This is a genomic window from Lentzea aerocolonigenes (assembly GCF_000974445.1).
GTDB classification, from domain to species: domain Bacteria; phylum Actinomycetota; class Actinomycetes; order Mycobacteriales; family Pseudonocardiaceae; genus Lentzea; species Lentzea aerocolonigenes.
The window spans coordinates 1-57671 of record NZ_BBOJ01000003.1; the positions used below are offsets into that span (position 1 = coordinate 1).

The 57671-nt window shown below is 69.6% G+C and carries 46 protein-coding genes and 1 pseudogene (1 of these 47 running past the window's edge); 22 read left to right on the top strand and 25 right to left on the bottom strand.

The window, feature by feature from the left end; all coding sequences use genetic code 11:
- From AOM45_RS06110 to AOM45_RS06120, 3 genes are all read right to left on the bottom strand, one after another.
- A partial coding sequence (locus AOM45_RS06110) for an IS110 family transposase (protein ID WP_201779905.1) occupies positions 1–605 on the bottom strand: 605 nt, incomplete at its 3' end.
- A gap of 488 nt (positions 606–1093) precedes the next feature.
- Positions 1094–2287: an HNH endonuclease signature motif containing protein gene (locus tag AOM45_RS06115; protein ID WP_169792630.1), complete on the bottom strand. Its 1194-nt coding sequence runs from the start codon at positions 2285–2287 to the stop codon at positions 1094–1096.
- 658 nt (positions 2288–2945) lie between these two features.
- Positions 2946–4016 carry an IS110 family RNA-guided transposase gene (locus AOM45_RS06120; protein ID WP_059362249.1) on the bottom strand — a complete coding sequence of 357 codons (1071 nt, stop codon included), beginning with the start codon at positions 4014–4016 and terminating at the stop codon, positions 2946–2948.
- Between the two features lie 366 nt (positions 4017–4382).
- Here AOM45_RS06120 and AOM45_RS06125 point away from each other — a divergent pair, with 366 nt between their 5' ends.
- From AOM45_RS06125 to AOM45_RS52675, 4 genes and pseudogenes are all read left to right on the top strand, one after another.
- Positions 4383–4778 carry a DUF2231 domain-containing protein gene (locus AOM45_RS06125; protein WP_030469703.1) on the top strand — a complete coding sequence of 132 codons (396 nt, stop codon included), beginning with the start codon at positions 4383–4385 and terminating at the stop codon, positions 4776–4778.
- 46 nt (positions 4779–4824) lie between these two features.
- A complete protein-coding gene (locus tag AOM45_RS06130; RefSeq protein WP_035911533.1) occupies positions 4825–5367 on the top strand; it encodes a hypothetical protein in 543 nt (180 codons plus the stop codon).
- 112 nt (positions 5368–5479) lie between these two features.
- Positions 5480–7282: pseudogene (locus tag AOM45_RS06135) on the top strand (glycoside hydrolase family 3 protein); the annotation flags it as partial.
- A 27-nt stretch (positions 7283–7309) separates the two neighbouring features.
- The gene (locus tag AOM45_RS52675) at positions 7310–7696 is read left to right on the top strand and encodes a carbohydrate-binding protein (RefSeq protein ID WP_236703221.1); all 387 of its coding nucleotides are present in this window, start codon (positions 7310–7312) and stop codon (positions 7694–7696) included.
- Positions 7697–7700: 4 nt separating this feature from the next.
- On the opposite strand, the gene AOM45_RS06140 is transcribed toward AOM45_RS52675, so the two are convergent.
- Both AOM45_RS06140 and AOM45_RS06145 read right to left on the bottom strand, forming a co-directional pair.
- Complete coding sequence (locus tag AOM45_RS06140) at positions 7701–8939, bottom strand: hypothetical protein (RefSeq protein WP_236703180.1); 1239 nt, start codon at positions 8937–8939, stop codon at positions 7701–7703.
- A gap of 90 nt (positions 8940–9029) precedes the next feature.
- Entirely contained in the window at positions 9030–9401 is a 372-nt protein-coding gene (locus tag AOM45_RS06145) for a hypothetical protein (RefSeq protein WP_156094041.1), read from the bottom strand.
- 487 nt (positions 9402–9888) lie between these two features.
- On the opposite strand from AOM45_RS06145, the gene AOM45_RS06150 reads away from it, so the two are divergent.
- Positions 9889–10170: a condensation domain-containing protein gene (locus AOM45_RS06150; protein ID WP_030469708.1), complete on the top strand. Its 282-nt coding sequence runs from the start codon at positions 9889–9891 to the stop codon at positions 10168–10170.
- Here AOM45_RS06150 and AOM45_RS06155 read toward each other — a convergent pair.
- Positions 10160–10810, bottom strand: a complete 651-nt coding sequence (locus AOM45_RS06155; RefSeq protein ID WP_030469709.1) for a VldE C-terminal domain-containing protein — start codon at positions 10808–10810, stop codon at positions 10160–10162. The two genes, AOM45_RS06150 and AOM45_RS06155, sit on opposite strands and share 11 nt — an antisense overlap.
- A 152-nt stretch (positions 10811–10962) precedes the next feature.
- Positions 10963–11784 (bottom strand): MmyB family transcriptional regulator, encoded by an 822-nt coding sequence (locus AOM45_RS06160; RefSeq protein ID WP_030469710.1) that lies wholly within the window; start codon positions 11782–11784, stop codon positions 10963–10965.
- A gap of 109 nt (positions 11785–11893) precedes the next feature.
- Here AOM45_RS06160 and AOM45_RS06165 point away from each other — a divergent pair, with 109 nt between their 5' ends.
- A complete protein-coding gene (locus tag AOM45_RS06165; RefSeq protein ID WP_030469711.1) occupies positions 11894–12103 on the top strand; it encodes a tautomerase family protein in 210 nt (69 codons plus the stop codon).
- On the opposite strand, the gene AOM45_RS06170 is transcribed toward AOM45_RS06165, so the two are convergent.
- Positions 12100–14610 carry a CHAT domain-containing protein gene (locus AOM45_RS06170; RefSeq protein WP_156094042.1) on the bottom strand — a complete coding sequence of 837 codons (2511 nt, stop codon included), beginning with the start codon at positions 14608–14610 and terminating at the stop codon, positions 12100–12102. The genes AOM45_RS06165 and AOM45_RS06170 overlap by 4 nt on opposite strands.
- A 74-nt stretch (positions 14611–14684) precedes the next feature.
- On the opposite strand from AOM45_RS06170, the gene AOM45_RS06175 reads away from it, so the two are divergent.
- Positions 14685–15863, top strand: a complete 1179-nt coding sequence (locus tag AOM45_RS06175) for a S8 family serine peptidase (protein WP_030469713.1) — start codon at positions 14685–14687, stop codon at positions 15861–15863.
- Positions 15864–16095: 232 nt separating this feature from the next.
- Positions 16096–19194 (top strand): M14 family metallopeptidase, encoded by a 3099-nt coding sequence (locus AOM45_RS06180; RefSeq protein ID WP_030469714.1) that lies wholly within the window; start codon positions 16096–16098, stop codon positions 19192–19194.
- A gap of 150 nt (positions 19195–19344) precedes the next feature.
- On the opposite strand, the gene AOM45_RS06185 is transcribed toward AOM45_RS06180, so the two are convergent.
- The 3 genes from AOM45_RS06185 to AOM45_RS06195 form a co-directional block, all read right to left on the bottom strand.
- On the bottom strand, positions 19345–19701 hold the full coding sequence (locus tag AOM45_RS06185) for a hypothetical protein (protein ID WP_030469715.1): 357 nt from the start codon (positions 19699–19701) through the stop codon (positions 19345–19347).
- Between the two features lie 63 nt (positions 19702–19764).
- Entirely contained in the window at positions 19765–20994 is a 1230-nt protein-coding gene (locus tag AOM45_RS06190) for an aspartate aminotransferase family protein (RefSeq protein WP_030469716.1), read from the bottom strand.
- Between the two features lie 38 nt (positions 20995–21032).
- Positions 21033–22298, bottom strand: coding sequence for an RNA-guided endonuclease InsQ/TnpB family protein (locus AOM45_RS06195; RefSeq protein ID WP_236703181.1), 1266 nt, complete (start codon positions 22296–22298; stop codon positions 21033–21035).
- A gap of 143 nt (positions 22299–22441) precedes the next feature.
- Here AOM45_RS06195 and AOM45_RS06200 point away from each other — a divergent pair, with 143 nt between their 5' ends.
- The 5 genes from AOM45_RS06200 (at position 22442) to AOM45_RS06220 (ending at position 31009) form a co-directional block, all read left to right on the top strand.
- Entirely contained in the window at positions 22442–23320 is an 879-nt protein-coding gene (locus tag AOM45_RS06200; protein WP_035911536.1) for a LysR substrate-binding domain-containing protein, read from the top strand.
- Positions 23317–24300: a LacI family DNA-binding transcriptional regulator gene (locus tag AOM45_RS06205; RefSeq protein ID WP_030469719.1), complete on the top strand. Its 984-nt coding sequence runs from the start codon at positions 23317–23319 to the stop codon at positions 24298–24300. Before AOM45_RS06200 ends, AOM45_RS06205 begins: the two co-directional genes overlap by 4 nt.
- Positions 24301–24405: 105 nt before the next feature.
- Positions 24406–27147 carry a glycoside hydrolase family 2 TIM barrel-domain containing protein gene (locus tag AOM45_RS06210; protein WP_030469720.1) on the top strand — a complete coding sequence of 914 codons (2742 nt, stop codon included), beginning with the start codon at positions 24406–24408 and terminating at the stop codon, positions 27145–27147.
- Positions 27148–27188: 41 nt separating this feature from the next.
- Positions 27189–28196, top strand: a complete 1008-nt coding sequence (locus AOM45_RS06215) for an LLM class flavin-dependent oxidoreductase (RefSeq protein ID WP_030469721.1) — start codon at positions 27189–27191, stop codon at positions 28194–28196.
- Between the two features lie 341 nt (positions 28197–28537).
- Positions 28538–31009 (top strand): tetratricopeptide repeat protein, encoded by a 2472-nt coding sequence (locus tag AOM45_RS06220; RefSeq protein ID WP_156094043.1) that lies wholly within the window; start codon positions 28538–28540, stop codon positions 31007–31009.
- Here AOM45_RS06220 and AOM45_RS06225 read toward each other — a convergent pair.
- Positions 30949–32274: a lanthionine synthetase LanC family protein gene (locus tag AOM45_RS06225; RefSeq protein ID WP_236703182.1), complete on the bottom strand. Its 1326-nt coding sequence runs from the start codon at positions 32272–32274 to the stop codon at positions 30949–30951. The two genes, AOM45_RS06220 and AOM45_RS06225, sit on opposite strands and share 61 nt — an antisense overlap.
- Positions 32275–32299: 25 nt before the next feature.
- Between AOM45_RS06225 and AOM45_RS06230 the strand changes: the two genes are divergently transcribed.
- Complete coding sequence (locus tag AOM45_RS06230; RefSeq protein ID WP_236703184.1) at positions 32300–33154, top strand: aminoglycoside phosphotransferase family protein; 855 nt, start codon at positions 32300–32302, stop codon at positions 33152–33154.
- A gap of 30 nt (positions 33155–33184) precedes the next feature.
- Positions 33185–36217 (top strand): AfsR/SARP family transcriptional regulator, encoded by a 3033-nt coding sequence (locus AOM45_RS06235; protein WP_035911538.1) that lies wholly within the window; start codon positions 33185–33187, stop codon positions 36215–36217.
- A gap of 14 nt (positions 36218–36231) precedes the next feature.
- Here the strand turns inward: AOM45_RS06235 and AOM45_RS06240 are convergent, their stop codons facing one another.
- Complete coding sequence (locus tag AOM45_RS06240) at positions 36232–37005, bottom strand: ABC transporter permease (RefSeq protein ID WP_030469726.1); 774 nt, start codon at positions 37003–37005, stop codon at positions 36232–36234.
- The gene (locus AOM45_RS06245; protein WP_030469727.1) at positions 37002–37952 is read right to left on the bottom strand and encodes a daunorubicin resistance protein DrrA family ABC transporter ATP-binding protein; all 951 of its coding nucleotides are present in this window, start codon (positions 37950–37952) and stop codon (positions 37002–37004) included. The genes AOM45_RS06240 and AOM45_RS06245 overlap by 4 nt, the downstream gene beginning before the upstream one ends.
- A gap of 159 nt (positions 37953–38111) precedes the next feature.
- On the opposite strand from AOM45_RS06245, the gene AOM45_RS06250 reads away from it, so the two are divergent.
- The 3 genes from AOM45_RS06250 to AOM45_RS06260 are packed head-to-tail and all read left to right on the top strand — an operon-like array spanning position 38112 to position 42333.
- Entirely contained in the window at positions 38112–38828 is a 717-nt protein-coding gene (locus AOM45_RS06250) for a hypothetical protein (RefSeq protein ID WP_030469728.1), read from the top strand.
- Positions 38825–41845, top strand: a complete 3021-nt coding sequence (locus tag AOM45_RS06255; protein ID WP_030469729.1) for a CHAT domain-containing protein — start codon at positions 38825–38827, stop codon at positions 41843–41845. The genes AOM45_RS06250 and AOM45_RS06255 overlap by 4 nt, the downstream gene beginning before the upstream one ends.
- Positions 41842–42333, top strand: coding sequence for a hypothetical protein (locus AOM45_RS06260; RefSeq protein WP_030469730.1), 492 nt, complete (start codon positions 41842–41844; stop codon positions 42331–42333). The genes AOM45_RS06255 and AOM45_RS06260 overlap by 4 nt, the downstream gene beginning before the upstream one ends.
- On the opposite strand, the gene AOM45_RS06265 is transcribed toward AOM45_RS06260, so the two are convergent.
- The 7 genes from AOM45_RS06265 to AOM45_RS06295 all read right to left on the bottom strand — a co-directional run bounded on the left by AOM45_RS06265 (position 42320) and on the right by AOM45_RS06295 (position 49543).
- On the bottom strand, positions 42320–43435 hold the full coding sequence (locus AOM45_RS06265; protein WP_030469731.1) for a MalY/PatB family protein: 1116 nt from the start codon (positions 43433–43435) through the stop codon (positions 42320–42322). The two genes, AOM45_RS06260 and AOM45_RS06265, sit on opposite strands and share 14 nt — an antisense overlap.
- 88 nt (positions 43436–43523) lie before the next feature.
- Positions 43524–45008, bottom strand: a complete 1485-nt coding sequence (locus AOM45_RS06270) for an alpha/beta hydrolase (protein ID WP_030469732.1) — start codon at positions 45006–45008, stop codon at positions 43524–43526.
- 61 nt (positions 45009–45069) lie between these two features.
- Complete coding sequence (locus AOM45_RS06275) at positions 45070–45816, bottom strand: glucose 1-dehydrogenase (RefSeq protein ID WP_030469733.1); 747 nt, start codon at positions 45814–45816, stop codon at positions 45070–45072.
- Positions 45817–47322 carry an aldehyde dehydrogenase family protein gene (locus AOM45_RS06280; RefSeq protein WP_030469734.1) on the bottom strand — a complete coding sequence of 502 codons (1506 nt, stop codon included), beginning with the start codon at positions 47320–47322 and terminating at the stop codon, positions 45817–45819.
- 8 nt (positions 47323–47330) lie between these two features.
- Complete coding sequence (locus AOM45_RS06285; RefSeq protein WP_030469735.1) at positions 47331–48179, bottom strand: 3-oxoacyl-ACP reductase; 849 nt, start codon at positions 48177–48179, stop codon at positions 47331–47333.
- A 9-nt stretch (positions 48180–48188) separates the two neighbouring features.
- Positions 48189–49274: a Zn-dependent alcohol dehydrogenase gene (locus tag AOM45_RS06290; protein ID WP_030469736.1), complete on the bottom strand. Its 1086-nt coding sequence runs from the start codon at positions 49272–49274 to the stop codon at positions 48189–48191.
- 77 nt (positions 49275–49351) lie between these two features.
- Positions 49352–49543 carry a ferredoxin gene (locus tag AOM45_RS06295; RefSeq protein WP_030469737.1) on the bottom strand — a complete coding sequence of 64 codons (192 nt, stop codon included), beginning with the start codon at positions 49541–49543 and terminating at the stop codon, positions 49352–49354.
- 45 nt (positions 49544–49588) lie between these two features.
- Between AOM45_RS06295 and AOM45_RS06300 the strand changes: the two genes are divergently transcribed.
- A complete protein-coding gene (locus tag AOM45_RS06300) occupies positions 49589–50749 on the top strand; it encodes an acyl-CoA dehydrogenase family protein (protein ID WP_030469738.1) in 1161 nt (386 codons plus the stop codon).
- Positions 50750–50758: 9 nt separating this feature from the next.
- The gene (locus tag AOM45_RS06305) at positions 50759–51670 is read left to right on the top strand and encodes an acyl-CoA dehydrogenase family protein (protein WP_030469739.1); all 912 of its coding nucleotides are present in this window, start codon (positions 50759–50761) and stop codon (positions 51668–51670) included.
- Here AOM45_RS06305 and AOM45_RS06310 read toward each other — a convergent pair whose 3' ends face one another.
- From AOM45_RS06310 to AOM45_RS06325, 4 genes are read right to left on the bottom strand one after another with little or no spacing between them, the layout of a single operon-like run.
- On the bottom strand, positions 51671–52663 hold the full coding sequence (locus AOM45_RS06310) for a hypothetical protein (protein WP_156094044.1): 993 nt from the start codon (positions 52661–52663) through the stop codon (positions 51671–51673).
- A 30-nt stretch (positions 52664–52693) separates the two neighbouring features.
- Positions 52694–53662, bottom strand: a complete 969-nt coding sequence (locus AOM45_RS06315; protein WP_030469741.1) for a hypothetical protein — start codon at positions 53660–53662, stop codon at positions 52694–52696.
- 50 nt (positions 53663–53712) lie between these two features.
- The gene (locus AOM45_RS06320) at positions 53713–54804 is read right to left on the bottom strand and encodes an NAD(P)H-dependent flavin oxidoreductase (RefSeq protein ID WP_030469742.1); all 1092 of its coding nucleotides are present in this window, start codon (positions 54802–54804) and stop codon (positions 53713–53715) included.
- Entirely contained in the window at positions 54785–56371 is a 1587-nt protein-coding gene (locus AOM45_RS06325; protein WP_030469743.1) for an acyl-CoA synthetase, read from the bottom strand. Before AOM45_RS06325 ends, AOM45_RS06320 begins: the two co-directional genes overlap by 20 nt.
- A 74-nt stretch (positions 56372–56445) precedes the next feature.
- On the opposite strand from AOM45_RS06325, the gene AOM45_RS06330 reads away from it, so the two are divergent.
- Both AOM45_RS06330 and AOM45_RS06335 read left to right on the top strand, forming a co-directional pair.
- Positions 56446–57237: a crotonase/enoyl-CoA hydratase family protein gene (locus AOM45_RS06330; protein WP_030469744.1), complete on the top strand. Its 792-nt coding sequence runs from the start codon at positions 56446–56448 to the stop codon at positions 57235–57237.
- A 232-nt stretch (positions 57238–57469) separates the two neighbouring features.
- Positions 57470–57671, top strand: the 5' portion of a protein-coding gene (locus AOM45_RS06335; protein ID WP_030469745.1) for a hypothetical protein. It continues 173 nt past the right edge of the window; 202 of the gene's 375 nt are visible here — the first part of the coding sequence; its start codon is at positions 57470–57472; its stop codon lies beyond the right edge, outside the window.

Below are 57671 nucleotides of genomic sequence, written 5' to 3' on the forward strand. Positions count from 1 at the left end.
ACGGTGTCGATCTCGAAGCCGAACGCGTCGATCAGCCGGCACTGCGAGTTCACCCTGGCCCGCAACACCGGGTCCAGCGGGGCCGCCGCGAGCAGGGCACGCCCGCGCACCCCGAACAGGTCGGTGACCGGCAGCCGCAGGCCCTGCTTGGCCAGCACCGCGTGCACGCCCGCTTTCAACCCCGATCGCCGGCCGACCAGCCGGCACCGGTACCGGACCAGCTCACGTAACTCCCGCACCTCCGGCGGAGCGATCCACGCCTCGGGCAGGCGGCCCATACGCAGCAGGTCCGCCAGATCGGTGGCATCCCGCACATCGTTTTTCACCCGCCGGGTCGTGAATCCCTTGATCCCCAGCGGATGCGCCAGATGCACGTGCGCACCCGCTTCCGCGAGCACGTCCGCGGCCCAGTACCAGCCATAGGTGGCCTCCAGCACCACCTCCGGCTCCTCACCGGCCTTGGCGATCTCGGCCATCAACGCCATTGGATCGTTCACGATCCGCACCGCGTCCAGCCGCTCACCCTCAGCGGTCATCCGCACGATCACCGAACGAGATCGGTGCAGATCGATCCCGACGAACTGTTTCCCGTCATACTCAGACACAGGGGCCTCCCTTGCGTGAGGACTTAGGCAACCCGAGTGTCCGCTCGGGACCCACCAGGAGCGAGGCCCCGCTCCTTCATCGCATCAAGCCCCAATCGCAAGCGTGCGTGGTTGCGTTGGGTTGTTCGGCTCGCCTCATTACCGGTTGCCTGCGTTCGCATTGCCCTGTCCGGCTCGGCTTCGCCATCGCGGCTTTTGTAGTGGGAGATTCGGCTCGGCTACGCCATTGCCTTGCCTTCGGCTTCGAGGTCGGGTTCGACTTCGGGAGATTAGCCCCGTTGGGTGCGCCTCGGCTGCGTGGGATTCGTTCTCAGAATTAGCCTCGTGGGTTACCTTCGCGGAATTGCGGCCCACGCGGCAGGAGTAGCGCGCGGCACGAGTAGCGCGGGAGGAGAAGCGGCCTTCACCCACACAGCCGTTGGCCAGTCAGCGTTGGCGGGGTGCGTCCCCGTGGTCAGGCGGCCTTCATCGGCACCGCGTGGCCGTGGTTAGGCGGTGTTGATCGGGTTGCGTCTGGGTTTGCGGAGCGGGTCGAGCCAGTCGGGTGCGTAGAAGGTCGGTATCCCGTTGACCAGCTTGACTTCCCACCTGCTCTGGTGGATCAGCGTGTGGTGGTGGCGGCACAGCAGCACAGCGTTGTCGACCGAGGTATCTCCACCGTTGGCCCAGTGTTTGATGTGGTGGGCGTCGCAGTGTCTGGGTGGTCTGCCGCAGCCGGGGAAGGCGCAGCCCCGATCCCTGGCGACCAGGGTTCGTCGGATTCCGGCGGGGAAGGTGCGGGTCTTGCGGCCGATGTCCATCGGCTGGCCCTGGCTGCCCAGCAGCAGCGGGATGATGCCCGCATTGCAGGCCAGCTGGCGGACCTGGTCGGCCGGGATGTGATCGCCGTTGTCGAGCATGCCCTGCCCGACCCGCTCGGCGAGGTCCTCGTGCCGCATCGTCACAGTCAGCGTGACCGGTTCACCGCCGTGCTCGGGCAGCTGGTCGGCGCGCAGCATCAAGTCGACCAGCTCGGCCAGCGCGTCACCCTCGCGTTCGGAGCGGCTGCGCTCGTCTGGGCCTTGCCCGGTGTCGGGGCGGGGCTTGGCCAGCGGATCCAGCAGTGCCTCGTACTTCGCACCGGTGACCTTGTCCAGCTTCGCCCGGATCTCCAGCCGCCCGTTCTTCCACTGCATCAAGTGCTGGTTGGTCAATGGTGCGGGCTCGGGGTCACGAGGCTCCGGGTCGTTCTGGAAGAGGCTGTAGGCGAGTTTCTTGCCCAGGCCACGGACCGTGACGGGCTCGAAGTCACGCGCGTAGCCCACCACCGTGGCCTCCTGCTCGGCAGGCACGGTCTCCATGACCGCCGCGACCGCCGCGACGTGCTCGACTGACAGCGCGCCCTCGGCCACCGCCGCCGCCGTCAGCGGAAGCTTGGGGGCGAGTTCACTGCCGGTCGGGGTGATCTCGTTGGTCAGCAGGGCAGCGTTGTCGATCCACCGCTTGGCGACGTGAATGTCCCAGCGGACGACGTGCCGCAACACCTTCGGCAAATCCTTGTAGCCGAGCTCGCTCGCGGCTCCGCGCCGATCCAATTCGGCGACGATCTGCAACGCGGCATTCTCACGAACCCGGATTTCCGCCACCTCGTCGACGAGACTGCGGAGCAGCTCGTCGGTGAAGAGGAGGCGGGTCTCGATCACGTGTTCCAATCTACCGCAAGATCACGAACAAATAACGGGCAAAGCCGCACACGATCGGGTGAACCAGCGATGGCGAAGCCGAGCCGGACAGGGCAATGCGAACGCAGGAAACCGGTAATGAGGTGAGCCGACCAACAAACGCAACCACGCACGACTGCGATTGGGGCTTGACTTTGGGTGCGAGGTGCTATGCTGGTTGGATCGGCCGGGCTCCTTATGCCCGGCTTTTTAAGGCCGATGTGCGCCTCGCAAGGGCCCCGAAGTCATCTATGAAGGAGCGGGGCCGGTCAAGTCCGTTGCGGGGCTTGTTTTCGGGGGTTTTCGGCTGTTTGTGGGCAGGCGTGTCCGGCGACGGGGTCAATGACCGGCCGCAGGCCGCCCCCGGAGGGGGCCGGAGGGTCTTGACGCCGTCGCTGGACGGGTCACGCTGCTGAGGGCCGAAAGCCCCTCTTTGTGTTGTGTGGGGTCGCGTTCACCGTGCCGGGGTCTGTTCCCGGTGGCAGACCAGTTGCCTGGTTGCCGGTCATCTATTCGCAGGTGTGTGCGTGGTGGGGTGCGACCGTGACCGGGCGGGGTCAATCAAGACCACGACCACGCCACCGGGTGGTGGGGGTCAGACTTCGGGCGATCCGCGTCCGGTCACGACCAGGCCCGCGGCTCATGCCGCGGCGTCCGGTGAACTGGTGGTGTCCGGTGAACTGGTGGTGGCGCGCGGGTCCAGGGCACGGATGTGCCCGTCCCGCAGGCCGAAATAGACCAGGGTGAGCAGTCGGCGGGCGACGGCGACGGTGGCGATACCGCGACCGCGGCGCTGGCGGATGCCGTCACGGGTGGCGACTGGCCAGCCCGCGCTGGCGGGGATCTTCTGGGCGGCCTCGACCAGCGCCCAGCGCAGCAGGCGCGAGCCCTGCTTGGTGATGTGACCACGCCGCACCGTGCGGTCGGACTCGTAGTGTTTCGGGGTCAGCCCGGCCCACGAGCACAGCTGCCGCGGCCCGGCGAACCGGTGCACGTCCCCGATCTCGGCAACGATCACCGCCGCGAGGATCGGGCCGATACCGGGGACCTGCTGGATTACCGCCCAGCCCGGGTCCTTCGCGGCCCGGCGCAGCAGCAGGCCGGTGACGGTGTCGATCTCGAAATCGAACGCCTCGATCAGCCGGCACAGCGAGTTCGCCCTGGCCCGCAACACCGGGTCCAGCGGAGCCGCCGCGAGCAGGGCACGCCCCCGCACCCCGAACAGATCGGTGACCGGCAGCCGCAGGCCCTGCTTGGCCAGCACCGCGTGCACACCCGCCTTCAACCCCGACCGCCGACCGACCAACCGGCACCGATACCGCACCAGCTCCCGCAACTCCCGCACCGCCGGCGGGGCGATCCACGCCTCCGGCAACCGGCCCATCCGCAGCAGATCCGCCAGATCCGTGGCATCCCGCACATCGTTCTTCACCCGCCGGGTCGTGAAACCCTTGATCCCCAGAGGATGCGCCAGATGCACCCGCGCGCCAGCCCCGGCCAGAACATCCACGGCCCAGTACCAGCCGTACGTGGCCTCCAGCACCACCTCCGGCGCCTCACCGGCCTTGCCGATCTCGGTCATCAACGCCATTGGATCGTTCACGATCCGCACCGCGTCCAACCGCTCACCCTCCGCGGTCATCCGCACGATCACCGAACGAGACCGGTGCAAATCGATCCCGACGAACTGTTTCCCGTCATACTCAGACACCAGGGGCCTCCCTTGCGTGAGAACTAGGCAACCCGAGTGTCCGCTCGGGACCCACCAGGAGCGAGGCCCCGCTCCTTCATCACATCAAGCCCCGATCGCAATCGTCGCGAAGCGGCGATGAAATGACCCGGCTCGTCATACAACCCACGCAACCACCAACACAAAGGCGACCACACCAGCAAAAGGTGACCAACCCCGCTGGAACCCGCGCCGAACCACCCAAGCCGACCCGCACACGGTCGAACCCGGTCACGACCACGTTGTTCGTCGCGCACGAAGTCCACCAGAGATCACAGGTCGCTGCGGTGTGATCGACGTTCCGTGTGGGTACCTCTCCCCCAGCTTCTCAGGGGAAGGAACACCACCATGCCGCGCCGCCTGTCCGTGCTGCCACTCGTGCTGTTGATCACCGCGGCCGGGCTCGACCTCCTGCACCTGCTCACCGGCAGCGAGGCGGTCGCTTACGTCACGTGGCACCTGATCGCTGCCGGCCTGTTGCTCGGCATCGCGGTGGCCGCCGCGCAGTGGCTCGACCGGATCTTCGGCGAGACGGCGACCCGCGCGTCCGGGCGTGACCTGGGGGTGGTCTTCGTGCTCGCGCTGTTCGGGGTGAGCTGGGCGTTGCGGCTGGGCCAGACGGGGTGGGAACCGACGTGGGCCGCCGTGCTCGCGGGGTGGGTCGGGGCGCTGAGTGCCGGTGTGGTGCTTCAGGGCCGGTCGCCTGTCCAGCGAGCTCAGCTCGACGGCGTCTCCGCCCGGTGAGCAGTGCCAGGAGCTGGTGCGCTGAGCCGCTCTGTACCGTGCGCGCGTGGAGATCACCGACGACCGCGTCTTTCCCGCCGCGCTGGCCGCGCTGAGCGGCATCGACTTCCCGTACGACTACGACGAGAAGACCGACACCCCGGATCCGGGCAACATCGACTACGAGCCCTACGACGAGTTCGACTCCGCTGAGGAGACCACGGACTGGATCAGGGCGTGGACCGGCAACGAAGAGTTGGACGGTGACGCGTTCCGGGTGTTCGGGCAGGACGGCACCGGTGGTCTGGCCGTGCTGTGGCTCGTGCGGCCGGGAGCGTTGGCCGAGCAACCCGTGGCGTTCTTCGGGTCCGAGGGCGAGGTCGGTGTCGTGGCGCGCAGTCTGGGCGAGTTCCTGTGGCTGCTGGCCGGTGGCGTCGGGCCTCTGGAGGCCGTGGAGTTCGGGTCCGACAGCGGTGTGCCGCACGAGGAACTCCGTGCTGTGGCGGAGAAGCACTCCGGTGTCGAGCCGCGCACGCCCGCCGAGGTGCTGGCGGCGGCGCGGGCGGAGTTCCCGGACTTCGCGGAGATGGTGCAGTCCTGGTGCAGGTGAACCGGTCATCGTTCCGGTCCACCAATGGTCTACACCACTTTGAGGGCGCGGGATACGCTCGACGAACCTGTTGTGCCGCGAGGTGAACAGGCCCTCGTCCTGCGGAGGCTTCATGAGAAAGCTCCTCGCGGCCGTGCTCCTGCTCACGGCCTCAGCAGTCCCAGCCAGTGCCGCCGCCGACCCGATCTACCAGGATCCGGCGCAACCGATCCCCGCCCGCGTCTCCGACCTGCTCGGCCGGATGTCGCTCGACGAGAAGGTCGGGCAGATGACGCAGGCGGAGCGCGGCGCCGTGAGCAACGCCGACCTGACGAACTTCCGGATCGGCTCGCTGCTGTCCGGCGGGGGTTCCGCGCCCTCGCCGAACAACGCCACGGCGTGGGCGGACATGTACGACAACTTCCAGCGCGCCGCGATGGCGACGCCGCTGGGAATTCCCCTGATCTACGGCGTGGACGCCGTGCACGGGCACAACAACGTCGCCGGCGCCACGATCTTCCCGCACAACATCGGCCTCGGTGCGACCCGCGACCCGGCGTTGGTGCAGCGGATCGGCCGGGCCACGGCGGAAGAGGTGTCGGGTACCGGCATCGACTGGGATTTCGCGCCGTGCCTGTGCGTCGCGCGCAACGACAGGTGGGGCCGCACCTACGAGTCGTTCGGTGAGACGCCCGAGAACGCGACGTCGATGACCACGCTGATCACCGGGTTGCAGGGCACCAAGCTGTCCGACCCCGGCTCCGTGATGGCCACCGCCAAGCACTACATCGGCGACGGTGGCACGACCGACGGCGACGACCAGGGCAACACCCAGCTCGGCGAGGCGGAGTTGCGGGCGGTCCACCTGCCGCCGTTCCGCGAGGCGGTTGCCCGCGGTGTCGGTTCGGTGATGATCACGTACAGCAGCTGGAACGGCGTGAAGACCCACGGCCACAAGTACCTCGTCACCGACGTGCTGAAGAACGAGCTGGGCTTCAGCGGCCTGGTCGTGTCGGACTGGAACGCGATCGACCAGATCGACGGCCAGCCGGGCTTCACCGCCGCCGAGGTCCGCACGTCGATCAACGCGGGTCTCGACATGATCATGGTGCCGACCGAGTGGCGCTCGTTCATCACGTTGCTCAAGGCGGAGGTGCAGGCGGGCCGTGTGCCGATGTCGCGCATCGACGACGCGAACCGCCGCATCCTGACCAAGAAGTTCGAGCTGGGCCTGTTCGAGAAGCCGCTGACCGACCGCTCGTACACCCCGGCCGTCGGCAACGCGGCGCACCGGGCGCTCGCGCGGGAGGCCGTGCGCAAGTCCCAGGTGCTGCTGAAGAACCAGAACGGCGTGCTGCCGTTGCCGAAGACCGCCTCGAAGCTGTTCGTGGCGGGCAAGAGCGCGGACGACATCGGCCACCAGAGCGGCGGCTGGACGATCTCCTGGCAGGGCGGCAGCGGGCCGGTGACGCCGGGAACGACTGTGCTGCAAGGAATCCGGTCGGCCGTGTCGACGTCCACCACGGTGACCTACAACCGCAACGGCACGGGCATCGACGGCAGCTACCAGGCCGCGGTCGCCGTGATCGGCGAGACCCCGTACGCCGAGGGTGCCGGTGACCGCCCCGGCGGCATGGGCCTCGACAGCGAGGACCTCGCGACGCTGAACACCCTGCGCGCGTCCGGTGTCCCGGTCGTGGTGGTGCTGGTGTCCGGGCGCCCGCTGGACATCGCGGCCCAGCTGCCGGGCTGGCACGCGCTGGTCGCGGCCTGGCTGCCGGGCACCGAGGGCAACGGCGTGGCGGACGTCCTGTTCGGCGACTACAAGCCGACCGGCACGCTGCCGTTCACGTGGATGCAGAGCGCCGGCCAGCAGCCGATCAACGTCGGTGACGGCAAGACTCCCCTGTTCCCCCACGGGTTCGGCGCGCAGTTCCCGGCCACGCAGAACGCCTACGCGCTGATCGGCGCCTCTTACTACGACGAACAGCGCGGCACGCAGGTCGAGCGGTGCACCGACTCGGGCTGCGGGCAGAACGTCGGTTACCTGACGCCGGGCGACTACGTGGCCTACGCGGACGTCGACTTCGGCGCCACCCCGCCGGCCTCGGTGACCACGCGGATCGCGTCCGGCTCGAACGCGGGTGGCACGCTGCAGTACCGCCTCGACAGCCCGACCGGTCCGGTGGTCGCCACCGTGTCTGCGGCGAACACCGGCGGGTGGCAGACGTGGACGAGCCGGACCGCGGCGGCGTCGGGAGCGACCGGGGTGCACCGGCTGTACCTGGTGGCGACCGGTGGCACCGGCGGCGATCTGGCGAACGTGAACTGGTTCCAGTTCGCCCGCTGAACGCTCAGGGCAGATCGGCGAGCGGGACGGCGAAGACCGCCCGCTCGCCGGGGGCCTCGGACTGCGACCAGACCAGCCCGTCGCTGTACCAGTGGGTCAGCGCCTGGGGGTGCAGCGCCCAGCACATGACCTTGGCCGTGGTGCCAGGACTGGTGCATGTCTTCGAGACGCCCGTAGCCCCGGTCGTCACCCGCCACAGCTGGCCGTGGAGGGTGCTCGAACTGTGGGCGACGTACCAGCGCCCGTTCCAGGACAGCACCCCCTGCGCGTTCGCGACGCCGCTGCGGTGGGCGGCGGTCGCGCTCACCGCACCGGAGGAGTTGGCGGCCAGCAGGTAGCCCGAGCCGAACGGGTACCGGAACAACCTGCTGCCCGTGCCGTTGTCGAAGTACTCGGCGGCCACGAGGGTGTCCGGGCTGGTGCTGCGGTCCAACGAGATCGAGGAGAAGCACGGCGTGCCGGTGTTGTTCGCCATGGTGCACGCGCCGGCGACGTACTCGTAGCGTCCGACCTCAGGCATCACGTACTGGTAACCGTAGGCGGCCCAGCCGTTGCCAGTGCGCCCGATCGTGGCCGAGCCGTCGGTGGTCTGCAGGATGTGGTTCAGGTCGAACACGCGGATGGCGACCTTGCTGCCGCCCACCGCGGACACGAGCAACTTGTCGCCGTACCAGACCATGCCGCCCACGTGCGCCTTCGCGGCGGCGAAGTTGGTGCCCGTGTCGTTGGGGTCGACGAGGTAGACCCAGCGGTACCGCGGGTGGGCGGGGTCGTTGTAGTCGATGAAGGCGATCCGCGCGTCGTTTCTGCGTTCGCCGGCCTCGGTGTAGTGCCAACCGGACAGGATGACCCTGTTGGCGCCCCAGGAACCGTCGTCGTCCGCGTCGCCCGAACTCGTGATGCCCTGCGGGTTCCAGGCGGTGGTGGCGGCGTCGCCCGCGTCCCAGCACATCTTCCTGGTGGCGGTCGGGTTGATCGGGAGGGACGCTGCCTCGCCGCTGGCGCACTGGGTCATCGGGTGGTTCGCGCTGGCGAGGACCTTGGTGACGTCCGAGTTGGGCAGCGCGGCGTCCAGTGCGGTGATCGCCGACGGCGGGGTGGCGATGTACTTGAGGCCCAGGCCGGCGGTGCTGATGGTGGTGAGCGGGTCGGAGTACGCCGCCTGGGCCGGGGCCGCCACCCCGATCAGCGCGCCGGCTATGAGGGCGGCTACGGCGGGCAGGCGAGCGATGCGTGCGAGCACGGAACTCCTCGGTGTGAGGTCGTCTGGTTCGTCGAGGGCCGGGTGGAGGTGGCCGGGTCGTCGGGAACCCGGCCACCACCGCCCGGTGGCTCAGCGCAGGCGCTTGTGCTCGCAGTAGATGATGCTCGAACCCTTGTAGTTGCAGACCTTGATGGAGATGGCGATGGACTCGTCGATGTTCTCCGACACCGCTTCGCACTTGCCGTCGGAGGACGGGTCGCTCACCTTGATCAGCACGGTGCCGTTCGCCGGGTCCCCGCTGTACGGACGGTAGATGTACCCGCGGACGCCCCAGCCGTCGGCCTTCGAGTCGCACACGGTGAGCGTGTCGCCGTTCTCGAGCCAGCTGGCGTAGCCGCTGTTGTCCGAGACGGAAACGCTCCCGTTGGCCGCGCCGGCGACGCCGGCGCTGAGGACGACCCCCATCGCGGCCGCCGCGAACACGCCTCCTGCACGGCTCACCAAGGAAATCTTCAACCTGACCTCCGCATTTCGTATCCGGTGAAGCTGTGGCCACACCGTCCGCCACCGCGCTTCCGATCCGCTTCCGATTCGCTTCGGATTCGCTTCCACCGGCGACCGGCCCGCGAGCTGAAGAACTGCTGAGGGATCCGCTAAATCCTTGCCCCGCACTGGTCAGGCGAATGAGAAACGGACGAAAACGACCAGATGAATTCCAGTTCACGGGTAACCTCGACAACGCCTCGGGGAATCAATGAACAAGACGGACGAAGTCCGTCGAATCTGTCGTTCGCCAAAGCAGAAAGACACCAAAAATGGATGCCTGTTTGCACGAGACAGTCGCCCTCATCGCACGAGAAAGGCCCGAAAGCGTCGCGGTGTCCGGTTCCGCGGTGCCGCGCTGAACGCCGACCCGCACGCGGTCGCCGAGACCGGCCGGATCGTCCGTCAGGCCCTGTCCGCCCAGGACGTCCCGTTCGCGGACCAGGTGGCGCTGGCCGGCCCGCAGACGCCGGACCGGCCCGCGCTCTTCCAGATCCTGTTCGCGTTGCAGGACAACAAGACCCCGACGCTGGACATCACTGGCGCGCGCTCCCGCTTCCACCGCCAGCACTACCTCGACCTGCCGCTCGAGCTGCACGCCGAGTTCTGGCCGCACGACGACGGCGGGCTGTGGATGACCCTTTACCACCAGCCGGACATCGCCGAGGCGACCGCGAAGCAGCTCGCGGCGAACTTCACCCGAGCGCTCGGGGAGATCAGCAGGTGACCTTGACGGTCGCGTTCGCCTGGAACGACACGTGCACGTGGTCCATGTGGTTGGCCGTGGGGCTGCCGCGGTCCTCCATCGGCGTGAAGCCGCTGCCGTCGTTGTAGCGCTGGCGCCAGATCACGTAGGTGACGCCGAACGCCTTGCGGTTGGCCAGCACGTAGTCGGCCAGCTGGTTGCCGGTGGCGGTGTCGACCATGAAGTCCAGCGCCAGACCGAGGGGGTGTTCGCCCGAGCCGCCGCGGCCGGTGGCACCGCCGATGTCCTCGACACCGAACTTGCCCGCGATGTGGTGACCGACCTGCGCCACGTGCGGCTTGACGCCGTCCAGGGTGGTCGGACAGGGCGGCGGCGGAGGGGGTGGCGGCGGCGTCGTGGTCTCGGGCGTCGTCGTGGTCACCGGAGGCGGCGTCGTGGTCGTCGTGGATGACGAGGACGGCGGCGCGGTGGTCGATGACGTCACAGCGCTGACAGAAGACGACGGGGCGGCCAGCAGAGCGGCGGCTCCGGTCGGATCGACCGGCTGGTCGGAACCCCGGACGACCCAGAAGGTCACGGCGAGGCCCGCGGTGAGCGTGGCGGCGACTGCGATGGGCAGCTTGCGGTTGGGTGTCTGCGGGGTTCTATGTCGGCCCGGCATTCAGGAGCACCTTGCGTCGGGGACGGGGGCATGTCACACGGCGGGCCATATTACGAAATGAACACGGCAACGTCACAGGCGAGTGTTCCTGCTCACATCTCCGCTGGTGAGCGGGTCGGCACAGAGGGTGACAGCGCCGGTGTCCGTCGAGGTCAACGGGGTTCGGCGAGCTCCTGCACGCCGATCACGCCGAGCAGTTCGAGCTGCGCCACCGCCGGGCTTCCCGGTGGTGGCGTGAAGAACTGCAGTCGCTGCCGTCCGTCCTCGCTGAACAGGTTCTGGCAGTGGACGTCCACGACCCCCAGCTCCGGGTGCACGATCCGCTTGCGCTCGCCGCGCCGCACCGCCACGTCACCGGTGTCCCACAGCGTCGCGAACTCCTCGCTGACCTCGCGCAGCCGTCGGGTCATCGCGGTGGACGACTCGTCGTGCCCGCGTCTCGCCACGGCCGCGCGGAGGTCCGACACCAGCACCTTCGAGTGGTGCGGGTGGTCCTCGGCCGGGTAGACGGCGCGGGTGGCCGGGTCCTCGAACCACCGCAGCAGGAAGCTGCCGGGGCTCGGCGGGCCGAGCAGCGCGGTGGCGAGGCGGTTCTGCGTCACGGTCTCGTGCAGGTCGGTGATGATCCGCGCCGGGGTGGTGCCGAGCCGGTCGAGCAACGCGAGCATGGCCGGTGGGACGTGGGCGGCGACGGTGTGCGAGTACCTGCCGGCGAGCCGGAACAGGTGCTCCCGCTCGTCGGCGTCGAGGCGCAGCGCTCTGGCCAGCGCGGCGAGCATCTGCCCGGACGGCTGGGCGCCCCGGCCGCGTTCCAGTTCGATGTAGTAGTCGACGGACGCACCGGCCAGCTGCGCGACCTCGTCCCTGCGCAGTCCTGGCACCCGCCGCCGCGGACCTGCGACCAGCCCGGCTTCCGCGGGCGTGATGCGGGCACGGCGCGACTGCAGGAACAGACCGAGTTCGGCGAGGTTCACCCGGACAGTCTCGCCGAGCCCCGCCGGCGGGAGCGAGGGGGCGACAACCCCTGGTTGCCCCGCGCCGCTCCGGTCAGGGTTGAGATCACCAACCACTGAAGGAGCAGCAATGCCGTTCGCCAACCTGAAGGTCCCCGCGGGAACGCTCACCGCGGAGCAGAAGGAGGTTCTCGTCGGGAAGGTCACGGACCTGTACGCCGAGACGTTCGGAGATGCCGTGCGCGACAACACGATGGTTCTCGTCGACGAGGTGGTCGACGGAGGCTGGGGCATCCGCGGCGAGGTCCTCACCCTCGCCAAGATCACCGGGCGGTCCTAGGCTCCCACGCACACGAAGCCGGTCGGACGGTCCAGCTCCTCCTGCGCCTCGGCCAGCGCCCGCGCGGGAGACCGGCCGTCCCGCAACCGGCGGTGCACGGCGACCATGAGGTCCTTCGTCTCGGCGTCCGGCACCGGCACGACCGGGGCGATCAGCCGGGACGTGCCGCGTTCGAGGAACGTCGCGGCCAGGCCGAGGAGCTCGGTGCCCGCCACGACGACCGAGCGGCCGACGTCGCAGGCGGCCATCACCACGGTCTCCGGCACCTGGTCGAGGCGCTGGACGTCGTGGACGACCAGCGGGCCGTCGTGCAGGGACAGCGCCGAGAACAGCGGGTTGCCGGGGTTGAGCCTGCCGTGGGCCGCGAGGTGCACGGTGCCGGCGGTGGCGAGGGCTTTCAGCACGTCGTCGACAGTCGCGTGAGGAGGGCAGGTCGTGTCGTGGATGTCCGCGACGGCCTGCGCCTCCTCCTCCGCGCCCGGCAGGCCCGGGCCGCTCGCCACCGCGAACGTCCTCACGCGGGCGGGGCGGCGGGCAGCGGTGCGCCAGAGCGTCGCCGACGGGGCGACGACCACCGGTTTTCCCTTGCACGACGGGAGAACCGACCACGGGAGGGAGTGCAGGGCACCGGTCGGCACGACCACGAGTGGACGGTCGTGCCGCGGCAGGAGCAGCTCGTCGAGCTTCTCGGCCGTTGTGCGCAGCATCTTCCGCAGCTCCGGGCGTGGCCGCCTGGCCAGGTGGCGCAGGGCGAACGGCACGCGGTCGAGCAGGTCGTTCAGCTCGCGGACCGTGCCCGCCCTGCGCAGGGTCATCCGGCCGTCCGCGAGGGTCAACGCCAGCACGGCGCCGTCGGCCTCGACGAACTGCACGAGCACCCGGTCACCGAGGTCCAGTTCGGACGGCCGGACCGGATCGGCCGGGGCTCCCCCGGACGCGCGCAGCAGACGGCTGCGGTTCTTGATCCGGCGTTCCAGCTCGACCTGGCGGTGTTCGAGTTTCGACGTGGGCACGCCCGAGGTCCGCGCGCTCTCCAGTTCGAACGTGGTGGCGCGCAGCTGGGGCAGCAGCGACGCGAGCTCGGGATCGTCGGGCGGGCGGACGGCCTGGTGGAGCAGGCGGCTCGCCCGGCCGCGTTCGGCCCATTCGAAGACGTCCGCCGGTTTTCCGCTGGTCAGGGCCAGGCGCAGGCCCAGCGAGGCCAGATCGGCGCGGTGCAGCGCGGCGTGGGCGCGGAGGTCGCTCGCGCCGAGAGAGGCGTGGTTCTCGTCGAGGACGCGCAGGCCGTGCCTGGCCGCGGCGGCGGCTTTGCGTGGGTCGTCACGCCGCAGCGCCTCGGCGTACCAGCCACGGGCGCGCAGAGTGGCGGGGCCGCTGGTTCTGGCCTGGGCGGCGATCGTGAGGTGCTCGGCGGCACGGGCCCGTTGTCTTCGGCGCTGGGCCACGCGGGCGAGGTCGAGGTGGGCCTCGACCACCGCGGCCGGGCGGCCCCGCAGCGCAGTCACGAGCGCCTCCGGGTCGTTGATGCGGCACGGCCTTCCCGCGTTCAACGCCGCACGCAGCACCGTTGCTCTCGCCAGCGCGGCGTGGTGGTGCCGGCCCTGCCTCAGGAACTGGTTCAGCGCGGCGCGCGCGTGCCGGCTCGCGGTGTCCCAGTCGGCGTCGTGGAGGGCGGCGTCGGCCAGGAGCAGCCGCATCTCCGGCACCCTCAGCCTGCGGCCGTCGTGCCGGAACGCCTGCACGGCTTCCTCGGCGTGAGTGCGGGCCTCGCTCACCAGGCCGACGGACAGCAGGAGCTCGGCACGGTCCCCGAGCACCGGAGCGAGCTGGCCGCCGTGGCGGGTGATGATCTCCTCGGCGCGGTCGAGGTGCTCCAGCGCGGCGGGCACGTCTCCCCTGCGGCTCTCCACGAACCCCAGGTTCTCGGCGATGATGCCGACGACCAGGTCCCGGCCCAGCTCCCTGGCGATCACGTCGGCCTCGGTGAGGTCCTTGATCGCGGCGGCGAACTCGTGGCGTTCGGCCTGGAGGATGCCGCGGTTCACCAGAAGCCGTTGCAGGGCGAGCCGATCGCCACTGCGGCGCAGTGCGCGTGCGGTGAGCTGGTAGTCGGTGAACGCGTCGTCGAGTCGCCCGAGGTGGTAGAGGATCACGGCGCGTTGTCCGCGGGCGCGGGCGCCGAGCACCGGGACCGCCAGGTCGACCTCGCGCAGGCCTGACGCGGCCCGCCCCTGTTGCACCAGCGCGAAGGCCAGTTTCATCCGGCTCTCCGCCGCCGCCACCCCGGTGCCGAGGCGGACGGCGCGGCGCAGGTGCGCGACGGCGTCGTCGACCTGACCGCACTGCGCCAGCGCGTAGCCCCACGCCTGCTCGGCGAGGGCGACGGCCGCGCGGCCGGCACCGGTCTCGCGCACCACGGCCTGGGCCGCCGGGATCGCCCGCGGCGGGTCCACGTCGGCGAGCCGCATCGCCTCACGTGCGGCTTGTAACGCGGCTCCCGGCGCCATGATGACCAATGTGCCAGGTATCAACGCCGGGCGCGGCGGCATCGGTTCGGCGAAAGCTCACTGCGGAGGCTGACATGAATTCTGACCAAGCCGAACCCGACAGCCTGGTCGTCGACCTGACCGAGATCGCTGCCGTCCTGCGCGTTCTCGAAGAGCTCGCCATCGCCGTCGACAGCACCGAGGAACTCCCCGCGTTCGATCTCGGGCTGGTCCGGCTCGCGGGCGAGGAGTTCGCGGACGTCGACCCCGTGCTCGCCGAGCTGCGCGCCCGGTTCGCCGGACGGTGCGCCGGCTGGACCCCGTTGCTCGGCAAGAACCGGAGGATGGCGAGCGTCTTCGGCGCCTATCCGCAGACCAAGAGCATGAGCCTCTGGGACCCGGTCGCGCTCGACGAGAGCACCGCCGCCCTGACCTTCGACGGCGATGCCGGCGACGGCGTGCGCGTCGGCCTGCTCGACACGAGGATCTACCGCCACCCCGGTCTCGCGGGCCGGCACATCGAGACGCCCGACGACACCACGTTGTTCGACAAGGACGCAAAGACCTCCTACTCGGTCGAGGAAGGCCACGGCGTGTTCACGGCTGGCCTCATCTTCGGGCAGGCACCGGGAGCGACGCTCGTCGCGCGGCACGTGCTGCGCGAGGACGGCAAGGCCTTCGCGTGGGACGTGGTGAAGAAGCTCGCCGAGTTCTTCGACGACGAGCACCGGGTCGACGTCCTGGTCCTCGCCAGCGGCTGCCGCAACACGCTCGACGGCAACCCTCCCGCGATCATCCACCGCGCGATCGAACGCCTCAGCGCGCACGTGCTGGTCGTGGCCGCCGCCGGCAACCACGGTGCCCTGGAAGGCATGACGAGCGACGCCCACATCACCCGGAACTCGGCGACGTGGCCCGCCGCGCTCCCCCGCGTCGTGGCCGTCGGCGTGACGGATGCGGACTACAGCCCCGATCTCCCGTGGGTCACGTGCACTGTTGACCCGAAGCAGCTGCACGCGCAGGACGACGACTCCCCGCCGGTGTTCGTCAGCACCTACCTCGATGCGCCCGAGGTACACATGCACGAACTGGGCGGCATCAAGGAGTTCACCGGCTACGCGTCATGGGTCGGCACGTCCGGTGCCGCCGCCGTCGTCGGAGGTGCGGTCGCCGCGAGGATCACGCCGGGCACGACGGCCGAGCAGGCGCTGACCAAGCTGTACGAGGGGAGTGTCGTCCAGCCGTACGTGTGGCCACGGCACAAGTCCGGCTGACGGCGCATGCTCGGCCGATGGAGCCGACCGACCGGCCGGCCGCGCTGCACCGGACTCCGACGAGCACGTGCTTGCCCGCTGCCTGCCCCTGGAATGACGCCCTGCCACCGTTTGATCACCGCGCGCGCCCGTTGGGCCGAACGAGTAGGGCCGAAAGGCACGTCAATGTAACGACCGATCGGCGTAGCGTTCCGCCATCTTGCGTCGACCACGCACGCCTCGGAGGAACGCGATGAAGCGGTCCGCGACAGTCCTGTCCGCATTTGTACTCGTCCTGGGCGGCGTGGCGGTGTCACCCGCCCTCGCCGCCCCTGCCGACGACCCCCTCGACGTCTACGTGGCGCAGGTGACCCCTGCGCAGGCCGGTGCCCTGTCCAGACAAGGCTTCGACGTGGCCGGCACCAGAACCACCGGCGACAAGGTGGAGCTCGAGCTGGTGCTGTCCCAGGGCCAGCAGAAGGAACTGGCCGGGCGCGGGGTGAACGCGCAGCTCAAGAAGACCAAGGACGGCAAGACCACCAGGCAGCTCGCCGCCGAGCAGGCCGCGGGCGGGTTCACCGTGTGGCGGTCCTACGACGAACCCGGCGGCATCCGCGACCAGCTGTACTCGTTGGCGCGCAACAACCAGAACCTCGTCAAGCTCGAGGTGCTCGGCAAGACCGGGCAGGGACGCGAGATCATCGCCGTCAAGGTCACCCAGGGCGCCAACGGTCTCAAGGACGGCGTTCGTCCCGCGGTGCTCTACTCGTCGACGCAGCACGCGCGTGAGTGGATCAGCACCGAGGTGAACCGCAGACTGCTCAACCACTACGTGAACCGCTTCAAGGCGGGCGACAACGAGATCAAGAACCTGCTCAAGTCCACCGAGCTGTGGTTCGTGCTCGTCGCCAACCCGGACGGCTACCAGTACACGTTCGACGCGGAACGGTTGTGGCGCAAGAACCTGCGCGACAACGACGGCAACGGCCAGATCACCGTCGGCGACGGCGTCGACCCGAACCGCAACTTCGACGAGCACTTCAACTACGACAACGAGGGCTCGTCGTCCGCGACCGCCAGCGAGACCTACCGCGGCCCGAGCGCGGCGTCCGAGCCCGAGACCAAGGCGATGCAGGGGCTGCTGGACCGGATCAAGCCGAAGTTCCAGTCGAACTGGCACTCCGCCGGGCAGTGGATCCTCTACCCGCAGGGCTGGCAGACCGGATCGCCCGAGGCCGACAACCCGATCTACGTGGCGCTGGCGGGCACCGACGCCAAGCCGGCGATCGCCGGGTTCGACCCCGGCATCAGCTCCGACGAGCTCTACGTGACCAACGGCGAGACCACCGACTACGCCGACAGCCGCAACGGCACCGTGGCGTTCACCCCTGAGCTCAGCGAGGGCTGCGACGGTTGTGGTTTCGTCTTCCCGGACGACGAGACGCTCGTCGAGGCCGAGTTCCAGAAGACGCTGCCGTTCTCGCTGTCGCTCGCGAAGTCCGCGCCCGACCCGGCGAACCCGAAGTCGAGCGTCGGCATCGCCCTCAAGCCGTTCTACCTCGACCAGGCGGAGCTGGACCAGGAGAACACGTCACTGTCCATGTTGGACTTCACCTTCGACAGGTCGTACGGCGACCCGCAGGAAGTCCGCGTGCTGGCCAAGAAGTCGCTCGGTGCCGTCACGGCCAAGTGGCAGATCGGCAACGGGCCGGTGCAGAGCGCGCCGACGAGCGAGTGGACCGGCGGCGAGCGGTACAGCGCGGGCAACTCGAACTACTACCACGTGGTGCGCGGCACGGTGACCGGCACGAACCCCGGTGACCAGGTCAAGGTCTGGTTCGAGGGCGGCGGGCAGACGAGCGACTCGTTCACCTACAGCGCCGTTTCCGAGTCCGGTGACAAGGTGCTCGTCATGGCCGCCGAGGATTACACCGGCGCGTCGCCCGCCAAGCCGGGCGTGACGGCACCGCAGTACCTCTCGTACTACACCGACGCGCTCACCGCCAACGGCGTCGCGCACGACGTGTACGACGTGGATGCCAACGGCCGCAAGGCACCCGACGCGCTCGGCGTGCTGAGCCACTACAAGGCCGTCATCTGGTACACCGGCGACGACGCCGTCACCCGTGAACCCGGTTGGGGCGCCGGCAACGCGTCCAGCCTGGCGCAGACCGAGCTGTTCGAGATCCGCGACTACCTCAACGAGGGCGGCAAGGTGCTCTACACCGGCCAGAACGCCGGGCACCAGTACGCGGGCGCGTTCGGCAACCAGGTCTACGACCCGTTCGAGAACAAGCAGTGCAGCACGCTGCCCGACGCGGCGCTGCGGTGCCGTCCGCTCGACGGTTCCGGCGACGGCGTGAACGACGTCCTCACCTACTGGTTCGGCGCGGCGGTCGTGAACAGCGGCGCCGGGCAGGATCCGGACACCGACGAAACGTTCCCGGTCAGCGGCGTCGCGAACCCGCTCACCGGCGTGTCGTTGACCCTCAACGGTGCCGACAGCGCGGACAACCAGGGCAACACCGCGTCGTTCATCACGACGAGCGGCCTGCTGCCGGTCAACGAGTACCCGCAGTTCGCGAGCGACGTCACCGCGATCTGGGACCGCCCCGGCGGCCCGTTCAAGCCGCACGCCGGTGACTACTACGTGTACTCCCAGATCAGCGACGTGTCGTACAAGCGGCTGACGCGGACGATCTCCGTGCCGGCGGGCGGCGCCCAGATGTCGTTCTGGACGTCGTTCGACACCGAGGCCGACTGGGACCACGTGTTCGTCGAGGCCCGCACGGCCGGTGGCACGAACTGGACGACTCTGCCGGACACCAACGGGCACACCACGACCGCGACCGGACTGAGCTGTCCGGAGGGCTGGCGCGACCTGCACCCGCAGCTCGACCACTACCAGACGCTCAACGCCGACGGCACCTGTTCGCCGACCGGCTCGACCGGTACCTGGAACGCGGCGTCCGGTTCGTCGGGCGGCTGGCAGCAGTGGAACGTCGACCTGACCGCCTACGCGGGCACCCAGGTCGAGGTCTCCATCGCCTACGCCAGCGACTGGGCCACGCAGGGCCTCGGCGTGTTCGTCGACGACATCATCGTCTCGACCGGTGAGGGCAGCACGTCGTTCGAGTCCGGTTTGGACGGTTGGGCCATCACCGGTCCGCCGCCGGGCAGCGGGGTGAACAGCAACAACTTCATCCGCACCACCGCCGCCGGGTTCCCGGAGGGTGCCGTGGTGAAGACCGCCGACACGCTCTACTTCGGGTTCGGTTTCGAGGGCATCTCCAGCGCCGCCGCACGCAACGCGGTGATGGACAAGGCGATCGACTACCTGCTCGGCACCTGATCAGCACACCCTCCAAGCGGGCGGCGCGGTGTCCACACCGCGCCGCCCGCACGCGAAATGCCCTGAACAGGCCTAACATGGAGGCATGGGCACGAAGACCCTCGAACTGACCGACGAGGAGCTCGTCCTCCTCCGGCACGCGCTGCGCCACTACCTCTCGGATTTCGGCCACGAGGAGGCCGACATCCTGCGGAAGACCCGCGCGTTGCTCGCCAAACTGCCCGAGCCGGCCACCTCCAGGTAGGCGGCGGGGCCACCGACCTCGACGGGCGCCGTCGAGCGGTTCCGCCTTGCCCGCACCAGGCACCAGCCGAGGAACGCGAGGGCGAGCCACACGTAGGTGTTGCCGATCAGGTGCTGCCACCACGTCCACGTCAGTTCGCGGTCACCGGCCGTCGGCAGCAGCCAGTGCGGCCCGATCGCGAACACCGCCGCCGCCACTGCGAAACGCCTCTGCGTGGCCAGCACCGCGCAGAGCACGAACGGGACGAACAGCAGGGCGTTCAACAGCTCCGCCGACCCGAGCAGCGAGAAACCGTTGAGGTGGCAGAAGTCCCGGAACCCGGGAAGTCAGCCCGCGGCCCCGATGGCCTCGTCCAGGATGCTCACCCCCAGCGCCAGCTCCTCCTCCGACGCCGTCAACGGTGGCGCGATCCGGAACACCCCACCCATCCCAGGAATCTGCACGATGTTCATGTGCAGCCCCAACTCCAGGCACTTCCGCGTGATCGGCGCGCTCAGGCTCTCGTCGGCGATCTCCAGCCCCACCAGCAACCCGCGCCCACGCACGTCCGTCACGAGTGAGTGCCGCGCCGCGATGTCGTCCAGCCCGTTGCGCAGGAACGTCCCCAGCTTGGCGGCCCGTTCGTCCAGCCTCTCCTCCACCAGCACGTCCAGCACCGTGTTGCCCACGGCGGCGACCAGCGGGTCCGACACGTGCGTGGTGAAGAACAGGTAGTTCCGCGCGTGCGCCTCCTCCTCGATCTCGGCCGACGTGATCACCGCGGCCAGCGGCAGGCCGGCGCCCAGGGTCTTGGACAGGGTCAGGATGTCCGGCACCACGCCGTCGCGCTCGAACGCGTACCAGTTTCCCGTGCGGCACAGGCCCGTCTGGGCCTCGTCCAGGATCAGCAGCATGCCGCGCTCACGGCACTTCTGCTGCAGCGCGGCGAAGTAGCCCAGCGGCGGTTCGAGGATTCCGCCGGAGCTCAGGATCGGCTCGACGATGCACGCCGCGAGCGAACCGACGGACTGGGCGTCGATCAGGTCGAACGCCAGGTCCAGCTGCGCCTGCCAGTCACCGGACGGCGCCGGGATCGCGAAGTTGCCCGGGGTGGCGGGGCCGTAGCCCTTGCGGCCGGCGCTGTAGGTCGCGGCCGCGGCGGCCGCGGTCATGCCGTGCCACGAGCGGGCGAACGAGACGACCTCGTGCTTGCCGGTCACCAGCTTGGCCATGCGCAGGGCGGCCTCGTTCGACTCCGCGCCGGTGGTCAGGAGCTGCACCTTCGACAGCGACGGAGGAAGTGTCGCGGCGAGGCGGCGGGCGAGGTCCACCACCGGGCGGCTGAGCATGCCGCTGAACAGGTGGTCGAGGTTCGCGATCTGGCGGCGGACGGTCTCGACGATGCGCGGGTGCGAGTGGCCGAGGATCGCGCTCATCTGGCCGGAGGTGAAGTCGAGGACGCGGCGTCCGTCCTCGGTGAACAGGAAGCTCCCCGACGCGCTGTCGATGATCGCGGGGGTGAACGTTCCGCCGTAGCGGACCAGGTGGCGGTCTACGTCGTCCCAGAACGTGTCCATGCGCTAGACGCTACGAACGGGTGAGCATCAGGTCCATCTCACAATTCCACGCTGGCTGTTCGGAAATACTGCACAGCTTGACTTCTCCCCCTCGTGAATGAGGGGGATTCCTGCGGCTCGCGCCGCGGGGTTTTCTGCTTCGTCGCCGACTGCCCGCCCGGAGGGTTCCGTTGAGGTCTTACACCGGCTCCACAGACTGTCACCGCCAGCCCGGCGGCCAGAATGTTGCGTGCCGCGTTCACATCCCGATCATGGATCGTGCCGCAGCCGCAGGTCCACGTACGCACGCTCAGCGGCATCGCCGACGCGAGCGCGCCGCACGCCGAGCACAGCTTGGACGACGGGAACCAACGATCGACCACGGTCACGTTCCGCCCGTGCCAGCTCGCTTTGTACTCCAGTTGTTGCCGGAACTGCCGCCAGCTCGCGTCGTTGATGGCGCGGGCGAGGCGGTGGTTGCCGACCATGTTCGACACCGCGAGATCCTCGATCACGAGCGTTTGGGTTTCACGCACGAGCCGAGTAGTGATCTTGTGCAGGTAGTCGGTGCGTCGGTCGGTGATCCGGGCGTGGATGCGGGCGACCTTGACGCGGGCCTTGGCCCGGTTGTTGCTGTCCTTCTGCTTGCGGCACAACGCTCGCTGCGCCTTGGCCAGCGCCGTCCGGTCGCGCCGCTCGTGCCGGGGATTACCGATCTTCTCCCCGGTCGACAGCACCAGCAGGTGGTCGAGGCCGACATCGATGCCCACCACCGCATCGGTGGCGGGCAACGGGGTCACGCTCGGGTCTTCGCACAGCAGGGAGACGAACCAGCGTCCGGCCGAGTCCCGCGACACCGTCACCGTCGACGGTGTCGCCCCTTCGGGCATTGGCCGCGACCAGCGGATGTCCAGCGGCTCGGCCATCTTCGCCAGCGTCAACACCCCGTCACGCCAGCGGAACGCCGACCGCGTGTACTCCGCACTGGCACGCGACCTCTTCCGCGACTTGAACCGCGGAAAACGCGCACGCCTCGCCCAGAAGTTGCCGAACGCCGCCTGCAGATGCCGCAACGCCTGCTGCAACGGCACCGACGACACCTCGGCCAGAAACGCCAGCTCCTCGGTGCGCTTCCACGCGGTCAGCAACGCCGACGTGGCCTCATACCCGACCCGCTCCCCGCGCAGGGCCCACGCCTCGCTGCGAGCCTGCAACGCCAGGTTGTACACCTTGCGGACACACCCGAACGTACGCGACAGCTCCACAGCCTGCGCCTCGCTCGGATAGAAGCGGAACTTGAACGCCCGCTTCACCTGCCCATTCACCGTTCACAAATTACCAAGTCTCTGTGTGGCCACGAGGGTTGGGGTTGTGGATGCCGTGACGGCGAGACGGTTGTCCCTGCCCTGCTTCGGAAGGCCCGATTCCTCCCCGCTCTGACGGACGGGGTCTCCTCGGAGGACGTCAGATGACGCTGAACCCGTGGCGCCTGCGCCTGCTCAGCCAGCTCGACGCACTGGGCACCGTGCGGGCCGTGGCGCAGGCCGCGAACCTGAGTGCTTCGAGCGTGTCGCAGCAGCTCGCGGTGCTCGAGAGCGAGACGCGCACGCAGTTGCTCGAACGGACGGGGCGGCGGGTGCGGCTGACGTCGGCCGGGCTGATCCTGGCGCGGCGGGCCCGCTCGATCCTCGACCAGATGGACGCCGTCGAGGCCGAGCTGAGAGGTCTCGCCGACGAACCGTCCGGGCTCATCCGGCTGGGCGCGTTCCAGAGCTCGATCCACACGCTGGCCGTGCCGGCGATCGCCCGCCTGCGGCACCCGCACCTCCAGGTCGAACTGGTCGAGCTGGAGCCGCACGCGAGCATGCCCGCGCTGCTGGCGGGTGAGGTCGACGTGATCATCACGACGACCGACTTCGTGGAGCTGCCGGTGCCGCGCGACATCGACGTCGTGCCGCTGGGCGAGGACCCGATCGTGCTGCTCTCACCGCCCGGCCAGCCCAAGAACGACCTCGCCGCCTGCAAGGACGAGCCGTGGGCGTTCGACGTTCCCGGCTCGTACATGGCGAACCTCGCCACCCGGCTGTGCAGGCAGGCCGGGTTCGAACCGAGGGTGGTGGGCCGGTTCAGCAACTACATGCTGACGCTCAAGCACGTCGAGGCCGGTCTCGCGGTCGCGGTGCTGCCCGCGCTGGCCGTCGACCGGCGGTTCGACGTCGTCACGAAGGAGCTGCCGGTGACGAGGAGGATCACCGCCGCGGTGCGCAGGGACTCGCGCGCCGCGATCACCGTCGTGCTCGACGCCCTGCATACTTCGGTCGCAGTCGGACGAGAGGTGACCAGGTGAGCAAGCGCGTCACGATCAACGACGTCGCGCAGGCCGCCGGGGTCTCGCGGCAGACGGTGTCGCGCGCCCTCAACGACAAGGGCGAGATCGACGCCGGCACCAAGCAACGCGTCATCGACGCCGCGCGCGAGCTGGGGTACCGCCCGAGCCGGTTCGCCCGCGGGCTCGTGCGGCAGGACACGACGACGATCGGTCTCGTGATCCCCGACCTGCTCAACCCGTTCTTCACCGAGGTCGCCGCAGGAGCGCTGGAGGCGGCCCGCGCCCGCGGGTGGCACGTGATCGTCTACGACACCGCCGACAGCGTCGACACCGAACGCGGCACGCTGGAGGTCGTCGCGTCCCAGGTCGACGCCGTGGTCGGCTACTTCAGTCTGGACGAGGCCGAGCTCGACACCCACCTCAGCGGTCTTCCCGCCGTGCTGATCGGGCGTGAGCACCGGACGCCGAGGTTCAGCTCCATCCGCATCGAGGGCGCGGCAGGCGTCCGCGAGGCTGTCGATCACCTCTTCGCCAAGGGGCACCGCAGGATCGGCATGCTCGACTACGCGGGCCGCGCCGAGCCGAGCATCCGGCGCGCGTGGTTCGCCGACGCCATGACCGCGCACGGGCTCGCCGACGACGCGGTCGGCACCGCGGTGCAGTCGGTCGACGGCGGCACCGAGGCGCTGACCGGGCTCCTCGCCCAGCACCCCTCGCTGACCGCCGTGTTCACGTTCAACGACATCATCGCGATCGGCGCGCTGCGGGCTGCCCGGCGCCTCGGGCGGACGGTGCCGGACGACCTGGCCGTGGTCGGGTTCGACGGGCTCCAGCTCGGCACCGTCGTCGATCCGGCGCTCACCAGCGTCGCGCTCGACACCCGGCGGGTGGGCACGCTCGCGATCGAGCAGGCGGGCAGGCTGCTGACCGACGCACCGCTCCTGCCCGACGAGGAACTGCAGGTCAACGCCGTTCTGGTAGTCCGCGAGTCCGCCTGACCCCCTTGACACTCCTCGCTCCTGCGGCACATGCTTCCGCACGGCCCGTGAACGTTCACGGGAACGTTCACGGCGCTCCTGAGGGGCACCGAAGGGTGGAGCATCTTGTCGTACATCGAAGACACGGGTCCGGGCACGGGCGCGCTGCCGCCGCGCGCGTTCTTCACCTCCGACGCGCCCTCGTTGCCGCTCGACGGGACCTGGCAGTTCCGTCTCGACGAGGGCGACTGGGGCCCGATCACCGTGCCGGGGCACTGGCAGCTGCAGGGCCACGGTTCGCCCGCCTACACGAACGTGGTGTACCCGTTCCCGGTCGAGCCGCCGTTCGTGCCGTCCGAGAACCCGACAGGTGACTACCGCCGGGAGTTCGACCTGCCCGCGCACTGGCCGGACGAGCCGGCGGCGCTGCGGTTCGAGGGCATCGACTCGTGCGGGCGCGTGTGGCTCAACGACGTCGAGCTCGGCGTGACGCGCGGCAGCAGGCTGCCCACCGAGTTCGAGGTGGGGCACCTGCTCCGCCCGTCGGGGAACGTGCTGGCGGTGCGCGTGCACCAGTGGTCGTCCGGCAGCTACCTCGAAGACCAGGACATGTGGTGGCTGTCCGGGATCTTCCGCTCCGTCACGCTGCTGTCGCGCCCGCGCGGCGGGGTGGCGGACTACCAGCTGCACGCCTCCTACGACCACGTCTCGGGGCTCGGCACGCTGTCCGTCGACGGTGGCATGGTCACCGTTCCCGAGCTGGGCGTGCACGACCTCCTCCCGGGGAAGTCCGTCTCGTTGCCCGTGGAGCCGTGGAGTGCGGAGAACCCGCACCTGTACGACGGTGTCGTGCACACGGCCGTCGAGAACGTGCGGGTGCGGATCGGTTTCCGGACCGTCGCGATCGAGGACGGCGTGCTCACGGTCAACGGCGCGCCGATCGTGTTCCGCGGCGTCAACCGGCACGAGCACCACCCCCGGTCCGGGCGCGCGGTGCCGCCCGAGGTCGCTCTCGCCGACGTCCTGCTGATGAAGCGGCACAACGTCAACGCCGTGCGGACCAGCCACTACCCGCCCGACCCGCGCTTCCTGTCGTTGTGCGACGAGTACGGCCTGTGGGTGATCGACGAGTGCGACCTGGAGACGCACGGGTTCGAGAAACTGGGCTGGGAGGGCAATCCGAGCGACGACCCGCGCTGGACGGAAGCCTACCTGGACCGCATGCGCCGCATGGTGGAGCGCGACAAGAACCACCCGTCGATCGTGTTGTGGTCGCTGGGCAACGAGTCCCACACCGGCCGCAACCTGGCGGCGATGGCGGAGTGGACCCGCGACCGCGACCCGTCGCGCCCGGTGCACTACGAGGGCGACTTCGACTGCGAGTACGTGGACGTCCACAGCCGCATGTACGCCTCGCAGGAGGAGGTCGACTCGATCGGCCGCGAGCACCGGCACGGCAAGCCGTTCGTGCTGTGCGAGTTCGCGCACGCGATGGGCAACGGGCCTGGTGGGATGCTCGAGTACCGGGAGCTGTTCGAGCGGTACCGGCACGTGCAGGGCGGGTTCATCTGGGAGTGGATCGACCACGGGCTGGAGCAGGACGGGCAGTACCTGTACGGGGGTGACTTCGGGGAACCGCTGCACGACGGCAACTTCGTGATCGACGGGCTGGTGTTCCCGGACCGGACGCCGTCGCCGGGGCTGGTGGAGTTCGCGAAGGTCTTCGAGCCGGTGCGGATCAGTGCGAGCGGGTCCGCGATCCGGGTCGCGAACCTGTACGACCACGTGTCGCTGGAGCACCTGCGGTTCGAGTGGGTGTACGAGGTGGACGGGGTGGAGGTCGCTTCGGGTCGGCTGGAGGTGCCGCCGGTCGCCGCTGGGGAGGCGGTGGAGGTGGCGAGGCCTGACTTGCCCGCGACGCCAGGCGAAAGCTGGCTCACCGTCCGTGCCTCCCTCACCTCCCCCACGCCCTGGGCCGACGCGGGCCACGTCCTCGCCTGGGGCCAGAGCCCCGTCACCGAACCCACTCCCGTCACCCCGATCAGCGCGGTGGAACTCGTCGGCATCGGCGACGCCCTCTGGCTCGGCCCCGGCGAGTTCGACCCGGCGACCGGTCTGCTCACCCGCTTCGGCGAGTACCGGGTCACCGGTCCGCGGCTCGACCTGTGGCGCGCTCCCACCGACAACGACCGCGGCTCCGACCACCCCGAGGAACGGGCGTGGCGCGAGGCCGGGCTGCACCGGTTGCAGCACCGCGTCGCCGAGGTCGACGTGCAGGAGAAGACGCTGGTCGTCCGGACGCGGGTGGCGCCACCCGCCAAGGGGTTCGGCATGCTCGCCGACTACACCTGGACCGCCGACGGTGACCGGCTGCGGCTGCGGCTCGACGTCACGCCCGACGGCGAGTGGCCGTGCACGCTCCCCCGGCTCGGCCTGCGGCTGGCGCTGCCGGGTGAGCTGGGCGCGGTCGAGTGGTTCGGACTCGGGCCGGGCGAGGCGTACGCGGACAGCCGTCAGGCCGCGAGGGTCGGCCGGTTCAGGTCCACTGTGGACGGGCTGCAGACGCCGTACGTCTTCCCGCAGGAGAACGGCAACCGCGCGGACGCCCGCTGGGTGCGGATCGGCGCGATCCGGGTCGAGGGCGAGCCGGTGTTCGACTTCACGGTCCGCCGCTGGACCAGCGAGGACCTCGACGCCGCCCGGCACACGGCCGATCTCAAGGCCCGCGAGCACGTGTACCTCAACCTCGACCTCGCCCAGCACGGGCTGGGCACGGCGTCGTGCGGGCCGGGCGTGCTGCCGCAGTACCGGCTGCACGCGCGGAAGGCGTCCTTCTCGCTGACGTTCCAGCATCTGGACTCGGTCTGAGTCGCGCCTAGGCTCGGGAGCAGGGTGATCTAGGAGGATCGGTGCCGCGGAAGTCAGAGCCGTTGCGGAAGCTGGGTTTTCTCACCATCGGGCTGTTCGACGAGCACGATCCCGGCGCGGGCCACCGGTCCACGCTCGACATCATCGCGCTGGGCGAGGAGCTCGGGTTCGACAGCGCGTGGGTCCGGCACCGGCACCTGCAGTTCGGGATCTCCTCGCCGATCGCGGTGCTGGCCGCCGCGAGCCAGCGGACCAGCCGGATCAGCCTCGGCACCGCCGTCATCCCACTGGGCTGGGAGAACCCGTTGCGGCTCGCCGAGGACCTGGCGACGGTCGACGTGCTGTCCGGCGGCCGGCTGAACCCCGGGGTCAGCGTCGGGCCGCCGATGCACTACGACGACGTCAAGCACGCGCTCTACCCGGAGACCGCGGACGTCGAGAACTTCAGCTACGACCGGCTGCAACGGCTGCTGGACTTCGTGGGCGGCAAGAAGGTCACGGACTTCAGCGGCACCGAGGGCATCGAGGTGTTCTCCGACCGCGTCCAGCCGCACTCGGCCGGTCTGAGCGAACGGATGTGGTACGGCGGCGGCAGCCTCCGCTCGGCCAGGTGGGCGGGCGAGCACGGCATGAACCTGTTGTGCAGCAACGTGGTGCAGGCCGAGGAGTCGGAGGACTTCGCCGAGATCCAGCTCTCGCACGTCAGGACGTTCCGCGAGCACGGCGGCGGACGGGTCTCCCAGGGTCTCGTGGTGATCCCGACCGACTCGGCCACCGCCGAACAGCGCGCGAAGTACCAGGACTACGTGGACCAGCGCACGCCGCGCACGGCCACCCCGGTCGGGCCGCGGCGGTTCATGTTCGCCCGCGACCTGATCGGCACGTCCGCCGAGATCGCCGAGCAGCTGTACGCGCATCTCGCGTTCCAGGAGGTCGACGAGGTGGCGTTCGCGCTGCCGTTCAGCTTCGAGCACGAGGACTACGTGCAGATCCTCACCGACATCGCCACGAAGCTGGGGCCTGAGCTGGGCTGGCAGCCCGGTCACTGACGAGGGCCCCTGATCCAATCGGATCAGGGGCCCTCTCACGTGGTGGTGCTAGAAGCCGAAGTGGTCGGCCAGCCAGGCGATCGCCGCCCGAACCAGACCTGACACGGTGCCGCTGATGACGGCGTACCTCAGGTGACGCGGCTTCGAGTCCTGTGCGCTGCTCATGTCGCCTCCGGCTGTTGGGGACGGGTGTGGTCCGTCGAGAACCACGATGAGCCATTGCGCCGTTCGGGTGCGCAATCCCGAACATCAGGTTTCTTCACCACGATTCGCGCTGGTGACGGCTATCTTCTTCCGTTCGGAGTCACGCAGTCCGAACGATCCGAACGGCAGGGATGGCGATGGACGACAGGCCGCAGGCGTCGTTCGCCGCGGAGTTGAAACGTCTCCACGAGCAGTCCGGCAACAGCCTGACAGCATACGGACTGCCCAAGGTGACGGTGAAGGACCTCATCGACGGCAAGTTCACCGCGGCTCCCCCGTGGGACAGGGTGCACACCATCGTGGTGCGCTGCGAGGGCGACGTCGACCGCTGGAGGAAGAGGCACGCGCGCCTCGAGGCCGACGTCGAACAGTGGAAACAGCGACAGAGAACCGGTCCGACGATCGGCGAGTGGAATCCGGCGATGCTCGGTGTGCACAAGGTGATCGCCGTTGAGGGCGCTCAGTCCGACGAGCTGACTCCTTACGTGCTGCGAGAGCACGACGAGGTGCTGCGCAAGGCCCTGCGGGACGGCCACCGCCTGATCGTGCTGACCGGCACGTCCTGCACCGGCAAGACCAGGGCGGCACTGGAGGCTGTGCGGGCCGAGCTGCCCGAACTCCCCGTGATACGCCCCATGAACGCCGGTGAGCTGGTGCGCCGAGCAGAAAAACTGACCGGGCGATGTGTGCTGTGGCTCAACGAGATCCATCGTTTTCTCACCGACGAGGCCGTCGAGGTGCTGGCCTCGGCACCGAACTCGGTCCGCGTCCTGGGCACCACCCGGACCTCGCACTGGGACGACCTCGTGGACGAGGACGGGCCACACCACTCGGCACGCGAACTGCTCGTGGCCGCGACGCAGGTCGAGGTCGCCGAGTCCTTCACCGCACAGGAGATGGAGCAGCTCTCCGACGCCCGCATGGTCTTCGCGGCTCGGGTCGCCGAGGACGGCAAGCTGGTCCAGGCGCTGTCCGGTGGTCCGGAACTGCTGCGGATGTGCCGCGATCCCCGCAGAGCCGTGTTCAAGGCACTGGTCACGGCCGCGGTCGACGGAGTGCTGCTGAGCGGGGCGCCGTTCGTGCCACGGACTTTTCTCGAAGCCTCACTGCCCGGCTATCTCGAGGCCGGCCAGCGAGCGGACGCCCGGTTCGACGACGGCATCGCCCAGACCACGAAGCCGGTGCGCGGAATCAGCGCGCTCACCGGCCGCCGGGAAGCACCGGATCTCGGCCCACCCGACCACTTCGAGCCGCACGAGTTCCTTGTGCAGCAGATAGGTGGTGACCGGAAGACCGTGCCCGGTGCGACGTGGCAGGCCTTCCTCGACCACGTCCACGAGCCGTCCGCACGGCTGGCCGTCGCCAGGTCGGCGATGCTGCGCGGGTACCGGCGGATCGCGATGTGCGCCCTCTGGCCGATGACCGACGACGGCAAACTGATCGAGGAGGTGTGGAGGAGTGTTCTGCGGCCCCACCGAGATGCGCCGCATCCAGACCTGAGGTCCTGGCTCGTGTTCGGAGCGGAACGCGGCGACAACCTCGCCATGTGGACGCTCGCCTCGGACGCGACCGAGCGCGGCGATCGGGAAGAAGCCGCGAAGTGGTGGCGCCGGGAGCTGGAGGTGAGCCAGGGCCGCGCGATGTCGGACCAGATCGGTGCGCTGGAACGCATCGGCCTGCTCGAAGAAGCGATCACGTGGCTTCACCAGCAGACGCTGGCGGGCACCCGTACCGCAGTCGACGCCACCGTCTCCTTGCTGCACCGCGTCGGCCGCAACGACGAGGCGATCGAACTGCTGCTTCCCCTGGCGTCCGACGGTGATCGGAGTGCCGTCTATCGGCTGGGCGCGCTGTACTCCCGCACCGGCAACGAACGAGAAGCACAACGCTGGCAGGCGGAGTACGAGTCCACCACGCCCAGCCCCGAACCCAGGACACCTGTCACCCCACCGGCCGCGCCCAGCGAGTCCACCCTGCGAACCAAGGTTGCTCAAGGCGGCAGGTTCGCGCTCAACGACCTCTCCCGTCTGCTGAGGAAGACGGGCCGAGCCGCGGAAGCTCTCGATCTGTGGAAGGCAGAGGCCGAGGCGGGGCAGCACGTGCCGATGCTCCACTACACGGAGATCCTGCTCGAGCTGGGAAGAGCCGGTGACGCGATCGCCTGGCTCGAGCAGAGGGCCAACAGCATCAGGCACGTGGTGCGGCTCGCCTGGATCTACCGGAAGACGGGCGACGACCAGGCGGAACAGGTGTGGTCCCGCCGTGCGGCACTCGCCGGCGACAGCAAGAGCGCACGCCGGCTGGCCAAGGCCCACCGTGAGGCAGGTGAGATCAAAGAGGCGATCGAGGTGCTGCGGCCGAGCGCGGAGCGGGATCCTGCTCCGGAAGCCGATCTGGTCGATCTTCTGCCCGAGGTGGGACGTGCGGAGGAGGCCGAGACCCGGATGCGGAAGCGTCTCGAAACCGGTGTCGTCGCCGGGAGAACCTTCGAGCTCGCCACCTTCCTGCGCAGGCAGGGGCGCGCGGAGGAGGCGGCCGTTCTGGAGATCTACGGCATCGAACCGGGAGGGTCGACGGCGAAGCCCTGGCGAGCGGAGCCACCCGCCTGACTCACCCACCAGGTGTCCATGCGCGGCACCGACCTCGTGTCGCCTGCGGCCACGCGCCCCGCGTGGAACAGGAACCCGGCGATGCCCGCCGCGCCCTGCATCCAGCCGATGTCGGGCGGCAGCAGCGGGTCGGAGTTGCGGTGCTCGGTGAACCGCCAGCACACGCCGTCGCCGTCCGGGATCGCGCGGTCCACGACCACGTCGGCCAGGTGCAGCGCGAAGTCCGTGTGCCGCCCGGAGTCGAGCAGGACGTCGCCGACGCCCGCGGTGCCGCAGCAGCGGCCGTCGTTGTCCCAGAAGCCCGGGTACTTCCGTTCGGGCAGGCCGGAGACACGCACGCTGTGCAGGCAGCGGCGGTGCCACTCCAGGACGTCCTCGCCGGCCACCTCGGCCACGCCCGCGTGCCGCAGGGCGGTCCACAGCAACGAGGTTCCGGTCGGGCCGTGGCACCAGCCGTACATGAACTGTTCCACGTCTCCGCCGAACGGGAAGACGCACTGGACGCGGAACCCTCCGTCGCTGGTGTCGGCCAGTGCCACGAGGTGCTCGGCACCTGCGGCCGCCGCCTGCACGAGGTCCGGGCGCGCGAACTCGGCGCCGGCCAGGGCGAGCGCTGTCGCGATGCCGGAAAGGCCGTGCGAGAAGTTGGGCATCTCCAGTTGCTCGACGCAGAAACGCGCCGGCACCGAGCGCCAGTTCAGCCCGGACGGCACCTCCTCGCGCTCGGCCAGCACCGCGGAGGCCGCCACGTCGGCGAGCTCCTCCGCGCCGTGGACCCCGTGCCGCGCTGCCCACACCGCCGCGAGCAACACACCGGCCGAGCCCAGCGTCAGGTCGTGGTTGCGGGCGCCCTCCAGGTAACGGGGCGGGCCGTACCGCTCCAGCGCCCATCCGTCCGGTGTGGACAGTGCCAGGAGCCGCGCGACGGCCGCTTCGGATCCGGGACTGCCCAGCGCCGTCAGCACGCCGATCGCCCCGGCGAGGCCGCTGAAGAAGGTGTAGTCGGTCGCGGTCTCGACGCCGGCCTGAACCTGGGCGGCGATGGTGTCCGCCAGACGGTGCTCCTCAGCGGTCCACTCGCGGCTCAGCCGGATCTCGGCCAGCACCTGCGCCAGGCCGCCGACCCCCGCGTACGTGCCGTCCCGTTTCTCCGGGTCGAGCTCCTCGCCGGGCGACGGCGGAATCCAGACGATCCCGTCGTCGCGTCGCACCTGGTCCAGCACCCATCGCCACGCGGCCTCTGCGGTCCCCCGGTACGTGTCCACGCCGACGATCATTACATTGGCCGAGGTGACCTTGGACCCGATTCTCTCCGCCGCCGGACTCACCGGCGCGAGCACCACCCCGTTGGGCGGAGGCACCTACAACTCCGTGTTCCTGGTGTCCGCGAACGAGGGCGAGTTCGTGCTGAAGGTGGCGCCAGGCGGCGAGCCGGGGCTGACCTACGAGCGGGGGCTGATGGCCACCGAGGCGTTGTTCTGCACGCTGGGGTCCGCGGTCGCGCCGGTGCCGGAGGTCGTCTTCACCGACCGTTCCAGCGTTCTGATCACCACCTTCCTGCCTGGTGAGCCCCTCTTCGGACGGTCCGGTGTCGACCGGCCGTCGATCCGCCGTCAGCTCGGGACAACGGTCCGGAAGCTGCACGAGATCACCGGGCCCGGCTTCGGCTATCCCCAGCTCGGCCTGCACCCGACGTGGACCGAGGCGTTCTTCGCGATGTACGACGCCGTGCTCGCCGACGCCGGCCGCTACGGCGTGCGGCTGCCGAAACCTGATCTGGGCCGGCACGCGGCCGCGTTCGACGAGGTGACACGGCCCGCGCTGGTGCACTTCGACCTCTGGGACGGCAACGTCCTCGTCGACGACGGGCTGAGCGGACTGGTCGACGGTGAGCGCGCGTTCTGGGGCGACCCGGTGGCGGAGTTCGTGTCACTCGCCCTCTTCGGGACGATCGAGGACGATCCAGACTTCTTGACGAACTACGGCATCGAGCTCACCGACGCGGAGCGCGTCCGGCTGGCCGCCTACCAGGCCTATCTGTACTCGATCATGCTCACCGAACGGGTGCCGCGCGGGAGCACCGACGAGGCGGTGGAGACGTTGATCACCGACGCGCTCGGCCGCGCCCTGGGCGTTCTCGCCTGATCGCCGCTCACGATCTGGGAAACTGATCTGGTGCGCGTGGCATTGCTGGGGCCGACGACCGTGGAGGCCGACGACGGCACACCGGTCGACATCGGTGGAGCCCGCGTCCGCATGCTCCTGGCCCGGTTGGCGCTCGACCCCGGCCGGCCCGTGCCGACCACGACGCTGATCGACGACCTGTGGGGCGAGCAGCCGCCCGCGGACGCGTCGAACGCGCTGCAGTCGCTGGTGTCGCGGCTGCGCAAGGTCTGTCCCGTGTCGCTGGAACCGGGCGGCTACCGGCTGGGCATCGCGACCGAGGACGTCGACGTCTTCCGGTTCGAACGGCTGCGCGCGGCCGGACGGCTCGACGAGGCCTTGAAGCTCTGGCGCGGCGAAGCGCTCGCCGACGTCCGCGAGGCGCCGTTCGCCGAGGTGGCGGCGACGAGGCTCGACGAGGCACGGCTGGCCGCGGAGGAGGACCGGTTCCGCACCGGCGAACTCGACGTCGCCGCGCTCACCGCGATGCACGAGAAGCACCCGTTGCGGGAACGCCTGGCGGGACTGCTGATGCGGGCGTTGTGCGCGCAGGGCAGGCAGTCCGACGCGTTGCACGTCTACGCCGAGGTCCGCGGGCGGCTCGCCGACGAGCTGGGCGTCGACCCGTCGCAGGAGCTGCAGGACGTCCACCTCGCGGCACTGCGCGGCGAGCTCGGGCCGCGGCCGGTGGTCGACCGGTTGCCGGTGCGGCTCACCAGCTTCGTGGGCAGGGACGACGAGCTCAACGAGATCGCGGCACTGCTCGGGCAGGTGCGGCTCGTGACGCTGGTCGGGCCGGGCGGCGCGGGCAAGACGCGGCTGGCCACCGAGGCCGCGGCACGGCATCCGTTGCACGCCAAGGGACGCGTGTGGTTCGCGGCGCTGGCCGGCATCCGGGCGGCCGAGGATCTCGCGGGTGCGGTGCTCAGCGCGTTCGAGGTGACGTTCACCGGCGACCCGCTGCGGCGCGCGAGCGAGGGCATGGACCGGATCGCCGAGGTGCTCGGCGCCGGGGAGTCGTTGCTGGTGCTGGACAACTGCGAGCACCTCATCGGCGCGGCCGCCGAGTTCACCACCGAGCTGCTGCGCCGGGTGCCGAACCTGCGCGTGCTCGCGACCACCAGGGAACCGCTCGCGATCGACGGCGAGTCGCTGTGCCCGATCGGCCCGCTCGCCGTGCCCGACGGGCAGGCGGACGTGGCCGGGTTCGGGGCCGTGCGACTGTTCCTCGACCGGGCGAGCGCGGTGAAGCCGGGGTTCCGGCTCGAAGAGTCCACTGTGGACGACGTGAAGCTCATCTGCCGCAGGCTCGACGGCATGCCGCTCGCGCTGGAGCTCGCTGCGGCGCGGCTGCGGTCGATGACGGTCCGGCAGATCACCCAGCGCCTCGACGACCGGTTCCGGCTGCTCACCTCCGGCAACCGCACCGCGCTGCCCCGTCAGCGGACGTTGCGCGCGGTCGTCGAGTGGAGCTGGGACCTGCTGACCGAGGAGGAACTGCGGCTCGCGCGCAGGCTCGCGGTCTTCCCCGCCGGTGCCGACCTGGCCGCGATCGAGGCCGTCTGCCTGCCGGACGCGCTGTACGTGCTCACGTCGCTGGTGGAGAAGTCCATCGTGGACGTCATCGAGATCGAGGGCGAGCCGCGCTACCGGATGCTCGAGACGATCCGGGTCTACGCGGACGAGCAGCTCGACGCCTCCGGCGAGAAGGACGAGATCGTCGGCCGCTTCCGGCGGTACTACCGGGAGCTGACCGCCCGGTGGGAACCGCTCACGCGCACCGCGCGGCAGGTCGAGGCGATCAACGCCTACGAGGCGGAGCAGGACAACGTCGTGGCGGCGTTGCGCGGCGCGATCGACGACCGCGAGGTCGAGCTGGCGGCGGACCTGCTCGGTGGCACGTTCTGGTACTGGCTGGTCAAGGGCGACAACGAGCGCGCGGAGTCGTCGGTGCGGGACGTGCTCGCCCTCGGTGACGCGCTGCCGCCGGACCTCACCGCCACGTTCCGGGCGATGCAGCTGATCATGGCAGCGGCGCCGGGGCGTACCGACAAGGCCGAGGCCGCGCGAGTCATCGACGACTGCGTGACCACCGGCGCCGCGCAGAAGCACCCGTCGCTCGCCATCGCGCTGCCGATGCTCGCGTTCCTCAGCCAGAACCGGGACCTGGCGCGCCGCGAGGTGGAGCGGGCGTCGGCGAGCGAGGACGCGTGGGCGCGTGCGGGTGCGAACTGGGCGTTGAGCTTCATCCTGGTCGACGAGGGCGATTTCGACGGCGCCGAGGTGGCCCGTGACCGCGCGTACGAGCAGTTCGTGGCGATCGGCGACCGGTGGGGTTCGGCGATGACGCTCGGCATGAAGGCCACGTTCGTCTCGCAGACCGGCGACAACGAAGGCGCGATCGCCCTGTTCGAGCGGGGTCTCGCGGTGGCACTGGAGCTGCGGTCGCAGGACGACGCCGTGCAGCAGCGGTGGCGGCTCGCGGTCGAGTACGCGCGGCTGGGCGACCACACGGCCGCCCAGCGCGAGGTGGCGGCGGCCGAGCAGTACGTCCGCGACATCGGCAACGACCAGATGTCGATCATGGTCGGCTACGCGAAGGCCGAGGTCCTGCTGCGCGCCGGCGATGCCGCACGGGCACGTGAGCTGAGCGAGGATTTCAAGCAGCGGGCGACGACCTCGGTCTTGCTCGGCTCGTTCGCCGCGGAGTGGTCGGCCGTGCTCGACGCGCGCATCGCGCTCGCGGAGGGCAGGCCCGACGAGGCCGAGGCACAGGTGGCAACGGCCGTCGGCTCGACGTCCGACCGCGGCGACATTCCGGACCTTTCGACGGTGGTGGAGCTGTTCGCGCACGTCCGGTACGCGCAGGGCCGTCGCCGCGAGGCGTCGAGGATGCTCGGGCTGGCCCAGGTGATCCGCGGCCGCCTCGACCTGGGTGACCCCGAGGTGCGGCAGATGGTCGCCGACCTCGGCGAGCCGGAGCCGCTGGGGATCACCAGGGACGAGGCGCTGCGGGAGGTGCGGGACGAAGCGGGCATCAGCTGACACCCGCTCCCCCCTCAGACCCGCTTGCGGTAGGCCCAGGTCGCCAGCGGGAAGAACACCGCGACCGCGGCAGCCATCCAGATCAGCGAACCGGTCAGCGGCCCGGCGATCGCACCGCCGTTGAGCAGCCCGCGCAACGCGTCCGACAGCAGGCTCACCGGGCTGATGTCAGCCCACGCCTTGAGCCACCCCGGCATCGTCGAGGTGCCGACGAACACGTTGCTGCCGAACGTCAGCGGCATGATCAGCACGAACATCACGCCCTGCACGGCCTGCGGTGTCTTGAGCAGCATGCCCACGAACACCGACGCCCAGCAGAAGCACAACCCGAACCCGATCGCGAGGCCGGCCGCGACCAGCAGCTCCACCGGACCGGTCTGCACCCGGAAGCCCATGATCGTGGCGACGATCAGCAGCACGACGATGCAGACGACGTACCGCACGACGTCCGCCAGCACCGCCCCGATCAGCGGTGCCGACCTGGCGATCGGCATCGAGCGGAACCTGTCGAACACGCCCTTGGAGACGTCCGTGTTGAGCTGCACGCCCGCGGTCATGCTGGCCTGCAGGATGTTCATGACCATGATTCCGGGCACGAGCATCTGCAGGTACGCGTCGGTGTTCCCGGCGAGCGCCCCACCGAACAGGTAGGTGAACATCACCAGGAAGACGATCGGCGCGATCGTCACGTCCGCGAGCTGCTCGGGGTTCTTGCGGATCTTGAGGATGCCCCGCCACGCCAGCGTGAGCCCGTGGCGCGTTCCCCTGTCCAACGCGATGGTGCTCATGCCAGGCTCCCCTCGGTCTGCTTGCCGGTCAGCGCGAGGAAGACCTCGTCGAGCGACGGCAGGCGCAACGCCAGCTCGTCCGCGGTGATGCCGGCCTCGTCGAGCTTGCGGACCAGCGTGGACAGCAGCACCGGGTCGTTGACCGGCGCCGTGAGCAGTCCCGTGTCGTCGTCCCGCGTCGGCCTGACCCCGGTGAGGTCGCCGAGAATCCGGTGCACGGCGTCGAGGTCGCGCAGCGACGTCGGCCGCACCTGCAACGTCTGCCCGCCGACGCGCCGCTTCAGCTCGTCGGGCCGGCCCTCGGCCACGACTCGACCGTGGTCGAACACCGTGATCGTGTCCGCGAGCTGGTCGGCCTCCTCCAGGTACTGCGTGGTGAGCAGGACCGTCACGCCGTTCGCGACGAGCTTGCGGACCACGGCCCACACCTCGTTGCGCGCGTGCGGGTCCAGCCCGGTGGTCGGCTCGTCCAGGTAGAGCACGGACGGGTTGCCGACCAGGCTGGCCGCGAGGTCGAGCCGCCTGCGCATACCTCCCGAATACGTCTTGGCGGCTCGCCCCGCGGCGTCGGTGAGCTCGAACTGCTCCAGCAGCTCGGCCGCCTTCGCCCGCGCCCCGGTGCGCGAGTGGTCCAGCAGCCGCGCCAGCAGCACGAGGTTCTCCGTTCCGGAGAGGTCCTCGTCCACCGACGCGTACTGCCCGGTCAGCCCGATCAGCGAGCGGACCGCCCTCGGGTTCTTCACCACGTCGTGCCCGTGGACCGTGGCGTGTCCCGCGTCCGGACGCAGCAACGTGGCCAGCACCCGCACCGCCGTGGTCTTGCCCGCGCCGTTCGGCCCGAGCACCCCCACGACCTTCCCCTCCGGCACCTCGAGGTCGACGCCGTCGAGCGCCTTGGTCTCCCCGTAGTGCTTGACCAGGCCTTCTGCCCTGATCGCCAGCGACATCGTTCGTCCTCCCTGTGTCGCCGACACTGTGCGCCGCGCCGCTGACAGCACGCGCACAGCGGGCTGACAGCCGCTGACAACGCCCCGGTTGAACCCAAATGGCCCATAACGGCGAGCATCTGCGGCACGATCTCAGGGGGTGAGAGAGCGGAGCCACGCGTGAGCGATCAGGACGACCGGGAACTGACCTGGACGCGTCTGCGGACGGGACGCCTTCGAGAACTGGTCGCGGTGCGCGGAGCCGAGGAGGACTACATCGCGCTGGTCAGAGCGGTGCTCGCCGCGGGCGCCCCGCTCGACGAGGCCTACGAGCTGCTGCGCGAGGCCGAGCAGCGGCACCAGCGGTCGGTGACCGTGCTGGAGCACCTGGCGATGATCACCGCGCAGACCGGCAGGGACGCCGAGCTCGACCGGGTGATCCGCACGCTGGAGGGCGTCGACCCCACGTCGCGGGTGCTGCGGATCTTCGACGAGGTGACGCCGGAGTCCGGGCGCGAGTGGGCCGAGAACGCCGAAGCCACGCAGCGCCGGCTCCTCGACGCCGCCGGCTCGGAGGACGAGCAGGAGGCCGAGGCGGCGGTGCGCGAGCTGGCGCAGTGGGCGCGGTCGTTCCCGGCGAACTCGACCTACGCGGTCAACCACGGGTTCGGGCTGGTCATGCGCGGCCGGTACGACGAGGCGCGCCAGGTCGCCCGCGACACGCGGGGCATCGAGGACGGCAGCTTCGCGGACGCGTTCAACCTCGGGCAGATCCTGTGCATGACGGACGCCCGGGAGGAAGGCGTGGAGCTGTTGAGGGAGGCGGCCCGGCGCGCCGGTTCCGACGACGAACGCGAGATCGTCGCCGAGGCGCTCGCGCAGGCAGGTGACCGATGACGGACGACCTCGTCGAGTCGCTGCTCGCCTCGGAGTCCGTCGCCGCCGCCGTCGAACTGGCCCGGCGGTCGCGCATCCGGCCGCGGGAGCTGGCGGGGACGCTCCTCGCGTACGCGGAAAGGATGCGGCCCGACCGGCCTGCGACGGCCGCCGCCGCGTCGTTCCTCGGGGAGGTCGTGGGCTCGCTGGAGGTGGCCAACGCCTGGGTCGCGCAGGACCACCTCTCGGACGAGGCGAACGAGCTGCTCACTCGGGCGAGCCTCGCCGGGGGCTGGCCGGGGGCGTTGCGGGTGCTGCGCGGGCACGAGCACCTTTTCGACCACGACGTGATGATGTCGGTGGTGTTCTGGCACTCCGGGTTCGCCCAGCAGGGCGTGCCACCGGAGGCCAACGGTGCGGCGGTCGTGATCACGCTCGGCGCACTGCTGGGCGGCAAGTCGTCGGCCCTGGCGCACATGGCGTGGGCGCGGGCCTGCGAGAACACCTCGCTCACCCACGCGGAGTTCCACTTCCAGCGGGCGCGGGAGCTCGCGGCCGTCCACGGTGACGACGTCGACCGGCAGGCCGCGGCGAGCGCCCTCGACTCGTTCCGCGACCGCTTCGGCGTCCCTCGCGAGCGCACCGACGCGATCCCGGACGCGCCCCTGAGCATCGGCATGATCCCCGTCAACGAGAGCAAGGCGGCGTCGCTGCGGGACTCCGGGCGTTACCTGGAGGCGCTCGCGCTGCTGGACCGCACCATCCCGTTCGCGGTGGAGGCCGGCGCGACGGCCAACGCGATGCGCATGCTCAACGACCGCGGCCTGCTGCACGACGATCTCGGCAACTACGCCCTGGCCAGCGAGAACTTCACCGAGTCCGCCCGCCTCGCCGGTCTGCTGAAGGACGAGGGCCGACGGTTCGAGGCGCGCAACAACGCCGCCGCGAGCTATCTCAAACGCGGGCAGCCGTTACAGGCGGTTCCGTTGTTCCGCGGCATTCTGCGCGAGCAGGACGCGGCGGGCGTGTGGCCTCGGCGCATGGCCGCGCGCAACAACCTGGCGACCACCTACGCGTCGTTGGGCGACCACGAGCGTGCGCGCGATTTGTACGCAGAGGTCGTCACGATGATGGGTGACCTCTACAGCCCGTCGTTGTGGATCGCGCTGACGGGCCTGGCCGCGGCGTACGAGAGCCTCGGGCAGACCGACGAGCTGCGCGCGGTGGGCGAGCGCATGTGGCGGGGCTGGACCGAACGCCAGGACGTGCAGGCGTTGCAGGCGTACCTGAACTCCGCGGCGCGCGACCTCGCGAACCCCGAGGTGCGGGACGTGGCCGAGCAGATGTGGGCGGCGCTGGTGCGGCAGGGCGACGTCTTCCAGGGCGCCGCCCTCACCGTCGCGCTGTCCCGGGAGGACGCCCCGGAGCTCGCGTTGCAGCGCCTCGACGCGTTCCTGAACGCCTTCGAGGCGGAACGGTCGGCGGTCCCTTCGTGCATCTCGGCCGAGCTGGAGGCCGCGAAGATCGAGGCCGAGGTGCTCGACCGCGGCGAGGCGGCGCTGACTCGCCTGTACACCGCGGTCGGACGCGTCGAGCAACGGCTGGGCCAGATCGAGCAGCCCTACGACCGCGACTGGGTCCTCGACCAGACCCGGCCGCTCTACCTGCGGCTCTTCGAGCTGCTGCTCGCCGGGCCGACGTTCGTGGAGGAGGCGCTCCAGGTCCACGAGGCGAGCCGGCCCGCGACGCTCACCGCCGCCGACGGGCTCGCCGGACGTGTCGCGAGCGCCCAGGACGTGCTCCGCGTGCTCTCCCCCGACGTCGCCGTCATCTCGTTCGCCGAGACCGGGTCCGCGGTCAGCGCGTTCGTCCTGACCGGACAGGTGCGGTGGGTTCCGCTGGACGTCACGCCCGCGCAGCTCGGCGAGGCGGCCATGGAGATCAGCGTCGCGTTCAACGGCGCCGTGTCCGGGCTGGCGCGGCGCAGGCCGTTGGCGGTGCGCAACCTCGGCAAGGTCGATCTCTGCAACGCCGAACGCGTGCTGTCGGCGTTGGGAAAGGTCCTCTCTCTCGTGGAGGGCGCACAGACCGTGTGCGTGATTCCGAGCGCGGGCATGGAAGGTCTGCCGTTGGCCGCCATGCGCGCGCCGTCCGGCAAACGGCTCGTGGAGATGGCAGGTGTCGTGCACCAGTCCAGCCTCACGGCGTTCGTGACGACGGCGGTCTCCGATCCACCTCGTGTGCCGCGCACGGTGTTCGTCGCGGGTGTGGCCGACGCCGAGACCGACACGCCTGAGCACTTCGAGGCCGACGCCGACGTGTTCGCCGCGGCCGACACCGACACACCCGAGCACTTCGAAGCCGACGCCGAAGTGTTCGTCGCGGCCGACACCGACACCCCCGAACACTCCCAGCCCGCCAAGGTGTTCGCCGCGGCCGACACCGACACACCTGAACACTTCCAGCCCGCCAAGGTGTTCACCCGCGGCGAGGTCACCGTGGTCACCGGCGAACGGGCCACCCCGGCCGCGGTGGTCGCCGGGATCCGGGAGGCCGACATCGCCCACGTGTCGTGCCACGGTTTCGTGGACGCCCGCGACCCGTTCGGCTCCGGGCTGCTGCTGAGCGATGGCACACGAAGGCCGTCGAGCCGCCATCACCTCGTGCCGGTGTTCGAGCGCGCGGCGTTCGAACTGACCGTGCGAGATCTCGCGCGCGAGCAACTGCGCACGGAACTGCTGACGCTGCGCGCGTGTTCGACCGCACGGCGGTCCGCGGTGTCTGCCAAGGAAGAACTCGGCACGCTCACACGCGTGTTGCAGGCCGCAGGGTGCCGCACGGTCGTGAGCACGTTGTGGAACGTGGACCAGCGTTCGTCGCTGGCGTTGTTCGCCCGCTTCTACGAGCTGTACCTGAACGAGGGACTTCCCGCGTGTCAGGCCATGGCGCGCGCCCAGCGCGAGATGATCGACAGCGGGCAGCACGTCTACCACTGGGCCCCGTTCGTCGTATCCGGTGATTGGAGAACATCCCGATGAGTGCCGAGCAGATCGCGCGGTTGAGCGATCACCAGCGTGAGCGCCTGCTGCAGGAGGTGCTGGAGAAGCTGCTCGACAGCGGGATCGAGCTGCCGGTCGACGACGAGGAGTCGGCACGCGAGCTGCTGGCCGCGTTCCTCAGCCAGGAGGGCGGCGCCGTGCGCAGCGACGACGTGCTGCGGCCGTCGGTGCCGTTGGAGACCTACGTCCGGGACGTGCTGGCGTTGCTGGCCGACGACGAGGAGACCGCCGGCGTGGTCTCGGAGGCGGTGGACGAGCTGCCGGAAGAGACCCAGATGTTCGTCGACCCGATCACCGCGGCCGTCGTGCTGGGGGCGCTGGTCGCGTTCCTGCAGACCAAGGTGGACTTCAAGATCTCGCGCAAGGACGGCAAGACGGAGTTCGAGTTCGCGGTGGCGAAGAAGGCGACGTCGGACCGGCTGGTCACCAAGGTGATCGAGGCGGTCAAGAACGTCACCGTGCAGTAGCCATCCGGCGGACGGCTTCCGTGAGGATCTCGGGCGAGGTGCCGATGTTCAGCCGGACGTGGCCGTCGCCGCCGGAACCGAAGTCCTTCCCGGACATCAGGGCGACTTTGCCGCGGTCGAGGAACACCGCGGCCGGGTCGTCGAGCCCCAGCCCGCGGCAGTCGAGCCACGCGAGAAAGGTCGACTCGGACGGTTCGTACCCGATCTCGGGCAGGTGCTCGGCGAGCAGGGTCGCGAGCAGCTTCCGGTTGTCGTCGAGGCCGGACAACACCGCGTCGAGCCAGTCGCCGCCCTCGCGGAACGCCGCCGTGTGCGCGATGGCGCCGAAGTGGCTGGGGCCGTGGCTGACCTCCTCCGGCAACCGGGAGAGCTCGTCGGTCGCGGCGAGGGCGACCGCGCACTTCAGGCCCGCGAGGTTCCAGCCCTTCGACGCGGACATCAGCGACAGGCCGTTCGGGTCGACGCTGAGGTACGGCACGAACTCGGCGCTCGCGGCGACGAGCGGCGCGTGGATCTCGTCGGCGATGACGCGAACGCCGTACTTCTCGGCCAGGCGCGCGACGGCCGTGAGCTCGTCGGCGGTGTGGACGGTGCCGGTCGGGTTGTGCGGGTTGCACAGCAGGAACACCGGCCGGTCAGCTCTGATGTGCCGGAACGTCCGCTCCAGCACCGCGAGGTCGAGCCGTCCGTTCGTCAGCGGCGCTTCCACGACCGCCCGGCCCATGCCGCGCACGAACATGTAGAACGGCGGGTACACGGGCGGGGTGACGATCACCGGGTCGCCCGGCCCGGACACGAGTTTGACCAGCTCGACGGCCCCGAGCATCACGTCCGGCACCATCGCCGTGTTCTCGACCGCGACGTCCCAGTCCCAGCGCGTCTTCGCGAACTCGGCGAGCGCCTCGGCGTAGGCCGTGCCCGCCGGGTAGCCGGTGTCGCCCCGCTGCACCGCGTCGATGATCGCCCGCGCGACCGGTTCGGCGGGGTCGACGTCCATCTCGGCCACCCAGAGCGGCAGGACGTCCTCGGGGTACAGGCGCCACTTCACGCTCGTGCGCTGCCGCAACCGTTCCAGCGGCACCTGAGTCAGCGGGTTCGCCATGCAACCCAAGGTAGATCACGGATGCGAGCGGTCCAACAGGCAAAAGGGGCCTCACCGGTGTGGTGAGGCCCCTCCTGGAAAACACCCGTCAGGCGAACGGCGACTTGTCGATGCCGCACGTCTTCTGGGCCGGCAGGACACCCGTGAACAGGTAGTCCCGCTTCGCCTTCTCCGCGCACGCGCTGTGCACGAACATGGTGGTGTGGCCGTAGCCCTCGACCGTCAGGAACCCGGTCCTGGCCATCTCCGCCGCACCGTCGCGAGCACCGTGCAACGGCGTCGACGGGTCGAACCTGCTGTTGATGAACAGGACCGGCGCCGACGTCCAGCGGTTCCACGGACCCGTGTAGCGGTCGTCGTCACGGGCCTGCCAGAACGCGCAGGCCATCATGTCGAACACCACGGCACGGCCCCAGTAGGGAACGCGCTGGTCCTCGCTCTTGCCGTACTTCGAGTACACCGCCGGGTCGCGCGGGAAATCGCTGTCCGAGCACTGGATCGCGTTGAACGCCTCGAACCGGTTGGTGATGTAATCGGCCGACGCCGCACGCAGCGTCTTCGGCGCCTCCCAGATCCCCTGGAGGATCCGGGCGGTGTCCTGCCACGTCTCCGGCTGCGCCAGCGCGTCCCACACCGTGCTGATCAGCGCCACGCGGTCGAACGTGCCGTCCGGCGTGGTGACGGGCGACGCCGCCACCTTGGCCACCAGGTCCGCCCACTTCTGCTTCAGGTCGCCACCGGCGAACGCGCACTTCGCGCCCGGTGCCGCACAGAGCTTCAGGAACTGGTCGAACGTCTCCGCGACGCCGCGCGGCACGTCCTGGCGGGTGTCCAGCGGCACGGTCGTGCCCTGGTCACCGTGGCCGGTGGCGTTGCCGACGAAGTCCAGCGCGCCGTCGAACGCGAGCGCGCGAACCTTGTCCGGGAACATGTTCGCGTAGATCGCGCCGAGGTGCGTGCCGTAGGAGATGCCGTGGTAGGTCAGCTTCTTGTCACCGACGGCCTTGCGCAGCAGGTCCAGGTCCCGTGCCGTGTTCGCGGACGAGACGTGGTCCAGCAGGTCACCGGACTTCGCCTCGCAGCGGCGCACGAACTCCCGGTAGGAGTCGTAGAACGCCGGCTCCTGCGCCGCGGTGTCCGGGTAGACCGGAATGCCGTTCAGGAACGCCTGCTGCTCCTCGACGCTGTCGAAGCAGCGGACGGTCGCCGAACGACCGATTCCCCGCTGGTCCCACGACACCACGTCGAAGCGCGCCCGCAGCTCCGGCGAGAACAGCCACTCCCACTTGCCGCGCCCGCGCAGCCTGTCCACACCGGACGCACCGGGACCGCCGAAGTTCACGAACAGCGAGCCGATCTTCTTCGCCGGATCGGTCGCGGGCAGCCTGATCAACGCGAGGTCGATCTTCGTGCCGCCTGGCTGGTCGTAGTCGAGCGGAACCTTCGCGGTCGAGCACTGGAACCCGTCCTGACAGTCCTGCCAGGACAAAACGGGCGTCTGTGCTTCTTCCGCCGCAACGGCCGCCGGTGCCAGTCCGATCAGCAGGGCGGCCGTCACCAGAATTGATTTCATGTAGCTCCCCAGTCATAACCTCTCGATCATCGAGACGCGAGAGGTACGTGATGGGTTGCATTCAACTCAACGCGTGTGTGGCGGTGGCTCCTCCGTCCACGACGAACTCGGCGCCCGTGCAGTAAGCGCTCTCGTCACTGGCCAGGAACAGCACGACGTTCGCGACGTCGTCGGGCTGCCCGATCCGGCGCAGCGCGACCTTCTTGCCGGCCGGTGACACGTCGATCTCCCGTCCCAGCGCCTCGCTCACCATCGGGGTGTTGATCGCGCCGGGGTGCACCGAGTTCACACGGATGCCGTGCTGGCCGAGCTCCATCGCGGCGACCTTCGTCATGCCGCGAATCGCGAACTTCGACGCCGTGTACGCGACCAGGTAAGGCATTCCGCCCATGCCCTCGACGGACGAGACGTTCACGATCGAGCCGCCGCCCGCGCGCTTCATCGACTCGACCACCGCGCGCATGCCGAGGAACGTGCCGACCTGGTTGATGCCGATCACCCGCTGGTAGTCCGCGAGTGTGGTGTCCGCCAACGCCGAGAAGTGCAGGATGCCCGCGTTGTTCACGAGCACGGTGATGTCACCGAACGTCTGCACGGTGAACGCGACTGCTTCGGCCCAGCTCTCCTCCGACGACACGTCGAGATGGCAGTACTCGGCGCCCAGTTCGGCGGCGAGCTCCTTGCCCTGGTCGTCGAGGACGTCGGTGATCATCACCCGCGCGCCCTCTGCTGTGAACCGGCGCGCCGCGGCCGCGCCCTGACCCCGCGCCGCGCCGGTGATCAGGGCGACCTTCCCGTCGAGCCGCATCTACATCATCTCGTCGGTGAGCGGCATCATCACGGTCTTCAGCTCGGTGTACGCCTCGTAGGCGCTCTGGCCGCCCTCGCGGCCCAGACCGGACTGCTTGTACCCGCCGAACGGCACGTGCGGCTCCAGCTGGAACCCGTTGATGCCGACCATGCCGACCCGCAACCTCTTGGACACGCGGAACGCCCGGCGGACGTCGTTGGTGTAGACACCGGCGCCCAGGCCGTACTCGGTGTCGTTGGCGAGCCGGATGGCTTCTTCTTCGTCGTCGAACGGCACGACGGTGAGCACCGGGCCGAAGATCTCGTCACGGGCGATCGCCATGTCGTTGCTGGCGTCGGCGAAGATCGTCGGCGCGACGAAGTTGCCGGACGCGAGGTCGCCTTCGAGCCGGGTGCCGCCGGTGACGAGACGAGCGCCGTCGGACTGACCGCGTTCGATGTAGCCGAGCACGCGTTCGAGCTGCTTCTGGTTGATCAGCGGGCTGGCGAGCACGGCGGGGTCGAACGGGTCGCCGAACGTCACCGCGGTCGCGAGCATCTGCGCCATGCCCACGAACTCGTCCTGAACGTCCCGCTGGACCAGCGCCCGTGTGTGTGCGACGCAGGCCTGGCCGGACAGGCCCATGGTGACCATGCCCATGCAGGTCATCGCGGCGAGGCCGACGTTCGGCGCGTCCGCGAACACGATCGCCGGCGACTTCCCGCCCAGCTCCAGGGAAACTCGCTTCATCGTGCCGGCGGAGGCCTCGACGATCCGGCGGCCGACCACGCGGCTGCCCGTGAAGCTGATCTTGTCCACGGCGGGGTGGGTGATCAGCGCTTCGCCAGTCGGGTCGCCGGGACCGGTCACGAGGTTGATCACGCCTTCCGGCAGGCCGGCCTCGATCAGCAGCTCGACCATGCGGATCACGCAGAACGACGCGTACTCCGACGGCTTCACCACGACCGTGCAGCCGGCCGCGAGCGCGGGCGCGATCTTCTGCGCGAACAGCACGAACGGCGCGTTCCACGGCAGGATCGCCGCGACCACGCCGACCGGTTCGCGGAACGTCATCGCCAGGTGGTCACCGCCCTGGTACGGCGGCAGGGTCTGGCCGCCGACCTTGTCGATCCAGCCGGCGTGGTGATCGAAGATGTCCGCGGCGATGCCGACCGAGGTGGCGTAGATCTGGCCGAACGACAGCGGCACGCCGTTGTCCAGCGCCTGCAGTCCGCGCAGTTCGTCCGAGTGCTCCCGCAGCAGGTCGCTGTACCTGCGCAGCACCCTGATGCGGTCGGTGGCCTTCGACCGGCCCCACGTGCCCTCGTCGAACGCCTTGCGCGCGGCGAGCACGGCGGCGTCGACGTCCTTGGCCGACGCGACGGCGAAGCTGCCGATCTCCTCGCCGGTCGCGGGGTGGTGGTGGGTCCAGGTCTCGTCCGTCTCGCGGAACTCGCCGCCGATGAGGAGCCGGCCGTCCTTCAGGCCCAGCGTCTCGCGATGCGGTTGGACGGTGAGCGTCACAGCTCCTCCTACAGAGACATCGTTTCGGTACAGGCGAAGGTCTTCTGCGGATCGCGGTCGGCGAAGTAGCCGTCGAGATCGGTGAACGCGCCGAACTTCTGCTCGACCGTGGGCGGGGCCATCAGCGCGACCATGCCGCCGTGCACGACGAAGACCTGGCCGTTGATCCGGTCACCGGACGGTCCCGCCAGGTGCGCCACGAACTTCGCGACGTGCTCGGGCGCCAGCGAGTCGTCGCCTTCGGGTGCGTCGCCGAACACGTGCGCGGTCATGCCCGTGCGGGCGCGGGGGCAGATCGCGTTGGCACGGACGCCGTAGCGACTCGTGCCGCGTGCGGTCGCGACCGTCAGCGCGGCGATGCCCGCCTTGGCCGCGGCGTAGTTCGCCTGACCTTCCGACCCGAGCAGGAACGCCTCGGACGAGGTGTTCACGATCCGGCCGTAGACAGGTTCGCCCGCCGCCTTCGACTGCTGCTTCCACAGCGCGACCGCGTTGCGCGACAACAGGAAGTGGCCGCGCAGGTGGACCCGCACGACCAGGTCCCACTCCTCGTCGGTCATGTTGAACAGCATGCGGTCGCGCAGCACGCCGGCGTTGTTCACGACGACGTGCAGCCCGCCGAACTGCTCGACGGCAGCCTTGACGAGAGCGTCCGCCGTGCTGCGCTCCCCCACGTCCCCCTCGACCACGACGCACTTGGCGCCGAGCTCCTCGATCTCGGTCGCAGCGGCCTCGGCCGAGCCCGGCAGGTCGTTGAGGACGAGCGACGCGCCGGCTCTCGCGAGCTCCAGCGCCTCCGCCCTGCCCAGTCCGGCACCCGCGCCGGTGACGACGGCGACCTTCCCCGAAAGGTCCACAAAAGACTCCTAGTCGAAGAGAATGACCTGGCGGATCAGGGATCCACCGCCGCGCAACGCCTGCAGGCCCTCGTTGACGTCCTCGAGCTTGATCCTCTTGCTGATCATGCCTTCGAGGTCCAGACGTCCCTGCCGCCACAGCGCGATCATGCGCGGCACGTCCCGGCGGAAGTTCGCCGTTCCGTAGAACGATCCGTGCAGGGTCTTGTCGTGCAGGAAGAGCTCCTGCGCGCTGAACGAGACCATCGCGTCCGCCCGGCCCGCACCGACGACGACGGTGTGGCCACCGCGCCGGGTGAGGTCCCACGCCTGGCGGATCGTGGCGGGGATGCCGACGACGTCGAACACGTAGTCGAAGCCCATGCCGCCGTTGAGCTGGTTGTTGAGGTCCGCGACCCCGTCGGGAACGGTCGCGTGCGTGGCACCGAACCGTTGGGCCACCTCGTGCTTCTCGGTGACCGGGTCGACCGCGACGATCTTCGCCGCGGCGGCGAGCCGCGCGCCCTGGATCACCGCGATGCCGACGCCGCCGCAGCCGATCACCGCGACGCTGGACCCCGGTTCGACCTTCGCGGTGTTGAGCACGGCGCCGACACCGGTGAGGATCCCGCACGACAGCAGCGCCGCGATCTCCCACGGCACGTCGTCGTCGACCTTCATGGCGGCGTCGGCCGGCACGACCATCTCCTCGGCGAACGCACCGAGGCCCGCGTAACCGAAGGCGGGGTTGCCGCCGACGACGAACCGCGGTGACGTGAACGCCGAAATGGTGTGCACGAGACAGAGATGCGCCTGACCCGTGACGCACTGGGCGCACTTCCCGCACGGCGGCACGAAGGTGATCGCCACGTGGTCGCCGACCGCGAGCGACGTCACGGCGCTCCCGATCTCGACGACCTCACCGGCACCCTCGTGGCCGATGACGCCGGGTGCCAGCGCCGGCAGCGTTCCGTCCATGGCGGACAGATCGCTGTGGCACACCCCGCACGCCTTGATCTTGATCTTGACTTCCTGCGGCCCCGGCGCGGTTGTCGTCACGTCGTCGCGGAGCTCGAGCTTGTCGTCGCCTACCTGGTTGAGCACGGCAGCCTTCACCGGTATCACTCCTCGCTGAGCTCACAACCCGGGACTCGTCGGACAGTAGAATCTGTTCCTGTTCTTGACAAGGCCCATCAGCGTGAGAGCCGGAGCGCGCCCATCGGGCACGACGCGACGGCACGTTCGGCGAGCGGGATCTCGTCCTCCGTCAGCTCACCGTCCCGGATCTGCAGAACCTCATCGTCGTCAAGGTCAAACACCTCAGGCAGGATTGACACGCACTCCCCGTGCGCCTCACACAGCGCAGGGTCGACGCCGACCTTCATCGCGGCCTCCTGACAGCAAGTAGAACTTGTTCTAGAGTAGCGGTCATGCGCATCGGTTTCACGCCCGAACAGGAGCGGTTGCGCCAGGAGTTGCGGGCGTACTTCGCCGCGCTCATGACGCCGGAACGACGAGCCGGGCTCTCCGGTGGCGGTGACTACGGCGACGCCGAGGTCTACAAGGACACCGTCCGCCGGATGGGGCTCGACGGCTGGCTGACCATCGGCTGGCCGGAGGAGTACGGCGGCCGCAACCGGCCCATGATCGAGCAGCTGATCTTCCTCGACGAAGCTTCCGCGGCCGGTGCGCCCGTGCCGTTCCTGACGCTGAACTCGATCGGGCCGACCATCATGGCGTTCGGCACGCCCGAGCAAAAGGCGTTCTACCTGCCGAAGATCGCTTCGGGCGAGATCCACTTCGCCATCGGCTACTCCGAACCGGAGGCGGGTACCGACCTCGCCGGGCTGCGCACGCGGGCCGTTCGCGACGCCTCCGACTACGTGATCAACGGCCAGAAGATGTGGACCAGCCTCATCCAGTACGCGGACTACGTCTGGCTGGCCTGCCGCACCGACCAGGAGTCGCAGCGGCACAGGGGTTTGAGCATCATCATCGTGCCGACCACCGACCCCGGCTTCTCCTGGACGCCCGTGCCGACGATGTCCGGCCCGACGACCAGCGCGACCTTCTACGACAACGTGCGCGTGCCCGTGTCGAACCTCATCGGCGAGGAGCACAAGGGCTGGAAGCTCATCACCAACCAGCTCAACCACGAACGCGTCGCCCTCTGCTCCGCCGCGCCGTTGCAGACCGCACTGCGCGAGGTTCGTCAATGGGCGCACGAAACCGGTGCGACGAAGCACGAATGGGTGCGCATGCACCTGGCCCGCGTGCACGCCAAAACCGAGTTCCTCAAGCTCGTCAACTGGCGCATCGCCTCCGGTGGCGACGAGGCGCCGTCGCCAGCGGAAGCCTCCGCCACCAAGGTGTTCGGCACGGAGTTCGCCACCGAGGGCTACCGGCTGCTGATGGAGGTGCTGGGAGCCAACGGGATGGTGCGCGCGGGCTCACCGGGAGCGTTGCTGCACGGCCGGGTGGAACGCATGCACCGCTCGTCGCTGATCCTGACGTTCGGCGGCGGCACCAACGAGATCCAGCGGGACATCATCGCGCGGGTGGGCCTCGGACTGCCCGCCGTGCCTCGGTAAGGAGACGCCGTGGACTTCACGTTGACCGAGGCGCAGCGCGAGCTGGCCGCACTGACCCGCAAGATCCTCGACTCGTCCGACACCCCGTGGCCCGACCTGGTCAAGTCGGGTGTGGTGCCGGAGGATCCCGCCGAGTTCGGTGTGCTGGAGCAGTGTTCGGTGCTGGTGGAGCTCGGGCGCGCGGTCGCCACGGTGCCCTACCTGCCGACCACTGTGGCCGCCTACGCGCTGGCGGAGTTCGGCACGCCCGAACAACGTTCCCGCTGGCTGACGCCCGGAACCGTGCTGTCCGTGGCACTCGTGGACGACGGCGAAGCGAAGACCACCGTGCCGTCCGCCTCCTCGGCGGAGGCTTTCCTGGTGTCGCAGGGCGGAGAGGTCTTCCTCGTCGAGGCTGGTGCGCTCGACATCACCGCACAGGAGCTCGTCGACGGCGACGCGGGGTGGTTCGAGCACTCCGGCGGTGGTGAGCTCGTGCCCGGTCTCACGCCCGACTGGCTGATCACGCGCTACACCTTGGGACTGTGCGCTTTCCAGCTCGGCGTCACCGAACGCGCGCTGGAGCTGACGGCGGAGTACGCGCGCACCCGCGTGCAGTTCGACCGCCCGATCGGCAGCTTCCAGGCCGTGGCGCAACGGCTCGCCGACGCGTACATCGACGTGGCGGCGATCCGCTTGACGCTCTGGCAGGCCGCCTGGCGCGTGTCCGAAGGACTCGACGCCACCGAGGAAGTCGCGACGGCGAAGTTCTGGGCAGCCGACGGCGGTCACCGGGTGGCGCACACGGCCGTGCACGTCCACGGCGGCACTGGCATCGACATGAGCCACGACGTGCACCGGTACTTCACCGCGGCCAAGCGCGCCGAGTTCGAGCTGGGCGGGGCCACCGCCCAGCTCCTGAAGCTCAGTGCGGTGATGTGATCAGGCGCAGACCCAGAGCCAGCGCGCCGGATGCGTGCTGTTGTCCGCGTCCCGGTAGGTGCCGATCAAGGTCGCGGCGTCGGTGATCTCCGCGTAGAAGTAGTCGCTGGGCAGCCTGTCGGCCACCACGGGGCTCCGGCTGGTGGTGCGCCACAGCGTGGGAGTACCACCCAGCGACGGCTCCAGCGTGCCGAACACAGTGCCGCTGCCGTTCCTGCCGTACGGCTGGTAGCCACCCCTGTGCGCACCGACCCGGACGCCGGCGAGATCCCACTCGGTGATCTGACCGCGCGCTTCTTCTGGCAGGTACTCGTAGTTCAGCACGCGGTCGTTGTCGAACACGACCGGATGGCGCGCACCCGGCAGCTCGATCCTGGCGCCGGTGTCGGTGTCGACGACCCACCCCGACCCGTCCCCGATCATCACGATCTTGCGCTGGGCGTTGATACCAACGGCCTGGCCCACGCCGAAGGACTTCCGCGTCCCGTTGCGCGGCCACACCACGACCGTGCGCACGCTCGGCGCCGCGTCCGTCCACACGGTCCCGACGACATCTCCGGCGTCGTTGACGCCGAACGCCGACGAGTGCTCGTCCGCGCCGGTCTCGAGGAACTCGTAAGCACCGTTCTCGAACCGGAACGCCTTGCTCAACGCTCCCGCAGGCCGGCGGGTCTCCTGGCGGCCGACAACCACGCTGGTGTTGTTGACGGCCTCCGGAAAGACGTCGAAGGCCGGGTACACGGCCGGCGGCAGCACGCGCAGAGTGCTGTTCACCCACAACAACGCACGATTCGCGTTCACGTCCGTGTACGACCCGACGATCCGGCTGTTGTTGGTGCTGCTTCCCTCGGTGTGCACGTAGGTCGCACCGGCCGGCAGAGGCAGGTCCTGCCGGTTGTACTGGCACTCGGCGGCCACGGCCTGTGGAGCCGCGATAACCGACATGACCACGGCCACGCTGAACAGTCCTGCGAACACACGTCTGTGCTTCATCAATCCCCCAGAGCTTCGAAACGACACGTATCAGCTGCAGATCCAGAGCCACCGCGCGGCGCGTGGCTTGCCGTCGGCACCTTCGTAGGTGCCGATCAGAGTGGCGGCGTCCGTCACGTCTGCGTACTCGTGCACGTCCGGCAGCCGGTCGGCCACCACGTCGGTGCGACCGGTCTTGCGCCACAGGGCCGGCGTCGAGTCGCCGTGCGCGCCGAACACCGTGCCGCTGCCGTTCTTGCCCAACGGCTTGAAACCGCCGTCGTAGGCGCCGACCCGGACACCGTTCAGGTCCCACTCGGTGAGCTGGACCCGGCCACCGCCGAGATACTCCGTGTTCAGCACACGGTCGTTGTCCAGCACCATCGGCAGGCCCGCGCCCGGCAGTTCCGTGCGCACACCGGTGCCGGTGTCGACCACCCACCCCGACCAGTCCGTCGTCATCACGATCTTCTGCCCGGTGACACCGATGGCCACGCCCTGGCCGAACGACTTCCGGGTCCCGTTCCGCGGCCAGAGCACGACGGTGCGGACCAACGGCGACTCTTCTCGCCACACGGTGCCGACCACGTCGCCCGCGTCGTTGACGCCGGTCGCCCTCGAGTGTTCGCCCGGCTCGGTCCCCAGATACTCGTAGGCACCGTTTTCGTAGCGAAAGGCCCGGTACAACGAGCCCAGCTCGCCGCGGTGGACCTCTTCGTACCCGGCCACGACGCTCGTGTTGTTGACCGCGGTGGGCCGGACGTTGAAGTGCAACGGCGCCATCTCACGCAGGGTGCTGTTCACCCACAGCACACCGCGGGCGTAGCCGCCGGAGGGCGAGTACCACCCGACGATCCTGCTGTTGTTCGTGCTGCTGCCCGTCGCTCGGTGGTGGTCCGCACCTGCCGGCGCGGGCAGGTCCCGCCGGTCGTACCCACAAGCGGCGGCCGCGGCCGGTGGTGCGGCCGCGGCCGGTGCGAGTACGAGGACAGCGATCAGCAACGCGCGAGTGCGCTTCAAGTGTTCCCCCCAGAACAGGTCTCCCTCAGCGCACCACCCTAGCCTGCGGGTCAACGGTTCAGTTCGGTCATCCTCTTCACCGTCTGGTCGAACTCCGCCAGCAGGTCCGCCATCACCTCCGCGACCGGCCGCACCTCGTTCATCCGCCCGACGATCTGCCCGACCGGCATCGACACCACCGACGGGTCGTCGGAGCGGGCGATGCGCAGGTGCGCCTCGCTGACCAGCAGGTTCTGCAACGGCATCGGCAGCGGTTCCGGTGCCTCGGCGGACGTCCACGCCTCGGTCCACCGCGTCTTCAGCAGCCGCGCCGGTTTGCCGGTGTAGATGCGGGTGCGGACGGTGTCGCTGGAACCGGCGGCCAGCAGCGCCTCCTGAGTGCTCGTGTTGCCCAGCTTGTACTCGGCCGTGGTCAGCCAGTACGAGCCCATCCACACTCCGGAGGCTCCCAGTGCCATCGCCGCCGCTGCCTGCCTGCCGGACCCGATGCCGCCCGCGGCGAGCACCGGCACGTCGACCGCGTCGGCGATCTCCGGCACCAGCACCATCGTGGCGACCTCGCCCGTGTGGCCGCCCGCCTCGTAGCCCTGCGCCACCACGATGTCGACGCCGTTGGCCACGTGCCGGCGCGCGTGTTCGGCCTTGCCGGCCAGGGCCGCCACCGGGACACCGGCCGCGTGCACCCGTTCGATGACGTCGGTGGGTGGTGAGCCCAGGGCGTTGGCGATCAGGCGGATCGGGTGCTCCAGGGCGACGTCCACGTGCGAACGCGCCACCGAGTGCAGCCAGCCCAGCACGCCCTCGCCGCCCTCGCCGTCCGGCAGTGGCGGGACGCCGAGCTTGAGCAGGGTCTGCTGCACGAAGTCCTTGTGGCTCTGCGGGATCAGGCCGGCGAGGTCGATCTGCGTACCCTCGGTCGGGACCTTCGCGGGCATGACGATGTCGACGCCGTAGGGCTTGCCGTCGGTGTTCTCGTCCATCCACGTCAACGCGCGGTCGAGGTCCTCCGCGTCGTTGAACCGCACGCACCCGAGCACCCCGAGGCCGCCGGCCCTGCTGATCGCCGCCGCCACGTGCTCGGACGGCGTGAAGCCGAAGACGGGGTGCTCGATGCCGAACTCGTCACACAGGCTGGTGCGCATGGTCCTCCACGTGGCGTTTCGCCCACTGGTAGTCGGGTTTGCCGCTCGGGGTGCGGCCGATCTCGTCGACCAGCCAGAGCGACCGCGGAACCTTGTAGCCCGCTAGCGTCTCGCGCACGTGAGCGTCCAGTTCGGACAGTGTCGGCGTCGCGCCTTCGCGCGGGTGCACGATGGCGCCGACGCGTTGGCCCAGCAGGTCGTCCGGGATGCCGATGACGAGCGCGTCGAAGACGTCGGGGTGCGACTTCAGCGCCGCCTCGACCTCCTCCGGGAACACCTTCTCGCCGCCGGTGTTGACGCACGTGTTGCCGCGGCCGAGCAACGTGATGTCGCCGTCCTCCTCGAACCGCGCGTAGTCGCCGGGCACCGTGAACCGCCTGCCGTCGACTTCGACGAACATCCGCGCGGTCTTCTCGGGGTCCTTGTAGTAGCCGAGCGGGATGTGCCCGCCCCGCGCCAGCTTGCCGATGACACCGGGCACGGGCTCGAGCTTGTTGCCGTCCTCGTCGATGACGATGGTGTCCTCGTTGAGCTTCACCTTGGTGCCGTCGGTCTGCACGATCTCCTTGGGCACCGCGCCGATGCCGGTGGACCCGGTCTCGCTCGACCCGATCGACTCCAGCAGCGTCGTGTGCGGCAGGTGTTCCTGGTACTGCTTCTTGACCGTGTAGGAGAACAGCGCGGCGCTGCTGTTGATGATGAACAACGACGAGCCGTCGTACTCGCCGCGCTGGAACTCCTCGATCAACGGCCGGCCCATCGCGTCACCGGTGATCGCGGCGACCTGGACCTTCTCCCGTTCGATCACCCGCCAGATCTCGGCCGGGTCGAACTTCGGCACGAGCACCACCGTGCTGCCGCAGAACAACGCGCCCAGCACGGCCCACTGCGCGGCACCGTGGATCAGCGGCGGCAGGCACAGCCGCACCAGGCCGTAGTCCTTGCCGCCCTTCGCCTGCTGCCACTCGTCGGTGAGCCGTTCGCCGGTCACGAAGTCGATGCCGCCGCCGAGCGTGCGCCACACGTCCTCGTGCCGCCACATCACGCCCTTGGGCATGCCGGTCGTGCCGCCGGTGAAGAGGATGTAGAGGTCGTCGGGGCTGCGGGGGTCGAAGTCGCGTTCGTCGGACTCCTCCGCCAGCGCGGTCTCGTAGTCGGCGCCGGTGAACTCCTCGCCCGACCCGTCGTCGATCACCACGGTGTGCCCGGGAGCACCGACCTCGGCGACGAGCGGCGCGTACTGCCGTTCGTGGATGAGCGCGACGAGGTCCGACTCGCCGAACAGGTACTGCAACTCGTTCTTGGTGTAGCGGTAGTTCACGTTGATGACCACCGCGCGCAGCTTGTAGACCGCGAGCATGGCCTCGACGAGCTCGATCGAGTTGCGCGCGTAGAGCCCGACGTGCGCACCCTGTGTCACGCCGTTCTTTGCCAGGTGGTGAGCCAGTTTGTTGGCTCGTGACTCGAGCTCGGCGTAGGTGACCCTCTTGGGTCCGCACACGAGCGCGGTCCGGTCGGGCACGGTGTCGACGGCGTGTTCAACGAGGTCTGCGACGTTGAGGGCCATGGTAGGCAAAGTAGAACGTGTTACTGTTCTGGACAATCCCCCGTGCGGTCAGACTCGATCCAGGAGGCGCTCGAATGACGACCACGACGGAACCCCACGCGCTGGTGGACCTGGTCGGCAACGTCCTGGTCGTCACGATGAACCGACCGGAGGTCCGCAACGCGTTGTCCGGGCCGATGATGGCGATCATGCGCGAGGCCTGGGACCGCGTCGACTCCGATCCGGACGTGCGGGTCTGCATCCTCACCGGCGCCGGCGGGTCGTTCTGCGCGGGCGCCGACCTGAAGGCCATGACGTCCAACCACCCCAGCGAGTCCGCGGGCAAGTTCGACTTCTCGGTCATCGAACCGCTGCTGAAAGGTCGCCGGTTGACGAAACCGCTGATCGCCGCGGTGGAGGGCCCAGCGGTGGCGGGCGGCACGGAAATCCTTCAGGCGACCGACATCCGGGTGGCCGGCGAGAGCGCGCGGTTCGGCGTGTCCGAGGCGCGGTGGGGACTCTTCCCGCTCGGCGGGTCCGCGGTGCGGCTGCCGCGGCAGATCCCGTACACGGTGGCGGCGGACCTGTTGCTGACCGGCCGGCACATCAGGGCCGCGGAGGCCAAGGAGATCGGGCTGATCGGGCACGTGGTGCCGGACGGCCAGGCGCTGGCCAAGGCGATGGAGCTGGCGGAGCTCATCACCGCCAACGGACCGCTGGCCGTGCAGGCGATCCTGCGGACGATGCGGGAGACCGAGGCGATGCACGAGAACGAGGCGTTCACAGTGGACGCCCGGCTCGGCATGGAGGTGTTCCGCAGCGAGGACGCCAAGGAGGGTCCCCGCGCGTTCGCCGAGAAGCGCAAGCCGGAGTTCAAGGGACGCTAACGTTTCGTGCAGTTTCGATCAATTTCGATTATGCGTTCGACGCTGTTCGACGACCGCTGACCACAGTGGACTGGACAGCGCTTTCACGTTGCTCCGAACGGGCTTGTACGTACAACGCCGCACCACATAGGGTGATGCCGATCATGCCAACCGGCCGGTAATTCTCGGGGGAACACCGCCGGATGAATTGTCTTTGGCGCGCATTGGTGCGACTGCGAGGAGCAAACGTCGAATGAACATCGACACGGCGTTGAAAGAAGCGATGACCATTTCCGGTGCGGTGGGAGCCGCACTCGTCGACTTCGAGAGCGGGATGTCTCTCGGCTCGATCGGCGGTGGTGACTGGCTGGACCTCGAGATTGCCGCGGCCGGCAACACGGAGGTCGTGCGGGCGAAGCAGCGGGTGGTCTCGTCGCTCAAGCTGAACGACGAGA

Excerpts from the sequence above, each read along its gene's own strand:
- AOM45_RS06125 (WP_030469703.1), top strand. The coding sequence starts at position 4,383 with ATGCCGCGCCGCCTGTCCGTGCTGCCACTCGTGCTGTTGATCACCGCG.
- AOM45_RS06155 (WP_030469709.1), bottom strand. The coding sequence starts at position 10,810 with ATGCCGGGCCGACATAGAACCCCGCAGACACCCAACCGCAAGCTGCCC.
- AOM45_RS06165 (WP_030469711.1), top strand. The coding sequence starts at position 11,894 with ATGCCGTTCGCCAACCTGAAGGTCCCCGCGGGAACGCTCACCGCGGAG.
- AOM45_RS06170 (WP_156094042.1), bottom strand. The coding sequence starts at position 14,610 with ATGGCGCCGGGAGCCGCGTTACAAGCCGCACGTGAGGCGATGCGGCTC.
- AOM45_RS06175 (WP_030469713.1), top strand. The coding sequence starts at position 14,685 with ATGAATTCTGACCAAGCCGAACCCGACAGCCTGGTCGTCGACCTGACC.
- AOM45_RS06180 (WP_030469714.1), top strand. The coding sequence starts at position 16,096 with ATGAAGCGGTCCGCGACAGTCCTGTCCGCATTTGTACTCGTCCTGGGC.
- AOM45_RS06190 (WP_030469716.1), bottom strand. The coding sequence starts at position 20,994 with ATGGACACGTTCTGGGACGACGTAGACCGCCACCTGGTCCGCTACGGC.
- AOM45_RS06200 (WP_035911536.1), top strand. The coding sequence starts at position 22,442 with ATGACGCTGAACCCGTGGCGCCTGCGCCTGCTCAGCCAGCTCGACGCA.
- AOM45_RS06220 (WP_156094043.1), top strand. The coding sequence starts at position 28,538 with ATGGACGACAGGCCGCAGGCGTCGTTCGCCGCGGAGTTGAAACGTCTC.
- AOM45_RS06240 (WP_030469726.1), bottom strand. The coding sequence starts at position 37,005 with ATGAGCACCATCGCGTTGGACAGGGGAACGCGCCACGGGCTCACGCTG.
- AOM45_RS06245 (WP_030469727.1), bottom strand. The coding sequence starts at position 37,952 with ATGTCGCTGGCGATCAGGGCAGAAGGCCTGGTCAAGCACTACGGGGAG.
- AOM45_RS06255 (WP_030469729.1), top strand. The coding sequence starts at position 38,825 with ATGACGGACGACCTCGTCGAGTCGCTGCTCGCCTCGGAGTCCGTCGCC.
- AOM45_RS06260 (WP_030469730.1), top strand. The coding sequence starts at position 41,842 with ATGAGTGCCGAGCAGATCGCGCGGTTGAGCGATCACCAGCGTGAGCGC.
- AOM45_RS06265 (WP_030469731.1), bottom strand. The coding sequence starts at position 43,435 with ATGGCGAACCCGCTGACTCAGGTGCCGCTGGAACGGTTGCGGCAGCGC.
- AOM45_RS06270 (WP_030469732.1), bottom strand. The coding sequence starts at position 45,008 with ATGAAATCAATTCTGGTGACGGCCGCCCTGCTGATCGGACTGGCACCG.
- AOM45_RS06275 (WP_030469733.1), bottom strand. The coding sequence starts at position 45,816 with ATGCGGCTCGACGGGAAGGTCGCCCTGATCACCGGCGCGGCGCGGGGT.
- AOM45_RS06295 (WP_030469737.1), bottom strand. The coding sequence starts at position 49,543 with ATGAAGGTCGGCGTCGACCCTGCGCTGTGTGAGGCGCACGGGGAGTGC.
- AOM45_RS06300 (WP_030469738.1), top strand. The coding sequence starts at position 49,589 with ATGCGCATCGGTTTCACGCCCGAACAGGAGCGGTTGCGCCAGGAGTTG.
- AOM45_RS06310 (WP_156094044.1), bottom strand. The coding sequence starts at position 52,663 with ATGAAGCACAGACGTGTGTTCGCAGGACTGTTCAGCGTGGCCGTGGTC.
- AOM45_RS06320 (WP_030469742.1), bottom strand. The coding sequence starts at position 54,804 with ATGCGCACCAGCCTGTGTGACGAGTTCGGCATCGAGCACCCCGTCTTC.
- AOM45_RS06325 (WP_030469743.1), bottom strand. The coding sequence starts at position 56,371 with ATGGCCCTCAACGTCGCAGACCTCGTTGAACACGCCGTCGACACCGTG.
- AOM45_RS06330 (WP_030469744.1), top strand. The coding sequence starts at position 56,446 with ATGACGACCACGACGGAACCCCACGCGCTGGTGGACCTGGTCGGCAAC.